We start from the raw sequence: 57671 nt of genomic DNA, 5'->3' as shown, positions 1-57671 counted from the left end.
ACGACGCATGTCGACAAACACTTGGTCTGATGCAGTTGTTATCGTGATATCGTTGTAGTTATCGTTGGCTTTTTGCTCTGTCATAAATAGGTCTATCAAAGTACTAAATTAAGATTGTCGACAATTTGTGAGTTCACTATGCGCCCTATCATTGCATGTGTCAACCTTGAGATCGGAAAAACAGACTAAAAAACCAGTAAAATGTCGACATAAAATGATATTTATCAAAAATAATGGCTATAAAGAACATTTATATTGGTAATATGTCGACACTTCAATCTCGCTCTTAAAAAGCTAAAAATATCCCCCGATAGCGCTATAAATGGTATGATCCAGCTATTATTACGTGATGTGAGAGCCATTTAGTGGACGCTAATACATATATTCCTGACTCATTTATTGATGATGTAAAAAGCTACCTTCCTGAACATTTATCATTAGACGACTTTATTGCAGCCTGTCGTCGCCCACTGAGACGATCTGTTCGCGTAAATACTTTAAAAATGTCAGTCGCTGAATTTGAGCGTCAATGCACCAAAAAAGGATGGGAATTAACAGCAATTCCATGGTGTGAAGAAGGATTCTGGCTAACACGTCCTAGCGACGAAGAAGCGGCCCTTGCCATCGGAAATACAGATTTACACTTAAGTGGTGCTATGTATGTACAAGAAGCCAGCTCAATGTTACCGCCGGTAGCACTGAGAGCCGAAGTTCAGCAAAGCGATGCGGTACTTGATATGGCATCGGCACCGGGTTCAAAAACATCACAAATCGCTGCCATGATGGATAATAGTGGCGTGTTAGTGGCCAATGAGTTGTCATCGTCACGCTTAAAAGTATTAGCAGCAACCCTTAAACGTATGGGCGTAGGTAATTGTGCATTATCACATTTTGACGGTGTGATCTTTGGGGATTACATGTATGAGTGCTTCGACAGTATTTTGCTAGATGCCCCGTGTTCAGGTGAAGGCACGGTTCGTAAAGATGCAGACGCCTTAAAAAATTGGTCAATTGAATCTAATATTGATATTGCTGCTGTGCAAAAAGCCCTTATAAAAAGTGCCTTTTATGCCCTAAAGCCTGGCGGCACATTAGTTTATTCGACCTGTACTTTAACACCGCTTGAGAACCAACAAGTGTGTGAGTATCTATTAGCAGAGTTTCCTGATTGCATCGAGGTACAATCGCTCGACAGCCTGTTTGATGGCGCAGACAAAGCGACAACCAGCGAAGGTTATTTGCATGTTTGGCCGCAAACTTACGACAGTGAAGGTTTCTTCATTGCTAAATTTAAAAAAATAGCGTCAAGCGATAACCCTAATCAAAAAGTTAAAAAAGGCGCATTTCCGTTTGCTGAGTTTGATAAAAAGCAAAGCCAAGCGTTTATGCAAACAATTAAAAAACAGTTCGGTCTAAAATCACTCAAAGGCACCTTAATGCAGCGTGATAAAGAGCTTTGGTTGTTTCCAGATGGCTTTGATGAACTGCAAGATAAAATTAAATACTCACGTTTAGGTATTCAACTTGGTGTGATCCACAAAGGTGGTGTTCGCTTAACTCACGAGTTTGCCACTGTCTTTGGCCAAGATTGCGATAAAAATACCTTTGAGATGTCTGCTTGCCAAGCAAACGATTACTTTAACGGTAAAGATATTAGGCTCGAAAAACCAACGCAAGATAATGGTGAAGTAGTGTTAATGTTATGTGGTTGTCCGGTAGGCCTAGGTAAGTGGCAAAAGAATAAAATTAAGAACTCATTACCGCGTGATTTGGTCCAAAATGCCCAGTTGATAACTTGGGTATAAGTTGCGCATAAAGACTGTATAAATAAGGCGCTAATTTAGGTAAAAAGCTGTAACAGACTGATTTTAAACTAGTATAAAATTTGTACATTTACCGTGCAATTTCCTGCTGATTAACTACACTTAAAAGTACTTTCTACTTCTCCCTACTGAATTTAGAAGGTGTTTTTTTATAGTTAGCGCAGGCTCACACGAGCCACCCCCTAAGCCCAGAACAATGCGGATTCGTTCTGGGCGTTTTTTATTCAAAAGTCGCATAGCAAAGCATCAGCCTTTTTGATTTCATTGTAAAAACAATGATAAAGGATTGATTATGCTTAAACCCATGTGCGTCGTACTACCACTTTTACTTAGTAGCCAAACTCTGGCAAAAAGCAGTGATTACCTAGGTTTTGACTACCCTAATAAGGCTAAAAATGCCGTAAGCATCAGCTTTGATGATGCAAGACATAGCCAAGTTGATACCGGTTTAGCGCTTTTAAACAAGTACCAAGTAAAAGCGACATTTTATGTATCCCCTTTTAATGTAAAAGAACGTGTTGAAAAGTGGCAAATGGCAGTAAAAACAGGTCACGAAATTGCTAATCATACAGCAAGCCATTTATGTACAGGCAACTTTGAATGGCTACGTGAACTTGGGGTTTCGCTTGAACAATTTACTCTAAAAGAAATGGAGCAAGATATCCTAAAGGGGCAAGACTATATAAAAGCCACACTCAATGTGACACCAACCGCTTTTGCCTACCCTTGCGGTAACACCTTTGTTGGACGTGGTGCTAATACAAAAAGTTATGTGCCGTTAATAGCTAAACACTTTAAAACCGGTCGAACTTGGCTAGACGAAACGGCGAATAATCCTAATTTTACAGATTTTTCGCAGTTAACCAGTTTACCTATTGATGGGCTGACTTTCGAAGAGATTAAAAAAACCATAGAGCAACACCGAACCAACAATAGTTGGATCATTCTAGCTGGCCACGATATTGGTAAGCGAGATCAGTACACCACCGGCAGCGATGTACTCGAACAGCTCGTTGTTTATCTACAAGATCCTAAAAATGGCTTTTGGTTAGATACGGTAAGTAATGTTGCTGACTACGTTGAGGCGAATCGTAAAGCATTCGATTAATTATCGTTTAAATCGAATTCAGTTATTTGGTTATCAGCGTGAATAAGTTCATATTTAGCGAGTAAACCGTCATTGAGCTCAATTAAGCTGATAGCCGCATTACTGACTAAATACTTTTGTCCTTCGCCTATGGTTTGGTGTTTATCAACTTCCATTTGCCAACGCTTAGTGAAAAAGTTAAGTGGGCTTTTCGGGGCATATAAAATTGAGTCGAGCTTATCGAGTACATTAATAAGTTTGCGTGGGAACTCATTTTTAATACCACTGGCAGTCAACTGCCAAATTCGGTTTTTATGCTTACCAAAGCGCTTTTGCACTGAAAAACAAAATGAATAATGAACATCACCAGAGAGGATCAAGGTTTCTTTTGGCGTATCTTCACGGCGAAAAGTATCTAGCAGTTTTTTAGCAGAACCTTCATGAGCCATCCAGTTTTCAACATCAACCAACAAGGGTTGCCCGCAAAAATTAAAAATTGCTTGGATAGCTTCAATCGATTTAACACCAAACACCGGTGCTGGAGATACGATAATCACTTTATCGTGAGACAATAAGCTTTCTTCTAATTCGGTGAGCCTTTCCCAATCAAGTAAGCCAGATGGTTCATTGAAGTTTTGCTCATTCCGCCAGCGATGGGTTCGGGTATCGAGCACCACAACTTTGGGGATGGTATTAAGCTCGTAATGCCAATGGTTAAAATTGAGTATTAGCTTATCAAAGTCTTTAAAATGCCAGTTCTGTTGTTGCAGGCTTTGTTTAAAACTGGCTAATAAAGACAGGGAATTATCACCTGCATCATTACCAATTCCTTGCATTAACCAATAACTAATCAGGCCATTATTTACAATACGACGGCTAGCTGGGTGCTGATAAATAGCTTGCTCCCAGCCTGCGGTTAAATTCCAATCATCGGTGACATCATGATCGTCAAACATCATTAATGTCGACACATTGGCGAATAACCTTTCAACACTGTGAAGACCCTTTGCAAAACCAAGCAGTGCATCTTTTTCAAGTTTAAATAGATTAGCGTATTTAGGGGCTAATGCTGGGCATTCAATTGATTCGAACTCAATTAGCTGCCAAGTAACCGCGCTGAAGTTTAATAAATAAAGCGCTATAAATTCTTGAAAATGGATTAAGTGGTTTTCAGCTTTTAAGCTTGAGAAGTGCGGCTCATCTTTTTTAAGCCAATAACCAACACCAAATTTGCTTCGTTTCTGCCAAGGCACTTTGGGTAAGTGTAAATGGCGCTGATAAAGTTGCTGCTCAAACTCTTCTGGTAAATCTAAATCAAGCGCTGGCTCTTGAAACACACCAAATAGACTAATCACTTTTTCAATCGCGAGCAACATAGGCCCTGCGACATCATCCGCATATATTTGATCGCCAGACAACAATAATAAGTCAGCGCCTGCATTAAGAGATTGGCGCTGATCATTTTGCCAATTGTCTGCAGCAACAAGGCTGTCTTTTGCGGGGTGATGAGGGTTACGACACGAGCCATGCAGAATTCTATCGAGTCGATTTGGGATCACAAATGCTGGAGATTCTGCACGTTCATAGCAAAAAGACGACAAATCAAGGCTTTTATCTTCATCATGTAACGAATAATAGATCAGTGAGTCAACTGCAAACTGGCCACTGACAGGCATGACATTGATGAAATTTAAGTAAAGCTGTTGCCCTAATTGGATTGACTCTAAGTTAGAGAAAGTCTCAACACCGCTAAACTCAATTCGGTAGTGGCAAGGCACAGTTGTGACAAATTGAAAGCACACTCGCCCTGCATCTGCTCGGCGTACCATTGGCCCCATTACTAACTGAGGTAAATTCGATACGCCGTGCACTATTACGCCCTTTTAGCTTGATTGAACAACGAATAAAAGTTGTTAGTTGTTGCTTCAGCTAACTCGTTAAAAGTAAGCCCTTTTAACTCAGCGATGTAGTAAGCGACATCTTCAACATAGGCTGGTTGATTTGTTTTACCACGATATGGCACAGGTGCTAAATACGGTGAATCTGTTTCGATCAATAAGCGATCTAGCGGAATTTGCTTAACAACGTCTTTTAACTCTACGGCATTTTTAAACGTAACAATGCCCGAAATCGAAATATAAAAGCCCATATCAATAGCTTTTTTGGCCATATCCCAGTTTTCTGTAAAGCAATGCAATACACCACCACAATTCTCAGCATTGTGGGCGCGCATTAAGTTGATGGTGTCTTCTCTAGCGTCTCGAGTATGAATAATTAGTGGTTTTTTAAGCTCATTTGCAACCTCGATATGACCCACGAAACTTTCTTGCTGAACAATATGGGTGTCTTTTGAGTAATAGTAATCGAGACCTGTTTCACCAATCGCAACCACTTTGTCGTGGCTTGCAAGTGAAATAAGCTTTTGCTTATCGAGTGCGTCTTTTTGATCAAGTGGGTGCACACCGCATGATGCAGAAACATCTGGATAGTGTTTAATTTTATCCAGCATAGATGGGAATTGATCTAAGGTTACACTCACACATAAAAAGTGTTCAACTTTCTTAGCGCGAGCGTTTTCAAGTACTTGGTCTAAATTAAGGTCGAGTTTATCGAAATCAAGCCTGTCTAAATGACAATGAGAATCTACAATCATGGTACTACTTTTTTACATGGTATAGGTCGGATTGCCTGAGTTTAACATAGTACCGAGTAGTTTTTCGATTTTCACATTTAAATTGGTTTTATCATCGATAAAATTAACACCCACTCCTGGTGGATTTGAGCTTTGTGCACCTTGTGGTGTGATCCAAGCAACTTTACCTGTTACTACATCATCTTCTAACGCATCGGGTAAGGTAACTTTTAGAGCCAATGAATGCCCCATCTCAAAGCGCATATTAGTGCGAACAAATAACCCACCATTTTTTAAATAAGGCATATAACAGCGATATAATTCTTCTAAGTCTTCAATATCTACTAATAATTCTTGCACGATTTATCCTAATTTTGGCTTTCACGTAAAGTAAACGCTAATTGTGAAATGGCAAGTTCCAAATTTAAACCAAGCACATGTGAACTGTTATAAAGAAACTCTGAAATTGCAGATTGTGCTTTCTGATAATTGAAAAAGTCCATTCCTAAAACCAATTGCGCCTTAAGATGCTCCGTTAAAAACAAAGCAAATACATTAACCAAGCTGTGATCTTTATTTAGTATGTCGACTAACGCACTGAAATTATGGCTGTCTTTTATCTCAGTTGCAAATTTATAAAGGGAATCGACAGCTTCAAGTTGATTGTCATTTTGCCACTGCTCAACTAGCAGTGGCTGTCTAGCAAATAAATCCAACCATGAATAGTTAGCAATGTTTAATGATGCTAACCATTGTGTTGTATATTCTGGGTTAACTTTTATTTCGTGTACGGCGCAGCGACTTAATATTGTTGCTGGTAATAGTGCGGTTTGCTCACACGTTAACAATAGATAACGGCGTAAACTTGGTTCTTCGAGTGTTTTTAATAATGCATTTGCTGCCGCAGTGGTCATTTTATGACACTGTTCAAGTACCACCACTTTGTTACCGTTTTGCGCCGCTGAATGATTGATAAAATCACTGATCTCACGAATTTCATCCACGCCTATTGTTTGGCCTTCTACCTTTACAACGCGTTTATCTGGGTGAGTACCCGCTTGATTTAGTTGGCAGCTTTTACAATTGCCACAGGCTTTTAAGTTTACAGGTGACGCACAAAGTAGCCCATCAGCGAGCGAATCGACTAAACGTTGCTTGCCAACACCTTTATCACCATTAAATAGCTGTGCATGATGAAAGCGTTGCTGTGCAAAACTTTGCGCAAGTTGCTGATAAAGCCCTTCAAGCCATGGCAAAGGCATATTAATTTAAACCTGCAAAAAAGTTATCAAGCACAGTTGTTATTGCCGCATGTACTTCAGGCATAGTTTGGTTTGCATCCACTGTTTTGATACTGCTATCAGTTTTAGCTATCTCGAGGTAACGTGCGCGAGTGCGCTCAAAAAAGCCTAATGCTTCTTGTTCGATACGATCAAGTTCACCACGTCCTTTTGCACGGGCAAGGCCCACAGCTGGGTCAATGTCTAAATAAATGGTTAAATCAGGTTTTAAACCATTTAGCACCATATCAGCTAAAAAAGAGAGTTTAGTCTGTTCAATACCACGACCACCACCTTGATATGCTTGAGATGAAAGATCATGACGATCACCTAAAACCCAGGTACCCTTTTCAAGTGCGGGATTAATAACATTAGCAACCAATTGTGAGCGTGCTGCATACATAATTAATAGCTCAGTTTCACCCGTCACTGTTTCTTGGTGAGCCTGTTTAACGATATTACGCAGCTCTTCAGCCATGGCTGTGCCACCTGGCTCACGTACATTAATAAAATCGACTTGTTTATTTTCTAAATAAGCTTGGCATACGGCAATGGCCGTTGATTTTCCGGCCCCTTCTAGGCCTTCAATCACTATAAATTTCGCTGTCATATGACTCAATTCTGGTTGTTAGTTTAATTGGTACTGCTTTACCGCACGATTATGTTCTTGTAATGTTTTCGAAAATTGATGGCTGCCATCCCCTTTCGCAACAAAATACACATACTCAGATTCAGGTGGATTAACCGCGGCCAAAATCGCTGCTTTAGAAGGCATGGCAATGGGTGTTGGCGGCAAGCCTTTTATCTTATACGTGTTATACGGTGTATAGGTTGTTAAATCTTTTCGTTTTATATCACCATCAAAATCAGCACCAATGCCATAAATAACCGTTGGATCGGTTTGTAATCGCATATTGGTTTTTAAACGATTGGTAAATACTGCAGAAATTAATGGTCGCTCAGAAGCAAGGCCCGTTTCTTTTTCAATAATTGATGCCAATATTAACGCTTCATACGGTGAACTTAATACTAAATCGGGTGCTCTAGTTTGCCATGCAGCGTCTAATTCCTGCTGCATTTTGTTGTATGCGCGTTTTAATACGCCGCTGGCTGTATCTTCACTATGGTAGTGATAGGTGTCAGGGAACAACCAGCCTTCTAAATTTTCTTGTGTGCTACTTATCTGCGTCGCTAAATTCTCTGTCTGTAAGTCTTGTGTTAAATGTGCTTGTTTTTGGATATTAGCAACAACGTCACGAAGTGGCTGACCTTCAATAATTGTAAAGCTAAAGCTTACTTGTGCACCTTGATTGATACGGCGAATATTATCAATCACAGCGCTCGTATCAAGTTCATAAAGACCCGCTTTTAAATCGGTAAGCGTAGGGTCTAATTTAGCGAGTATCTGAAATTTAAAGCAGCTATCGAGCCACTGCTTTGCTTGCCATGCTTGACAAAGCTGATTAAAGCCAGTGCCACGTTCTACTTTGAATAAAGTACTGTTTTCAACTTTTAATGGCATTTTTAATGCCGATTGAAGTTGTTGATAGCCAATTCCACAACATAGCAATGCTAATAACAGCACGCTAACAATGACTTTTATCACACACTCTCCTTGGCAAACTGCGCCGCTAATAGCGCTTTACTGCGTTCAATATCAAACTGCGTATTAGCAATCCGTGCAACGGGCACTACGCCCATTAAACTATTACACATAAATACGGCATCCATAGCTAAAAGCTCATCTAGTTGGATTGCTTTAAACTCAATGGCTAACTTATCACATAAAGCGCTGAGATAAACCCCAGTGATACCACAGCGGTCTAACTTGGGAGAAACAATATTACCGTTTTGAATGGCAAATAAATTTGCAGCAGAGCACTCGATCACATTGTTATCATAATCAAGTACAACAACGTCATCACATTCAAGGCTATTCATTTGCTTTTTAATAAGTACTTGCTCTAACCGGTTCAAAGTTTTTAAGCCAGCGAGTAAAGGTTGATGTGCAAGTTTCACATCGCTGATTACAAGGTTTACACCCTGCTGCTGCCAACTTTTATAGTGTGAAACTGCAGGCATTACACTGATCAGCACTTGGATACTTGGTGTATCTGGTAAGCCATAACCACGCCCACCTACACCACGGGTGATAAGTATTTTTAAAATACCGGTTTGTGTATCACTGATTGCGTGGTTAACTTCACGCTCAATTGCGGTTAAATCTAATTTAGGGAAATAGAGTCTTTGCGCGCATTCTTCTAAACGCGCTTTGTGTAAATCCCAGTGCTCAACGACAGAATTCACCACAGAGGCAGTAGTAAAAAAGCCGTCACCATAATTTAAGCCACGATCTTGCGTGCTTATTGTGGTGTCTGGTGTGGTTATTGTTATTGTTTGTTTTAATTTACTCATACAAAAAAGCCCAGTTAAACAACTGGGCTCTTCTTTTTAGTCCGTTGTTAAAAAGAATTATACCTTTTTAAATAGCAACGAGCCATTAGTACCACCAAAACCAAATGAATTACATAGTGCGTAATCCAGTTTAGCGTCACGTGCAGTGTGCGGTACATAGTCTAAATCACAGCCTTCATCTGGGTTATCAAGGTTGATTGTAGGGCTTACTTTCTGGTCAACAAGTGACAAGATAGTAATAATCGACTCTACCGAGCCTGCTGCACCTAACAAGTGACCCATCATTGATTTAGATGAACTTACCATCACATCTTTCGCTGCATCACCAAAAATAGTTTTAACAGCGGATGTTTCGGCTTTATCGCCTGCATTCGTCGATGTACCGTGAGCATTAATGTAGCCAACTTGGTCTGCATTAACTTGTGCATCGTTTAAGGCATTTTCCATCGCCAGTGCTGCGCCAGCACCGTCTTCAGGTGGAGACGTCATGTGATATGCATCACCACTCATACCAAAACCAACAAGTTCAGCGTAGATTTTCGCACCACGTGCTTTAGCATGCTCATACTCTTCAAGTACGATAACACCTGCACCATCAGCAAGAACAAAACCGTCACGGTCTTTATCCCAAGGACGAGATGCTGCTTGTGGATCGTCGTTACGAGTTGATAATGCACGTGCTGCATTAAAACCACCCATACCAATTGGTGTCGATGCTTTTTCAGCACCACCGGCTACCATTGCATCTGCATCGCCGTATGCAATCATACGCGCAGCATGACCAATATTATGTAGACCTGTAGTACAGGCTGTAACGATTGAAATATTTGGACCACGTAAACCGTGCATAATCGATAAATGACCAGATATCATATTGATAATGGTCGAAGGCACGTAGAACGGAGAAAGCTTACGCGGGCCGCTGTTTAATAGTTTGATGTGGTTTTCTTCAATTAAAGTTAAACCACCGATGCCAGAACCCACTGCTACACCAACACGAGTGGCGTTTTCTTCAGTGATCTCTAGACCAGAATCTTGTAGTGCTTGTACACCCGCTGCAATGCCATATTGGATAAACAAATCCATTTTCTTTGCATCTTTCGGTGACATGTAAGCTGATGCATCAAAGTCATTCAGCAAACCTGCGAATTTGGTGCCGAAACTTGAGGTATCGAAATGCGTGATAGTTTGAATACCACTTTTACCGTTTAACAAACCTTGCCAAGTAGATTCAACATCATTACCTAGCGGTGTCAACATTCCTAAGCCAGTTACGACGACTCGACGTTTAGCCACGGGTTGCCTCCAATAAGGAAATTATTTTAGGTGGGGTGTATACCAAATTTATTAGTATCATTCTTCAGATAGACTAAGGGCAGCTTAATGCTGCCCTTAAAATCAAAATGCGTAAAATTACTCAGCGTGAGCTGTAACGTAATCGATTGCAGCTTGAACTGTAGTGATCTTTTCAGCTTCTTCGTCTGGGATCTCAGTGTCGAACTCTTCTTCAAGAGCCATTACTAGTTCTACAGTGTCAAGTGAATCAGCACCTAAGTCGTCAACGAAAGAAGCTTCATGTTTTACTTCTTCTTCTTTAACACCTAGTTGCTCAATGATAATTTTCTTTACGCGTTCTTGGATGTCGCTCATTCTTCTTTCCTTTATTAAAAACGCCAATGCGTTATTTTCAGATTGCGGCGTAGTTTACGCCGCATAATTCTGTGATTCAAGGATTTGCTGATAATTACTTATCTGGTCAAACCTCTCGAATAGTATTTGTTCATTTATCGCTTATTTTCATAGCGAATTCAAGTATGTTTAAAGCAAGATCACAAAAATTTCAACAATTTTCGATAATCTTTCGTTAGCAAATTTTTGCCAACTTTCATTAAACCATGTACATCGCGCCATTTACGTGCAATGTTTCGCCTGATACATACGCAGCAGCGTCAGATGCTAAATAACATACTGCAGCAGCGATTTCTTCAGGTTGACCTAAACGTCCTGCTGGTACATTTGCAAGCGTAGCCGCTTTTTGCTCATCAGTCAGCTCATCGGTCATATCGGTTTGAATAAAACCCGGTGCAACAACGTTCACTGTGATGCCACGTGAAGCAACTTCGCGAGCTAATGACTTAGTAAAACCAATTACACCCGCTTTCGCAGCAGCATAGTTAGCTTGACCCGCATTACCCATAGTGCCCACTACAGAACCAATATTAATGATACGGCCATTTTTCTTTTTCATCATAGGTCGTAATACAGCCTTAGATAAACGGAAAATTGAACTTAAGTTAGTGTCGATGATGTCATCCCACTCACCGTCTTTCATACGCATTAATAGGTTATCGCGAGTGATACCCGCATTGTTAACTAATACGTCGATATCGCCTAAATCAGCCTTGATCGCAGCAAGTGTCGCCTCAATCGACTCAGGATCGGTTACGTTAAGAGCATAACCTTTACCGTTATCACCTAAGTATTCACTGATTTTAGCAGCACCAGATTCACTTGTTGCAGTACCCGCTACTTTTGCACCTTGTGCAACTAGCGTGTTTGCAATCGCTTTACCAATACCACGGCTTGCACCAGTGATTAGGACAACCTTGCCCTCAAGAGAAAATAAATTTGTCATTCTATTCCTACTTATTTCGCTTCATCAATCGTAGCTTGCGTACTAACCGCAGCGCATACCATTGCTTTATCAATTCGTTTAGCAAGACCCGTTAAAACTTTACCTGGGCCAAACTCGTAGCTTTGTGTAATACCTTGTGCAACCAATGCTTGTACTGTTTCAGTCCAGCGTACTGGGCTGTAAAGTTGGCGTACTAATGCATCTTTAATTGCTTCGCTTGATTGCTCAGCTTTTACATCAACGTTGTTGATTACATCACACTTAGGTGTATTAAATGTTAAAGTTGCTAAATCAGCAGCTAATTTTTCAGCAGCTGGTTTCATTAGTTCACAGTGAGAAGGAACGCTAACCGCAAGTGGTAATGCACGTTTAGCACCAGCTTCTTTACATGCTTCTGATGCACGCTCAACTGCCGCTTTGTGGCCAGCAATAACAACTTGGCCTGGTGAGTTGTAGTTTACTGGTGAAACAACTTCACCATTTGCTGATGCGTCACAGGCTGCTTTAATTTCGTCGTCACCTAAGCCGATGATTGCAGCCATAGAACCAACACCCGCAGGTACTGCTTCTTGCATATATAAACCACGATTTTCAACAAGTTTAACTGCTTCGCTTAAGCTTACAACGCCAGCACAAACTAATGCTGAATACTCGCCTAAACTGTGACCAGCCATAACAACATCGGCATCAGGGTTTGCGTCTAACCATTGACGGTAAATAGCAACACTAGCAGTAAGAAGTGCTGGTTGTGTACGATGGGTTTGATTTAATTCTTCTTCTGGACCATTTAGTACAAGCGCAGCGAGATCATAGCCAAGAGCTTCAGATGCTTCAGCGAATGTTGCTTTAGCAATCTGTGAATCAGCTAATAGTTCAGATAACATGCCCACAGCTTGTGAGCCTTGACCTGGAAATACGAGTGCAATTTTATGTGCCATACTTTGCTCTTATAATTAAACAAAAAAATTTTCTGTAGCAGGCAGCATAACAAGTTTTAGATATGCTGCACTACTTTGTTGTTGGATGTGTTTGCTCAAAAATCGCAGCGATTTTTTCAGGGAGTTGGCGTTCGACTTCCCGCGCGGCTTCATCAATAGCAGCATGAAACGCCTTCGCAGAGGCATTACCATGGCTTTTAACAACAATACCGCGCAATCCTACCAGACTTGCGCCGTTATACTGGTCGGGGTTCACCCGCTTGTAGAGTTTTTTTATCACTGGGCGTAATAAAAACGCTAAACTTTTGTATAAGAAATGTTTGTGTAAGGCTTTGGTGAGTTTATGCATGATGAGTTTGGCAATACCTTCACAGGTTTTCAATGCCACATTACCTACAAATCCTTCGCACACTATAACATCGGCTTTACCACTGAAAATATCACTACCTTCACTATAACCTGTGTAGTTGAGATATTTACACTGCTGCATTAACTGTGCAGCTTGTTTGATTCCTTCATGCCCTTTGATGTCTTCAGAGCCAATATTTAATAAACTTACTTTTGGATTATCGCACCCAAGTGCCTGCCCTGCTACCACAGACCCCATAATGCCAAATTGATAAAGAGTTTGTGCATCACAGTGCACATTGGCGCCTAAATCTAATAAATAGACAGGGTTTTTACGTTCGGTTGGAACAGCAGAAATAAGTGCAGGACGTTTTACGCCTGGAAGCATCTTTAATACATAATGCGCCATAAAAAATAACGCGCCGGTATTACCTGAGCTTACACACGCTTGCGCTTCACCCGATTTAACTAAATCGAGGGCAACTCGCATTGATGAATCTTTTTTAGAACGAACAGCAGAAGCAGGCTCACACGCATTAGTGACAACTTCGCTACAATGGCGAATTATTAAACGAGGATGAGAAACAGAATCGAGTGCTTCGAGTTCTTTCAGGATAACTTGCTGATTACCACATAAGATGAGTCTTAAGTTGGTATTAGCATTGACCGCTTTCACGGCAGCGGGGATAGATGAACGGGGGCCGTAATCGCCCCCCATCATATCTAACGCTATGGTTAGATTGGTCAGCATATAGCAATCTCTTAGTTAGAAATTACTTTAACGCCTTTGTAGTAACCGTCAGCAGTTACGTGGTGACGACGGTGAGTCTCACCAGAAACTTGATCTACAGTTAAAGTTGGACCACTGATCGCATCGTGTGAACGGCGCATGCCGCGTCTTGCACGAGACTTTTTGCTTTTTTGTACAGCCATTAGTCTTCTCCTAAGAATCTTTCTTAAGTTGTTTCAAAATATCAAATGGATTTGGTTTGTCATCTTTTGCTGCTAATTTACCAAAGCTGCTAGGCTCTGATGAATAACTGCACGAGGCTTCGTTGTGTGTAGGCACTATTGGAATAGCTAAAATCAATTCGTCTTCGATTAACTCAAATACGTTGATTTCACCGTTTTCGTCCAGTTCTACTTCATCGTAACCTGCAGGAAGATGATCTGACTCTGCATCCAAACCGACTGGCGAATACACAAAGTCTTGATCCAAATCCAACCCTAAATCACCATTACAGCGTTGACAAGTAACAGTTACATGTGTTGATAAGTTACCACTTATCACTACCAAACCTTGCTCATCAATTTTGCAATGAATCTTTACCGCTATTTCACCTACTTCCTCCTGCACAACTTGCTCTAAACGAGAAAGTTTTTCAAGCGGAACAATACCGTCATAAGATAAACGATGTTGTGCTGCTTTGCTGGGATGAAGAGTGATGGGAATTTTCACCTTTTGCATAGGGGCTGCATCATATAGATAGTTAGTAAGTTAGTCAAAGTAAAAAACCATTTTTAGTAGGTTTTTAACGATCTTCTGCTTTGTTTTCGGATTCATTGTGGCTTATCCTTGGCAAAATACAATTTTCATCCAGAATTTTTTATGAAACCAACACTTATATTAGCGTCAAGCTCGCCATTTAGACAGCAATTATTAACTAAGTTCAACCTACCGTTTCAAAGTTTCTCTCCAGATATTGATGAATCTCCCCTTGTTGATGAAACACCTGAGCAATTAGTAACGCGATTAAGCGAACAAAAAGCGCGTGTAGCTACTAAGCACTTTCATGAAGGTTTAGTAATAGGTTCAGATCAGGTTGCGGTTTTCAACAACACAATATTAGGAAAACCACACACTAAAGAGAACGCCGTGGCTCAGTTATCTTCGTTTAGTGGCCACACGGTCACCTTTTTAACGGGTTTAAGCGTCTTTGATATTCAAAGCGATAAAGCGATTACCACCTTGGTGCCATTTGATGTGACATTTAAAACACTTACCCTTGAGCAGATCAATGCTTATTGCGATGCTGAGCAGCCCTACAATTGTGCAGGCAGCTTTAAAAGTGAAGGACTCGGGATATGTTTATTCGAAAAGCTCAGTGGCGATGACCCAAATACATTGATTGGCCTGCCACTGATCACATTAACTAAAGTACTGGCTGAGTTTGGTGTTGATGTGTTGACGCAGCAAGGGGCGTAGTTAAAACTTGTAATAGATGTTGGTACGAATCAACAACACATAACGGCGTATGCTGTTGCAGCTGCGCCGTACTATGGGCTCCAAAACTCACACCAATACAGGCAATTCCTGCAGCATTAGCCATAGCCATATCGAGTTGGCTGTCACCAATCATCACAGCATCGCATTGAGCGATGCCCTGCTCACGTAAAATTTGCTCGAGCATATCTGGAGATGGCTTCGACTCAGCATCATCTGAACATTTTACATTCAAAAAGTACTTCCCAAGGCCTGACTCATTAAGAAGTCTATCGATACCTTCACGCCCTTTACCGGTAGCCACTGCCAATTGCATGCCTGCATCACTTAACTTCTTTAAAACGGATTCTACATCTTTAAATAAAGGTGTAGGTGTAACATCTAACTCACGGTACTGTGCTTTGTAACCTGCAACGAGTTCATCATTTAAATGTAAATGCGCCGGAAAAAGTACTTCAGTCGCTTTTGCTAACGACAAACCTATCACATCTTTCGCTTGTTGCTCTGTTGGAACAGGAATACCTAAGTCTCGCGCAGTATTTCGCAAGCAGGTAACAATTTTTGGCACAGAGTCCATCACTGTGCCATCCCAATCAAAAATAACTAGCTTAAACTTGTTCATTATCAGCACGTAGCTTTTTGATACAGTTTTGAAGTGCATTATCTAATGGCGCTTCAACATGCATAGTCGTTTCGTTTTTAGGGTGCATAAAACGTAGATCGTGAGCATGTAAAAACAAACGATTTAAACCTGTCAGCTTGTTTACGTATTGATCAAACTCCGCAACACCGTATTTATCATCACACGCAATTGGATGGCCTTTACATTGTGTATGTACGCGAATTTGGTGTGTACGCCCTGTTACCGGAGATGCTTGCACTAATGAACATTCTGCATATCGCTCAAGCACCCGAAAACGTGTGTGCGAAGGTTTACCTTCGGTGTTATCAACCCTCACAACACGCTCACCTGATTTTAAGGTGTTTTTACGAAGTCCTTCGGTGACATTTTTCGTTTTAGCATCCCATTGGCCATCGACTAATGCCCAATAGTTTTTCTCCATGGTTTTTTCACGTAACTGCTTATGTAAATCAGTCAGCACTGAACGACGTTTAGAAATGAGCAGACAACCCGATGTATCGCGGTCTAAACGGTGCACAAGCTCTAAGCTACGCTCTTCAGGACGAAGAACGCGAAGCGCCTCAATTAAGCCATAACTTAAACCACTGCCACCATGAACAGCCATACCTGAGGGCTTATTTATCACCATCAAATACTTATCTTCGAATAAAATGGCCTCTTCAAGTTGTTTCACTTTATCTAATTGCTTAGGAACAAACTCTTCTTTTTCTGCCACTTTAATTGGTGGAATACGAATCACATCATTTAGTTGTAGTTTGTATACAGGTTTTATGCGTTTTTTATTTACTCGCACTTCGCCTTTACGAAGGATTTTATAAACTGCACTTTTAGGCACACCTTTTAGGTGAGTAATAAGAAAGTTATCAATACGTTGACCTAGATGGTCTTCACCAATGGTAACAAATGAAACTTGTAAGCCGGTTTTTTCTGACATTGCCTAATCACTGATTTAAGTAAATAATTTAGTTGCTAACGCGGTTGTAATAGTGGGATAATCACCATCGCGAACATAAAGTTTGCAAGTAACAACGGTGCTTTTATCACATTAATACATTCGTGAAGCATATTCTGGGTTGCCGATCATACAGATCCGCGCTAAGTTTTCCAAAGCTTTTATAACTACCCAGCCAACACGAGCGTTCAATTATCGGCGATGCGCGTAATATATTGCCTGAATAATTTGAGCACGAATGTTGATTAATGAACATAAAAAGCAATTGAACAAGATAAATTGACTGATAGTGACGACGTAGCAACGTCATTCAGAAGCAGCTGTTGTAGCAAGACATTGAATAAAAATTTGAACATGGTCGACTTCGGGACAGAACTCGTAAATTAAAACCGCAGACATCGCGGCAGTTTTGACACCAAATGAATTTAATAACGTGACAACATGTTATTGTCAGCCACACTTAGTGATGCTCAATGTAAGAAACAACTTCAGGTTTTGACTTTAACCAGTCGTGAGACTGCACAAAAATAACCGTCAGAAACCACTGAACAGACGAGTTTATATCGTCATGTCAGCGACAGAATTAGTAGAGTAACAATATGAAACGTATGCTAATCAATGCGACGCAGCAAGAAGAAATGCGCGTTGCACTGGTTGATGGCCAGCGCCTGTATGATTTAGACATAGAGAGCCCAGGTCACGAACAAAAAAAAGCAAATATTTACAAGGGTAAAATTACCCGTATCGAACCGTCATTAGAAGCAGCCTTTGTTGATTACGGCGCTGAAAGACACGGTTTCCTTCCTCTTAAAGAAATAGCTCGCACCTACTTCCCACAAGGCTATACATTCCAAGGTCGTCCAAATATTCGTGACGTGATCAAAGAAGGCCAAGAAGTCATCGTGCAAGTTGATAAAGAAGAGCGTGGCCAAAAAGGCGCTGCGTTAACGACTTTTATCAGCGTTGCAGGTAGCTATTTAGTACTTATGCCTAACAATCCTCGTGCCGGTGGTATTTCTCGCCGTATCGAAGGTGATGAGCGTACTGAACTTAAAGAAGCACTAAGCCGTTTAGAACTACCTAAAGGCATGGGCTTAATTGTTCGTACAGCGGGTGTTGGTAAATCATTTGAAGAGCTAGAGTACGACTTAAAAGCACTATTAGTGCATTGGCAAGCTATTCAGCAAGCAGCTGACAGCGGCCCTGCTCCGTTCTTAATTCACCAAGAAAGTAACGTTATTTTCCGTGCTATTCGTGACTATTTACGTCGCGATATTGGTGAAATTTTAATTGATAAAGCACGTGTATTTGAAGAAGCGAAAGCGCACATTGAGCGTTTCCGTCCAGACTTCATGAACCGCGTTAAGCTGTATCAGGGCGATGTACCACTATTCACCCACTACCAAATTGAAAGCCAAATTGAGTCTGCTTTCCAACGTGAAGTTCGCTTGCCATCGGGTGGTTCAATTGTTATTGACCCAACTGAAGCGTTAACGTCTATCGATATCAACTCATCTAAAGCCACTAAAGGCGGTGATATCGAAGAAACAGCACTTAATACGAACTTAGAAGCAGCAGACGAAATTGCCCGTCAATTACGTTTACGTGACTTAGGTGGTCTTATTGTTATCGATTTCATCGATATGACACCACCACGTCATCAACGTGAAGTTGAGAACCGTTTAAAAGACGCTGCGCGCCCAGACCGTGCACGTGTTCAAATCGGTAAGATTTCGCGCTTTGGTCTACTTGAGATGTCACGCCAACGCTTACGCCCATCATTAGGTGAAGCAAGCCAAGGCCCATGTCCTCGTTGTAATGGTCAAGGTACAATTCGTTCTAACGAATCAATTGCACTGTCTATCCTGCGTTTAATCGAAGAAGAAGCAATTAAAGACAATACGTCACAAGTTAATGCACAAGTACCTGTTGCTGTTGCAGCTTACCTATTAAACGAAAAGCGTCGTAGCGTTCAACGTATCGAAAAACGCCATAATGTTGATGTAGTAATCATTCCTAATCAGCATATGGAAACTCCGCATTACGAAGTTCTGCGCTTACGTAAAGACGAAACAATCGAAACAGTCAGCTACGAGCAAGTTATTGCGCCTGAGCCAGAAGCATTTGAAATGGCTAAAGCACCTTCTGCACCAGTTCGCGAAGAACCAGTTCTTAAGGGTGTCGTAATGCCGACCACACCTGCCCCTCAAGCTGCACCAAAAGCTGAGCAAGCGGCTCCTGCTGCTAAGAAATCAGAAGGTGGTTTATTCGCTGCAATTGGTAAGTTCTTTAAATCGTTATTCGGCGCTGCTGAAGACGAGTCAGAGAAAGAACAAGAAGAGAAAAAAGCAGCGCAAAAACGTAGCAATAACCGTCGCAACAATGACAACCGTCGTCGTAGCAACAACCAGCGCCGTCGTAATTCTCGTAACAAACGTCCTGAAGATACACAGGCTAAAGAAGAAAACACTAACACTTCTGCACCTGAGCAAAAAGACACAAACGAGAACCGTAACAAGCGTCGTCGTAATTCTAACAACAGAAAGCGTAATGAAAAGCGCACTGATGATGTAGAACAAACGACAAAAGAAACTGTTCAAGAAACTCAATCAGAGCAACCGAAGGAAACTAAACCTAAGGTTCGTCGTCAACGTCGTAACTTACGCAAGAAAGTACGTGTACAAGACGAAAATGCTGATGAAACAAATGCAGTACAAACAGCAGAAACAGCTGAGCAAGCGCCTAAAGCTGAAAAACCAGCAAAGCCTGCAAAAGAAACTGTAGAACTTGAGACTGAACAAACTGAGCAAGCAGCGGCTGAAGTACAAGTAAAAGCTGAACCTGTAAACGTGCATGCTGATGCCGAAGTTATTGAGCAAGCTGAATCTGTAGAAGTGTCTGCTGATGAAGAACAAGCACAGCCTCGCACTCGCTCTCGTCGTTCACCTCGTCATTTACGTGCTGCTGGTCAACGCCGTCGTCGTCCAGAGCAAGATGAAAAATCGAGTGATGCCAAGTCTGATACACCAGCATTCATCCCAGTTGCTGATCAAGCAGCTGCTGAATATGAAGCTGAGTTAAAGGCAAAACAAGCTCAAGCAGAAGTATCTGTACAAGCTGAAGAGCCAGTACAAGCTGAAGAGCCAGTACAAGCTGAAGAGCCAGTACAAGCTGAAGAGCCAGTACAAGCTGAAGAGCCAGTGCAAGCTGAAGAGCCAGTACAAGCTGAAGAGCCAGTGCAAGCTGAAGAGCCAGTACAAGCTGAAGAGCCAGTACAAGCTGAAGAGCCTGTACAAGCTGAAGAGCCAGTACAAGCTGAAGAGCCTGTAAAAGCTGAAGAGCCAGTACAAGCTGAAGAGCCAGTGCAAGCTGAAGAGCCAGTGCAAGCTGAAGAGCCAGTGCAAGCTGAAGAGCCAGTACAAGCTAAAGAGCCAGTACAAGCTGAAGAACCTGTTCAAGCTGAAGAGCCTGTTCAAGCTGAAGAGCCAGTGCAAGCTGAAGAGCCAGTGCAAGCTGAAGAGCCAGTGCAAGCTGAAAAGCCTGTTGCCGCTGTAGAACCTGCTAAAAATGAAAAAACAGTTTTAGTAAAAGGTTCAGCAAGCGCTGCGATGGCAAAACCAGCACCGGTTGCAGACAGTGAGCCAGAGCCAACACCAGCGGCTATGGCGCATGACAAGCGTACAGCTATTCCAGATAGCGGCCTTCGTGCAGGTTCAATTAAACCTGCTGGCAGAGCCCGTGCTGATATGGCAAAAACCTTAGCGGCTGATTAATTTAGTCGCTTAATAAAAAAGCCGCGTTTATAACGCGGCTTTTTTGTGTGTAATGCTTTTAAATAACAACCTGTTGAGTACCTAGGTGATTGGCATAGCCGCCCACAAGAACCTTATAAACACCCTGCTCATCCGAATAAACACTGGCAGAAATATGTGAACTGCATCCCATTGCTCGGCCTTGTTCAAACTTGAAATGTTTTTCTTGCTGTACAAATACGTGTTTTGATAAATAGCATGCAAGCGCACCACTGGCACTACCGGTTGCTGATTCTTCAGGTATTCCAACCAAAGGCGCAAAGTTACGACAACTCGCAGTAAGCTCACTTTGCTCTTCACATAATTCGAAGGCATGCACACCTATCACGTTATGCTGTAGGCAGAACTCGCTAAGCGCCACTTCATCGATAGTGATTTTATCTAAGTAGCCATTCGGCACAGCAACAATAATATCCGGCAATCCTGTAGTTATTACATCGATTGGCAAGCCTGTTTTTGCCAGTGTTGTTTCATCAAGCCCTAGTAAGCCTGCAAGGTCGTCATAAGCAAAGTTGCCAAGGTACTTTGGCAAGGCTTGCTCCATGGTAACTTGCCCATCTGCGGCAATTGTTACGCCTAACAAGCCCGCTTTTGTTCGCTGTGTGTAATAACCTGGTTTTAATAACCCCTGTTCAAAGAGCGTAGCAAACACCGCTAGGGTTGCGTGGCCACAAAAATCAACTTCTTCAGTTGTCGTAAAAAATGACACAGCAAAATCAACTTCATGATCTTGCGCAACAAATGCGGTTTCTGAAAAGCCAATTTCTTTTGCAATCGTCAGTTTTTCTGCGTTTGTGAGTTTATCTGCATTCAACACAACACCTGCTGGGTTGCCCCCTGTATTATTTGCACTAAACGAGTTAACTAAAAATGCGGTTATTGTCATTATTGTATGCCTTGGTTTAAGTTAAATTCATAAAACAACATGCCATTTTCCTTAGATGCTTGCTTTTCAAAAGCCAACTTTTTTAAAAGTTTAATTGATGGTGTATTTGATTCATCAACACCAGCAATGAGCTTATGCCATTGTGACTGAGTACCAGCGAGGTTTATAAATCCCTGCAATAACTCAAATGCAAGACCCTGCCCCCAATATTGCTCAGCTAACAAATAACCAATAAGAGCATCATGGTTTTCAGTATAGATAAATAAAAGCCCAACAACTTCTTGATGTTGAGATTGCAGCATTAATAAGCGGCACTCGTTAAGCATGTTAGCCAGCCACTTTTCAGCAGCAGCAATAGAATCTATCCCCTGAAAATAACCAGGTAAGTTTGCAACTACAGCAGGGGTTAATATCGTTGGCAAGGCAATCGTTAATTGATGATGCTCAACCATTGACGAGCTTGCGTCTATTTCAATCACATTTAATCTTTTCGTAGTGAAAGATAAATTCATTTTTCATCACCCAGAAAAGCATTAGTTAAGCCATTTATTTGAAACAATTAAGATTGCAACACTAACGCTTATTACAGCAAATAAAAGACCGATAATCAGTTGCTGATATGCAATGAAAATCGAAAATCCAATAGCAGCACCGATACAAAAAATTAGCCCAGTATTAGCTTTGTTACGTTTTATCATGGTCGTGTCCCTTATTTAGCTGTTGCTTTATTCCTAGTACTCATTTTTTACATTACTTCTGCCCTGAATATCCATGTTGCTGCAAGGCAAAATTATTAAATGAAGTTACTTTTCTATGACCTCTAGTTCATCGTATTCATATTTAGAAATCTTTATTGCATAGGCTTTACTGCGCCACTTACTTCTCGACTCAGCGGATACATTTGCATGATCTAGCGTTGTTTTAATCATAAGTAAGAATGAATCATCATGTTCTACAAAACTAACGTATTGCCAGCCTTTGGATTTTGGTAATTCAAATAAGGCTGGAACTTCGTAAAGATCGCCTGTATTTACTGATATGAATAACCTAGCATTTGGGCAAGTTTGATATTCACCATCACATTCAGTCTGCGACTCCCAGCTTTGAATGACCCTAATTTGCGGGAAAGATTTATTCTTATAAAGCACTTCCATAGAAGAAAATATAAAGCTAAGTTCAGTATTAGACAGCTTCTGAACCGATTTAGCCTGACAGCCTGACGCAAGCATTAACAACACTAGAATCTTGTACTTCATATAATCAACCTTGTTATTCGGTATTCATTACTGTTTCGGTAAGTCAGGGTCGAGCTTCCCGCCTTCGTTGATATATGTGCTGTCCTTTATCAATTCCGACAAGTACTCAGCATAACCTTTTAACTCAGGATCAGTCACCGATTTCAATGCTGTTTCCAAATCGTCCCAGTAACTTACAGTTTTATTTTGCTCTGCAAACTGCTTTGAGTAGTTCGTCGCCAAATAAAGGTATTCAAGTCGTTTATATCCATCTAAATCTCCATTTAGGGCATGTTGAATCTCTTGAAATGCTCTAGCTCGATAGCTATTTGCCTTATTAAGGTTACCTAAAGACTGCTGCCAACGAGCAAGGATTCTTAGCAACTTATTTTTAAAAAATTCATCTTTTTCGCGAAGTGCGTATGTTTGCTCGAGCAAAGCTAACTTTTGCTCGAGAGTTGGCTTCGAAATGTGTTGAGACGCAAGAAATTCCGTTATTCTCTCAATTTCTGCGGGTTTAAGTTCGTCAAAATCACCAATTAAAGCTATAAAACCCGATGTCTCGCAAAACCAAATGCCATTTCTATCCGTATGCGGCCAAAACACCTGATCGTATTTTGATGGCCAGCTGTAAATATAACCACCATAGCTTGCAGGCTCAGCAACCGCACATTTTGCACCCTTAACGATTGGGTCATCTACTTCTACCTCTCCCCACGTTGTTGAGTTAGCAAAAGATGATAAAACCAATAAAGCCACTGATAACTTTTTTTTCATAAAAACTCTCTTATAAACATCTTTAAAAATTAGATATGTTGTTACATCTTCACGATATTCACTAGAACGTTTCAAAATCAGTTAAGGGGTTATAATTGTCATTTTAATTTTCTGCTGGTTGGTTTTATGGATGAATTACCACTTGCCTACGGCCTCCCGAGGACATGCATTTTTTATCTCTGTGACAAGTTTTCTTTGCTGAGCCGTCGGTTCACCTTCAACATTCGCTACCTCATCGACGAGATAACAAATTGAAGCTGCTTGCTCTTTTGTTACTTTATCTAAGCATCGCTCAATTACTTTGTGAGGTTTATCGTAAACGTCGCTAGTATGCCCTAATAAATGCGCACTTGAGCGTAATAAATCAGTTGCTTCTTTCATAGTTAAATGAAATTCGCTGTTAAAAAGCGATAAGATTTTTTCTTTTTGTTCTTTACTCATTTCACCGTCTACTTTGGCTACTGCGACCATATATAACGCAGCTACATCCATGGGTGAATCTAACTTAAATGCAGGATTTAAATCATGGTGTTTCCTGAATTTACGACGTCGGTACCAGCTAAAAGGATTCAACCAACCAATATCTATTCCCCCTTCTTGAAGTCGATTCAGTAACACCAAAATGGTCACTACAATACCTAAAACACCTAATACAACATGCATAATTTTTCCTTATTTTTATTGCAGTCTATTGTTATTTATATTTTTTAAATTCTTCAACCGTAAAATTACTTTTAAATGTAAAAGCATAGGGTGTGTCGCCGTTATCTCGCAGATATTGCAACCTTTCTAATGCCTCTTGAGGTGTTGGAATATGCTTATCTTCAACCCACCATAAAACATAGCTATCTTCTGATAAGCGCTGAAACCATTCACCTTTTCTGCGCATGAAATCTCTATGATGTGTGCGAAACATAAAATTTTTAAGATCTTCAACGCTTTCCCACACCGACATATTGATTATCATATTCGGATCATCAAACAATTTAATATTGGTGGCATCGCCTGATTCGTCTTTTAATCGCCATACAAAACCTACACTGTTTTCAGCAATACCATTTATTAAATCAAGATTATCAACAAAATCTTTTATTTCTGGGGCATCCAATGGATATTTAGCAAGAGCAATATTTAGTTGGGCAAGTTTCATTTATGACTCTCCTTAGCCATCGGGGGAATTTGTACCTTTAATGTTTTAAAACTAAGCGATACTGAAGGAAAAGAAAAGCATTTTTACGCCTTCCACTATTCGAATTTTTATATTAACCATGCTTAAAACCATCAGTAGATGTTTTACTAAATCAATGATGGCAACTGGAACTACTTTATCTAATCTCCGCCACCGCAATCACCGCCGCCGTCAGAACATGAACTGTCTGATAAACTGAAGCTACTCCCTGTGGAGGAGCTTCCACTTGATGGCGATTTTCTAGAAATGCCTATCCCTAATAACAAAATACCCACGACCAGGGCTGGCCATGCAAAAGCTAAATGATGATCATTAAAAATATTAACAATACCAATCACAATTAAAAATATGGCTAAAACAATCATACTGAATATCCTTTTTCTATTTTGAAGCTGAGAAAATATCGTTGCTAATTTCTCTATAAAAGCAAAGAAAATATTAGAAGTAAATTTTTACTTTAGCTTAGGTAAATCGAGTTGAAATTCTAAAGCTGTAAATTCACCTCTAGTGTAAGGCCCTAAACCGAAATGTATTTATCGTTTGACGCAATGTTTCTTCCTTGTAGTAGTAATAATGTTTTAAAGTACCTAAAACTAAAAAGCCCAGCAACTGCTGGGCTATAAAAAGAGTATTTATCAGCTTATCGCTTAAAACTTAGAGCTTTAAGCTTAAGCAAGATTAACTTTCTTCTTGCTCCATAAAGCGCTGTAGCTGATCTTTAAGATTAGGTGGAATACCTTTGATCACAAGGGTATCGGTTGCTTCGTTATACATTACGCGCTCACCTAAGTGTTTACGTTCAAAGCTCACGCTAACACCGCCGCCCATACCTGAGAACTTCACCATGCTGGTAACTGTTTTCTTATCAACCGGGAACGACTCTTCTAAATCGTAGTTTTGTTCTTGGCAAAAACTTTCAAATGGGCTGTCGTCATTTTTCGATAAGGTTGCAGAAAGTTCTTTCACGTTGGCATCTTCGCCTGTAGTTACGCAATCATTACAATAATCAAATACTTGCTTACGTAGCTCGTCTTTCTCTGACTTGTCGTATTGTTGCTCAGATAAGTAGTCTTCTACGGCATTCAGCATAACTTGGCTTTGCTGTTTAGGGTCAATACCCTCTTCGCAGCCTAAAAAGTCTAAAAAGAAGTCTGCTACTTTACGACCCGCACGGCCTTTTATAAACGACACATAGCGATTATCTTCTGGTTGTGCATCCCACGCTGTTAAATCAACTCGTGCTGCTAATTGCATACGCGAAATATCTAAGTGACGTGATGACGCTAAATCAAGCTCAGAAGTAATAGAGTAATGCTCTTTAATATTGATCATTGCGATTAATAAATAGTCGCTGGCAACATATTGATAATGGCAAAAAACTAAATAACCCGTTTCGTTAAAGGCATACTTATTTAACTCTTCTTTTAATACATTCGTTGCTTGCTCTGTCATGTGCCAAAAGCCAAGTTCGTCGTTACGGTAGCTTTGCATAGCCGAAGCAACGATGCTGTTTTTCTCGCCGTTGAAAGCACAGTAACCTTTACCCGGTTTACCATTATAAGCATGGTGTAACTGCTCGATAAAAACGGCTACTTTATCATTAACAACCATCTCATCATTGCGTAAATGAATTTCTGTATCGTCATCTTTTTTGTCTACATAATGAACGACTAATTTTTTAACATCTATTGTCATCTTTGTTTTTCACGCCTCTGGTGTTAAAATACGGGAATATAACTCTTTTTATTGAACCAACTGATGCCTATCATATCAAAATATTCTAATGAGCAAGTAGAACAAATCGTTGATCAGCTGATTGATGTACTAACAGAGCACAAAGCGCCTGTTGATTTAAGCCTTATGTGTTTAGGAAATTCTATCACGCATATTTTAAAAGAGCATGTACCATCAGAGAAAAGACAAGCTGTTGCCGACAACTTTGCAAAAGCATTAGCACAGTCGGTTAAATAAGATTTATGAATTTATCGCAACAAAGTCAGTTTTCTTCAAAAGTAAGTCAGCTTTTAAGTTGGGGCCATTGGTTCACCTTTGCAAACATAGGTTTAGTGCTATTTATTAGCTTAAGCTACTTGGTTGCAGACAGTGCACCGACTACCTTCATGGGCTATGTATACATGCTCGTGACCTGGTTAAGTCACACCAGCTTTATTACTTTTATTGCCTTTGTTTTAACGATATTTCCATTAAGCTTAGTGTTTCCATACCCTCGGCATATCCGAGGGATGGCCGCTATTATTGCCACCCTTGGGGCATCATTGTTAACGCTTGATGCCTATGTGTATTTCAACTTGGGTTATCACTTAAATACATCTGCCCTGCCCGAAATTGTTTCTTTATTGTGGCACCGCTTAACTAGCTCACCTGCATTAACAACGATTCTCGCTGGCGGCATTGTGCTGCTAATTTTAGCGTTCCAATTATTAGTCAGTAATTACACGTGGCACCACTTAGCGCGCTTAAAGCAATATAAGTTCCCGCGTTATGCAACTAGCACTATTTTATTGTGCTTTGCACTTAGCCACAGTATTCATATTTGGGCTGATGCTAATTTAAAATTTGATATCACAAAACAAGATAACGTATTGCCTTTGTCATACCCTACAACGGCAAAAAGCTTATTAGCTAAAAACGATTTGCTTGATATCGAAAGTTATAAAGAAGCACACGATGTCAGACTAGACCCACATAATATTGATTACTTAGCACCCACTCCACTTGCTGAATGTAAAGCTGAGTCAAGTGCCACGATTGATATTTTAGTGTTTGAAAACAATGCAGCTCTTGAGCAATTTGTTGCTACTGAACCTGCGCTACGTAAAACTGATTTGTTCTTACAACCAGTTGAAGCCGAAGACACCTTATTTAGCATAGTGTATGGCCTACCAGCATTTTACAAAGCACCTATTTTAGATAAGCAGCAACTGCCTGTTTGGCTTGCAGATAATCGTTCAATTCAAATTAATGGCTTTGAACAATTTGAATTTATAAATAACGACGACGCAAATCCTGCTGTACGTCTTGTACGTGCAGACGCAACAACAAAAGCGCGCGGATCTGCCAATGCCGTGTTTGCCTTTAGCCTTGCTAAACAAAGCAACGGTATTGTTACAGCCTCACGTTTATACAGCTCAGATAAAAAAGTTGTGCAAACCGAAGGCCTTATTCAGCCAAGCGATATTATCGCCACCAGCGTTGGCCATTATTTAGGCTGCAAAACCCTTGCTAAACAAAGCATGTTAGGCAGTAACTTATACAAGCGCCACGACGACACAGGTGTTAATTACTCGCAAAATGTGTTCATCGCATTTAAAAAAGACAGAATTACCCTGATTGATTCAGATGGTAACTTTAAAAACATTTCAGCAGCACAAGGCTTTGCCATTGAACAAGGGCTCGATATTCCGTTCTTAGTGCAAAGCATTAAAAAGCTGAAGCGATATACGCCCTAGCTCTTATTGATAAATCATTATTTCGAGCTAGCTTTAGATATTAGACACCTTATTTGATTAGGAGACACGGACGTCATGAAAGCCATAATCATTTATCTAATATCAATAGTTCTACTTTGTTTTACTAACACCTCAAACGCTGCCAGCACAGAATACTATAAATGTGTCACAGACAGAGGCACGGTATTTAGTGAGTTCCCCTGTGGTAGCCGTGCTACCAAACATAAAATTCAAGTAACCGACCCAGACTTACAAGCACCGCAAAACTTTGTTAAAGAGCTCAACGAGCTTGAGCGCCAGCAAATTATCAGAAACCTCGAAGCTGAAATACGTAGCTATAAGTATCGTTTAGATATTTTAAGCCGCGAACGCGATAGAGCCCAATATCAACAAGAACAGCGCTTAAATCGAATTTTATCTGACAAAGAAGCTAAGCAAATTAGTAAAGACATCAACAAGCAACTTAAAGCGATTAATAAGCAATACGGGCGCGACGTGAAAAGCGTTAATAAAAAACTCGCAAATCTTGAGAAAAAACTCGCTCGCTATAATTAAATGCACTTTACTATTGGGTTTGAAGAATAAATAACATATTCTTAACACCAATAGAGTTATTGCTCTATATCGTTATGATTGGCAGAAGGAGTTTATATGCAGCCACAACACATTGCAGAATTAATTTTATCTGGGTTTCGCAATCACTATAAACTCTTTCAAGCGATTACCGCCAAAGCTCCCTCAGCGTTTGCACAGCGTGATTGGCAAAAGATTAATGAGATAAGTAAGCTAAGAATTAGCCATTACGATGATCGGGTTAACGAAACCATTGCTAAGCTCAAATCGCTTAATGAACAGCAAATTATTACCTTAGACCAAACCTGCTGGCTCGAAACCAAACAGCTCTATCAGCAATTTTTGCGTTTTCACCCTCAAGCAGAACTTGCCGAAACCTTTTACAACTCTGTTTTTTGTCGTTTATTCCACCGTCGCTATTTTCACAATGACTTTATCTTTGTCAAAGCAACACTTGCAGATGCGCCTGCACTGCCTATGGAGGCAGAGTACCGCAGTTATCACCCCGTTGTTGATGGTTTAAGACCGACCATACGCAAAATTATAAATCAGTTTGATTTTAAAGCGCCCTTTGTTGATTTAGAACGCGATATTCGTTTACTCGTTAAGGCGTTTTATAAACAAGCCCCCGATACACATCATCAAGCATGGCAAATGCGCTTTGATATACTGCAAGCGCCGTTTTATCGTAACAAAGCCGCTTATATTGTTGGTCGCGTGGTGTCAGAAAGTGGTATACAGCCATTTATTATTGCGGTGTTGCATCATGAAGACAAAGGGCTATACCTTGATGCCCTACTTACCAAATCATCGCAAATGCGGGTTATCTTTGGTTTTGCGCGTGCTTACTTTATGGTTGAAACCCATGCGCCATCTGCGTTAGTGCGCTTTTTAAATCAACTTATGCCAAATAAAACACTGGCTGAGCTTTACAACGCAATAGGCTTTCATAAACAAGGTAAGACCGAGTTTTACCGAGAGTTTTTAAGTCATTTAGATCATTCAAATGATCAGCTCGTTATTGCCCCTGGTACACCGGGGATGGTGATGATGGTATTTACCCTGCCTTCGTTTGGCTATGTATTTAAAGTGATTAAAGACACCTTTGGTGAAAGCAAACCTTTTGGCCGTGATACCGTATTAAAACGCTACCAATTAGTAAAAAGCCATGACCGTGTTGGCCGCATGGCCGACACCATAGAGTATTCGAACGTCGTATTTCCACTGGCTCGATTTGATAGTAAATTGCTTGCAGAGTTACATAAAACGATTGGCTCTTCGATGATTATTGAAGGCGAATGGCTAATCATCAAGCATTTGTATATTGAAAGACGCATGACACCGTTAAATCTGTATCTTGAAAATGCCAGTGAGCAACAAGCGTTTGAGGCGATAGAAGAATACGGCCAAGCATTAAAAGAAATGATCGCCGTTAATATTTTCCCAGGCGACATGCTGTTAAAAAACTTTGGGGTAAGTAAACATAATCGCGTTATCTTTTATGACTATGATGAGGTTCAATACCTAACTGACATGAACTTTAGGGCCTTACCAAAAGCCAAGTCGTACGATGATTACTTAACCAATGAGCAAAGCTACTCTGTGGCACCACAAGATGTGTTTCCAGAGCAATTATGTACCTTTGTGACGGCAAACCCGGTGTATAAGCAATACTTATTGAGTACACACCCAGAGCTTGAAGATCCAGCTTATTGGCGACAAGCACAATACAATTATAAGCAAGGTGTAGTTAGCCACATTTATCCATACCCTGCTGCACAACGATTTATCCATTATTGGTAAACACCAAGGACACACAATGAATATAAGTAAAATAGATTTAAACTTACTTGTTTACCTAGATACTTTACTAAGGGAATGTAATGTCACTAAAGCTGCTAACCAGCTAAGCATTACCCAACCTGCCATGAGTAATGGCCTAAAAAGACTCCGTAATTTATTTAACGACCCTATTTTAGTGCGTACCAGTGAAGGTATGGTACCAACGGAGCGTGCAAAAGAGCTTCAGCCGGTGATCCGTGGCATTTTAATGACCCTTGAAGAAACACTTGCCCCAAATCGCGAGTTTGAAGCATCACAAAGTAAACGTGTTTTTCGTATCATGGCCAGTGACTATGCAGCAAGTACCCTTGCCCCACGCTTGTTAAGTAAATTACACGAAGAAGCCCCCGATACCACACTCGATATTTTGACCCCCAGTGATGTCACCTTCCACGACGTAGAAAACGGTAAAGTGGATATGGCTATCAACCGCTTCGAAAACTTACCGCAATCGTTTCACTACAAACAGATTTGGAAAGACAGCTTTTGTTGCCTAGTAAAAGCAGATAACCCAATCATCAAAGAATTTAGCCTAGATAGCTATTTAAAAGCGCGCCATATTTGGGTAAGTAAAACCGGGTTTGGTGTAGGTGTGGGCATGGACCCTAAAGATGTGCAAAAACTAGGTTGGGTCGATGAGGCGCTCGCTCACTTTGGCAAACACCGTAATATTGCCACGTTTACTCGTAATTACCACGTAGCCATTCACTTAGCGAAAGAGCAAAACTTGGTTGCAACGCTGCCTTCAAAAGCGGCGAATATTTATTTAGACGATCCAGGCCTTAAAATTCTTGAGCCGCCATTCCCTATTCCGCCATTTGAGCTAGATATGATTTGGAGCCCGCTATTACATCGTGATGCAAGCCATATTTGGTTACGCCAAAAGGTTGCTGAAGTAGCCGAAGAGCTTAAGTAAGATTTTACCAACCAGATTGTAATTATTGCTGATAGGCCAAGCGTTAACTTAGCTTATCAGCATCCCCCTCCGGTTAAAAATCCATAACCGCATGAAATATAATAACTTTATATTTAAGTAATGAACTGGAATATGCTTTGCAAGTAACTTATTGCATTGTTTTTAATATTCAAAAAGAGGTCATTATGAATACTCATCAAGGACACGACGTTCATCATATTGCAGATATCATTCAAGTTATGAATAGCGGTATCGATTTTTATGAAAAAGCTCAGGAAAAAGTAACCGACCCAAGCATTATTGCCTTATTTCAACGCATGATAGATGCCCGCAAAGTCAGTATCGAGCGCTTACAGCCCTATGCTATTAATGAAACAGGCCACAGAGAAAATGGCTCTGATTTTGCTGTAGAAGCGCGTAAAGCCTATACATCGCTAATTACCAAACTCGGTGCCGACAAAAACGCCACCTATGTTAGCGAACTTGAAGAAGTTGAAGATAAAACACTAGCAGAAATCAAACATGCGCTAAAAAAACCACAACCCCATGATTGTGAAGCCGCGTTATCAAAAACCCTGCTGACAATTCAAAGTTGTCATGCTGAAATGAGTAAAATGAAAAAGCATTAAATTGTGAGAGTGCAAAGCCCAGTTAAGCTGGGCTTTTATCTGTTTATATGAACTGTTTATTTTTTATCTAGATTTAGCCTCTTGGTTGTAACTTCATTAGACATACAACTAGGAATTAATTTACCATTCGAAGTACGTTCTTTGCCGAAGTTCGGCTAAGTGCCAATTACTGTCCATCAAGCACAACTCGTTTTTGCCCCATTTCGTGCTGGAGAAAGTAAATGCGCCCCGTTTAACTTCAAGAGTTTTTCATAGATTTTTTAATACCAAACAACTTTTCGGATACAATCAGTTAAGAGTGCAACTCAGACTAACTTAGTGCGTTGATTTTGCCTTGTAACATTTCGATGGCAAGCTGTAAGTTTTCTTGTCTCTGGTCATCAGCAGCTAAACGCAATACAGCTTGGATGATTGGGTCAACCTGTGTTCGGCCTCCCTCTTCGTGGTAGCGTAACAACCCACACACTTCGATGGTTTTCCATCCTTTACCATGCTTGTCCCCCTTATACCTATAGGTTATTCCAGGCACCAGTGCGGTGATGTGGTCTTCGTACCTATCGTAGTGTGCATGGACGATAGTGTAATTCGATGACCGAGTGGGGAATTTGTTATAAGTAGGGGATTTGGTAATTAACGATGTACCTTTGTATCCATTACATTCTTTACAGGAGACACAGAGGTTCTCTGGGTGAAACATCCACTTATCAAAATTGTTTTTGTGCATGATATGTTCTAAATCCCAATCCCCACCATGCAAGGAAGGTTTGTGAACCTTACAATAAGCACAGCAATATTCTTGCTGTTCGATGTAATGTCGTTTCATTCTAGTTTTGAGTTCTGTCACCGCAGGATCCGCCCATTTTTCATTAGGGGATAAGTTTTTTTCCAACACGCTTGTGATGATCGCTTCGTCATCTTCGTTCAGAACAAAAGGGGTCATAGATACCCTCCTGCCAACAAAGTTGAGCGCATAATTCCCAGTAAGACTCTGACTTTATCGTGTTCTTCCAATTGAGATTCAAAGCTCAATAGCCAATTCGCAGTTATTAACGCTTCTTCGGAAGGGTTTTCTGTCTTACAGACAGAATCCAAGACCTCAATAATTTGAGTAATCAAATATTCATTGTTATTGCCTGGATTATGGAACAACGTCGCCAACTGATAATCTGCAGAGCGCTCTTTATGAGGGCGAGCATCAATTAACTTGCGATTAACCATATCGTACACGCAACTATTTGAAGCGGAGATGTCTGATACAATTAAGGGAGAGTGCGTTGCGATAAGAAAATGGCACCCTTGATAGCCTGAAAATGAGTCCCTAAGAATTTCTACAAACTTCTCTTGCCATTGCGGATGAAGGCTGATTTCAGGTTCATCGATGCAGATCAGTGCATCATCTTCTATAGAAGAAATAATACCCAAAAAGAGCAGGAACAAGCATTGCTCGCCAGAACTACGCTTAGCTAAGCCCGTCAGAGGTACATCTGATATATCAAGATCGTCTACATAATTTGAGGGACTTTTTGTGTGACGAACTGTCTCAAGATTTTCTAGCTCAATAAGTCCAGCCCTAAGCAGCGTTGAAACCACATGACGATCAATGTCAACGCCAGAAAAGATCTCTTCGTGTTTTCTTAAGTGTTTTAATGTAAAAACATTGCGATCTAAAGAAAGAAGGAATTCTGGTTCTTTGTAGATTTCTTCACAATATTGGATTAGCCCAAGGATTTCTTCTTGTTCATATTCTTCTAGGGCTTCCTTCAGTATCAGAGCTGTTTTTGGCTGTAATTGTTGGCCATTTTGCAAATTTGTAAAGTCATCGCTAGAAATAGCCACATTAAAACGCAAACGCAATAAACCACCAAAATCGAACTTATGCAGGAAATTTGTTAACGCAACAAGTTTTCTCGTTTCAAATTTTTCATTGCCCAATAATTGTTGAATTGCTTTCGACGCGATACGTGTTGAAGGTGCTTGAAATGGTGAATAAGGTTTAGAACCTACGTAGGCATAAAACCCGTTTTGTTGAATGTCCTTTTTGTTCTTCCATCTTTGTTGGAACTTTTCAAATTGACTCGTTGACGCTGCAATCAATTTTTTTGGTAAAGGAAGGCCGAACCTTTCTCCTAATAGACTCCACTGAGCAGAATATTCATTTACATCACGGACTGCTGTAGCTACGTTAGGCTTGTCGCTATTGAGCAACTGAGAGTACATTTCTTGATAATAAGCACAAGTATCAACTAATAGCTGCGTTTTTCCACACCCATTATTTCCTATTATTACAGTAAAAGCGTTCTCTTCAGTTGAGCCCAAATGCCAAAGCTCATGATTTGCGATGGTATTAACTCTGAATCCCATGTGATTATCCACACTATCCGATTGTATTAATATGGAATTTCTCACATATAAGTTAGTAAGTATAGTTGTTGAGGCATGTTGGCAGTCAATTTTACGTTAGCCATACTTCTAGTTATTCGTCATGAACTAAACTAGTAAAGTCGCTAACACGCTTTTGTCCAAAAACGAGTTTATCTTTCAGTCTGCTTCTCGCTCGTACACACCTGTCAGGTTTATTAATTCCTTTTAATCAGACCTGACAGATACTTAAGATTTATTGCCCCGTTAAACGCTTCGCAAATGAAATTGCATAGGCTGTTGAGCGTAATTTAAGTACTTTGTCATCACTTGGCATAAAGCCTTTAGACAACAGGTTTGGGTCATAATTTGTGAGGTCGCAACCTGATTCACCTGTCGATTCTATGGTGAGCTTTCCTAATTCAATTGTTTTGCGATCCGCAGGCCAGCGAACTGAAGGGTCAGTTAATGTATCACCCGGCTCAGCTAATTCAGCTTGAAAACGATAATGCACCTTCCCTTTTGCTAAATCTTCTTCAAGTCGCTTAGCCAGAAAAGATTTAGGGAAGGTTTTCATTTGCTCTTCTGTTAGCACCTGTTCTGGCTCTTCTGGCACCATGGTCCATCTAAAGGCATGTTTAGCGCCCTTTTCATCAACCATGTAAAAGGTATGCACACCAAAATAACGCGAAGACACATACGATGCTGGCGGGTTATGGCTTTGTAGCCAATTAAATTGCCCTAAGGTACTCGGGTTTTGCTCTCTGTATGCTTTTACTTTTGCAAAATCGATTTGCCCTGTTTTCTCGTCCGGTAATAAGGTACTTAGTAAACCGAAAAACGCTTCTGGGCTGTTGCCTGCAAATACTGGCGTACTTAGCCCTGCAATATTGTGTACATCACCATTTTCTAGCACAAACTGCACCCCCATTCCTCGTGGGGCACGAGATGTTTCATCAGCGTGAGGGTTACCACCGCCCATAGAAAAACGAATATTTGCTTTTGATGGCGCATTAAATAAAGGGCTAATTGAATACTGCTTTGCAGCTTGATTAGGTGTAAATGTGCCGACAGCGCACACCCCTTTGGCGTGACCTTTTCTGTAGCCTGGTTGTTTTCCTGACAGCTTTTCAAATAAATTAATAAAATCTTGCCCGTTTACTGATTGCTCAGCAAAACTTGCTGTCGGTAAAACAAGACACATTGCACAAACTAAAGACGTAACTTTTTTCATTTATCCATCCTTTAAACTTAGTTCCAACAAAAGTGACCAGATACACTTCGAAATGATTTCATCAAAGCTAATAAATATTTTTTACCAACAAAAACGCTACAAACATTTAATAAACTTAGAATATTTATTTAACTACCATTTTTTTAAAAGCTGCTAACGTTAAATTTAGGATCCGAAAAACTGCTGTGGCGCCCAGCATTTTAAAAATAATCCGTGGTATTAATCACGACTATGGCTAGTCCACTTAATCGTAAATTTTGTGGCTTGGTCAAAACAACAAGGACCTAATTATGGTGAAACAACATAAAAAAACCACTGCAAACGCTGATGTAGATATGACCCCTATGCTTGATATTGTGTTTATCTTGCTTATATTCTTTATCGTCACAACCTCGTTTGTTAAAGAGCGCGCTATTGAAGTGAATCGCCCTTTAGCAAAACCAAGCCTTGAAAACCCTAAAAAACAAGCGCAATTCACTATCACTGAAAACGACAGTATTTATTTTGCAAACCGGCTTATCACACCAGAGCAAATAATCGCTAACCTTGCGTTATTTGCTGCACAGTTTGAAATGACCAATGTGCAAGTAACCGCAAGTGAGCAAAGCAGCCACAAAACCTTAGTCACCTTGCTTGATAAAATAAAACAATATCAAGATGTGCCAATTTCTATAAGCACCTCTTTATAACTTATCTCAAAGGGTCATTTGACCCTTTTTTAATATTAAAAATAAAAAACCGTCACATATTTGTAAAAAAGCCTCTCTATGATTGTCTGCAACAAATCTGGTCTAGTCCAGATAAATTTAAAAATAAGAGGCTCAACAGATGATTAAACGACGTACACTCAGCACAGCTGTTTTTTTGTGCAGCTACCCATTTTTATCAGCGCATAGCGCTTTTGCCACTGATGCAAAAATTCAAGGCTCTATCACAGATCATAGTAATCGCTTGCCAGGTGCTTTGGTTAAAGTCGTTGGCACAAATCAATCAACAGTGACTGATTATGATGGTAAGTTTGAGCTTGCTAAATTAGATGCAGGTCGCTACCAACTTGAAGTTTCGTATATGGGTTATAGCAGCCAGATTGTTGATGTTGAGATAAGCAACAATGAGGTTAAATTACTGTCTCCTATTGTGATGGATAATTCAACTAACACCATTGAAGAAGTCGTTGCTGTTGGTCAAATTCAACGTGGTGAAATGGCTGCGGCCAATAGCCAAAAGAATGCTAAAAATATTAAAAATGTTATTTCGGCTGATGGCATTGGTAAGTTGCCAGACCGTAACGCAGCTGAAGCAGTTCAACGCATCCCTGGTGTTTCAATAGAGCGCGATCAAGGCGAAGGCCGATTTGTTGCTGTTCGCGGCTTACCTGCTCAGTGGAGCTCTGCAACTATCAATGGCAACCGATTACCAACTGCAGAAGAAGAAACCACCAGCCGCGCCACTGCGTTTGACTTTTTCCCGAGTGAGCTTATTGAATTTGTAGAGGTATCAAAAGCATTAACGCCAGAAATGGAGGGAGATGCTATTGGTGGTAACGTTAACTTTATAACCAAAAAAGCACCTGATGATTTTGTATTTAATGCCAATTTAGCACTCGGTCAAAATGAACTAGCTGATGGCAATAACTACTCTGCCAACTTACTTTATGGCGATCGCATCTTAGATGACAAATTAGGTTTTTTAATTAACGCAACAGCTTGGCAACGCGACTGGGCAACAGATAACTTTGAACCACGTCGAGGAAATGATGGTTTAGGAATTTATCGTTTAGAGCTAAGAGATTACACCGGAACTCGTGAAACTTACGGTTTAAATGGTTCTGTTGAATACCAGCTTGAACAAGGCAATATTAGTGCGAGTGCCATGTACGGCACACTAATCGACGATGAAACGCACTATAAGCATCGTATGCGTTTTGATAAAGACAGAGCAGAACTACAACATATAAGAAATGAGCTCATAACAGAAATGACTGGCTTTGAGTTTGCTGGTGAGCATTTCTTTGGTTACGACAAAACATTAAATTGGTCTTTATCTAGCTATGAAAACGAATTTAGGTATGGCAACACGCCTAACAGCGAAGATAACAGTTATTTTGTAGTTCGATTTGACCAAAAAAATGTCGGTTACGAAGGCCTTGAAGACAGAGATACAGGCAAAAACTACGCTTATAACACGATTGATGGTGGCTCAGATCCATGGGACCAAATCAGTACTCACCTACCAAGTGGCTTTTCGTTTGATCCAAGCCAAATGGGCTTATCGTGGGTCGAACTATATAAAATTAAGGTGAATGAAAAAGATAAAATTGTTGCCGCTTTAGACTTTGAGTGGCAACTCAACAGCGACCTTATTGTTAAAGTAGGTGCAAAATACCGCGATAAAGAACGCGTTGCTAGGTTCAGTGATGAATTTTATGCATGGGATACTGAAAACTATGGCGCAGCCCCTACTCTGAGTGATTTTACATTAGCGGACCAACCGGGCCGAAGTGACTATTTAAGCGAGCTTTCTTACGATTATCAAAGTCAGTTTTCGCAAGTTGCTAGTACTGATGATTTAGCAAATTTTTGGAATAAAAATAAAGACAAGTTTGTCCTTGATAAGAGTGAATCTGCTTTAATCGAAAATGGTGGAGCACTTGGCAGAAACTTTGATGTTAATGAACAACATGCATCTTTATATGGTATGGCAACATATACCATTAACGCTAATTGGGAAATGCTAACAGGTCTTCGTTTAACTCAAACAGACACCGAAGTTGACGGTTATATTTACCTTGCAGATGAAGATAAAGTCGAAAGCGTTAAAGCAAACAATGACTACTTGTCTGTGTTACCTGCATTGCATTTAACCTACCACCCTAACAGCCAAACCAATTATCGACTTGCATTAACTCGCTCTTTTGCTCGTCCTGACTTTGGCTCATTAACGCCAGGGGCGACTTACTTAGAAGCAGACAACGAATTAACTTCTGGTAACCCAAATTTAGAGCCGACTTATTCAAATAATGTCGACTTAATGGCTGAATACTTCTTTGACCGCTTAGGGTTAGTTTCTCTGGGGGTATTTTATAAAGATATTACCGATCCTATTTTTCAAAGTAGCTCTATAGGAGAGTTCGGCAATAACACTGGGGTTAATATTATTCGCCCTGAAAATGGTGATAGCGCATGGCTTGCTGGCCTAGAGGTCGCGTTCAATCGTGATTTAGGTTTTATTGCACCAGAACTTGATAACTTTGGCATCATGGCTAATGCAACCTTCATGGATTCAGAAATGACGATTCCTGATCGCGCAGACAAAGTCTCAATTCCTCGCCAAGCAGATAGTCTCTACAACTTTACGGTGTATTACGATAATACGCATTTTGCAGCTCGATTAGCCGTTAACTTCAAAGGTGAATACATTGAAGAGCATGGCAGCAGCAAACAATTTGACAGCTATTATGGCGACAATACCAGCGTTGATTTTACGACGTCATATCAGCTTAATGAAAACGCATTAGTCTACCTCGAACTGAATAACTTAACCAACGAGCCTCTTAAATACTACCTAGGCGATGAAAGCCGTCCTCTACAAGTAGAGTACTACGGTGTACGCGGCATGGTTGGCATTAATTATCAGTTCTAATCAGTCTTTGAGTTGTATGCGGGGCCATTGCCCCGCAAAGGATACCTAATGTTTTCACACCCTAATTGGCTTAAACGTGCGCAAGGAACCGGTTTTGTGTTATTTGCAGCCAGTGCTGCATTTCTCACTTACTTTTCTATGTACGCATTTCGTAAGCCATTCACTGCAAATAGTTACACTGAATTCGACGATCCGAGTTGGCAGGTAAGCTTTAAAATTGCTCTTATTTTGGCGCAAGTTTTTGGCTATTTATGCGCCAAATTTATTGGCATAAAAGTTATTTCAGAAATGCAGCATCAGCAACGAGGTTTAACAATTATTGGCCTTATTGCCGCTGCAGAAATATCGCTGGTGTTATTTGCTATCACTCCGATTGGGTTAAACGTTATTTGGCTATTTTTTAATGGCCTCTCACTAGGCATGATTTGGGGACTTGTTTTTAGTTTTCTTGAAGGAAGAAAAACCAGTGAAATTCTAGGCGCTATTTTGAGTGTTACTTTTATATTGGCGTCAGGGCTTGTTCGCAGTGTAGGTAAATGGCTTATTGATACACTAAATGTACCTGAGCTATGGATGCCTGCAGCAACAGGTGCGCTATTTTTCCCGCTACTATTGTTTAGTGTTAAATGCTTAACCCTTATTCCAGAACCAACAATAGAAGACGAACAAGCAAGACAAAAACGCTTACCTATGGATGGCAAAGCCCGTTGGCAATTTTTTAAACAATATTGGTTTGGTATTAGCTGTCTCATTCTAAGCTTTATGCTGTTTACTGGTTTTCGTGATTTCCGTGACAATTTTGCAGCTGAAATTTGGCAAGCTCTTGGCCATGGTGAAGAACCTGCCATTTTCGCCTACGCGGGGATCAGAATGTCATTTATTGTCCTTATCGCATTAGGTGCGATGGTTTTGGTAAAAAACAACAAAACCGCATTTTATGTCAATCACGGCTTTATTTTATTCGGTGCCGCTTTGTTATTGTCGAGTACCTTTGCTTTTGAAGCTAACTTGATATCCGCAAAAGCGTGGATGGTATTACTTGGTTCAGGTCTCTATATCAGTTACATCCCGTATAACTGTTTTCTATTTGACCGAATGATTTCAGCCGTTGGCTCCGTCGCTAATGCTGGTTTTTTAATTTATCTTGCTGATTCTGCAGGCTACCTTGGCTCTGTCAGTATTTTACTGTACAGAACATTTGCGATGCCTGAGCTAAGTTGGCTTAACTTCTTTATTAACGCTTGTTACTTAGTTGGCATTGTAGCCGCCGCTTTAGTTGCATGTTCACTGTGTTATTTCACAGTACGTTTGTCCCCTATTCGAACTCATCACTCAAAACAGGTTGTGACCTGTAACAATTAAAAGAGAATCTTATGAAAAACATAGAAGCTATCATTTTAGATTGGGCTGGAACTGTCGTAGATTATGGCTCAGTTGCCCCCACCACCATTTTTGTTGAAGCATTTAAACAAGCTTATGAGTTTGAGATTTCACTTGCAGAAGCGCGTATTCCAATGGGTATGGGAAAATGGGATCACATTGCCACACTTGGAAAGTTGGAGTCAGTTGCTTCACGCTGGCACTCTCAGTTTGGCCGAGCAATGTCAGAAGCAGATATTGATCACATCTATCAAACTTTTATGCCATTGCAAAAAGCAAAAGTAGCAGACAGAGCAATGCCTATTCCTGGTGCGCTTGACGTGATCAATCGCTTAAAACAGCAAGACATCAAAGTAGGCAGTTGTTCGGGATACCCTCGCCAAGTTATGGAAGTGTTAGTCAGTGCCGCTGCAGACTATGGTTATCAACCGGATCATTGGGTAGCAAGTGATGACCTTAAAGCCGGCTCTCGCCCTGGCCCTTGGATGGCTCTTGAAAATGTAAATGCTTTAGGCATTAAAAAAGTCGCTAACTGTATAAAAATTGATGACTCTGCCCCCGGCATCGAAGAAGGTTTGAATGCCGGAATGTGGACAATTGGCCTCGCATTAAGCGGTAATGCTGTCGGCTTAACAGAACAAGAGTGGCAAGCTTGTAGTGCTGAACAAAAGCAGCAACTGACACGTCAAGCTTACCAAAGCTTGTACTCTGCAGGTGCGCATTTCGTGGTTGACTCGCTGGCTGATATTGAAACTGTTTTGATGGAGATTGATGCCAAGCTAAGCCGAGGGGAGCGCCCATAATGCAGTTTCAACCTTTTTGGTTTGATAACGCAATGCAAGAGGAAGCCTATGCGCTTCCTCTTTCATTACCTACAAAGCACCATTGCGATGTATGTATCATAGGTGGTGGCTTTACTGGTCTTTGGACTGCTATCAAACTCAAGCAGCAACAAGCTAATTTAAAAGTTACCATCATTGAAAAAGGCTTTTGCGGGCAAGGCGCATCAGGGAGAAATGGCGGTGCAATGTTAACTTGGTCAACTAAGCTGCCCAGTTTAAGTAAGTTAGTTGGTCTCGAAAAGGCACTGTTTTTAGTCAAAGAGTCTGAGTCAGCGGTTCATCAAATTGCAGAGTTTGTTCGTCAGCACGGTATCGACTGCGATTGTCGAATTGATGGCTGTTATTACACCGCCTCAAATGAAGCACAAAAGCACTTGTTAACCCCCGCAATAAAAATGCTTGAGGATAATAATCTTAATGCGTGGCAACACTGTGATACTCAAACACTCATCAATACAGGGTCAGCCGCCAATATTAGCGGTCATTATTCACCTCATGGTGGTAGTATTCAGCCGGCAAAATTAGTTCGTGGTTTAAAACAGGTCGCTGAAAGTTTAGGCGTTAAAATTATTGAACAGTGCCAGTACAAAGCACATAGCGGACAGTCCCCTCTAAATGTTGAAACAAACCAAGGTAATATTTGTGCTAATCATCTTGTATTTGCCGTTAATGCGTGGCTCCCTACCCTAAAACCGCAGTTTCAACGCAATATCGTGCTGGTTTCAAGCGATATGGCAATTACTAAACCGATGCCTGAAACCCTTGCGCATTTAAGTCTCAATCATGGCGCTGCAATAATAGACTCCCGTATTTTTGTAAACTATTACCGCACCACTACTGATGGTCGATTAATGCTAGGCAAAGGCGGAAATTATTTTAGCTTCGCAAACAGAATGAGTGATAAATTTGAGCAGCCGAGTCGCTATCAAACGCTATTAAATAACTCTTTATCACACTTTTTCCCTAACCATAATTTTGAAATTGATCGAACTTGGACAGGCCCTTCTGACCGAAGTGTCACTGGCTTCCCGTTTTTTGGACATTTGAATAATCAAGCAAACGTTATCTACGCCGGGGGTTATTCTGGTAATGGCGTCGTACAGTCTTTTTTAGGGGCTAATATTCTGTGTGCTTTAATCTTAAAAAATGCACCTGTTTGGCAACACTGTGGCCTTGTAAATCAAGCATTAGACAACTTTGTAGTTGAGCCCTTTCGAACTGTCGGCGCTTACCTAATTCGTAATGCAATTCGTCGTAAAGAACGAGCAGAAGACAACAACACCCATGTAAATCAAATAGATACGTATCTTGCCAGCTTCATAGGCAGCGCAGGAAAAGTTGATATGAAATCGTAGAGCTTTTTTAAGATGACCATTACACACCAACCAACAATTACACAGATCCGTTATTTATTTGAGCAGTTTGGTTACCAACACTATGACGAAATTTGTACTCAGTATTCTCATGCAGCCCAGTGCGCTGGGCTTGCATTGCAGCAAAAATTAAGCGCTGATACTGTCGTTGCTGCATTTTTACATGATATTGGGCATTTAATCGCACAGCAGCAAAATCTCACGATGACCAAGCAAGGATATGTGAATCACTGCGAGCTTGGCGCAATTTTTTTAAAAGAAAATAACTTTAATGCTGCTGTCGTTGCCATGGTTTCTCAACATGTTCAAGCTAAACGCTTTTTAGTCGCAAAGAATGCTGGTTATGAGCAAACACTTTCGCCTGCCAGTACACTCACCTTGCAACAACAAGGTGGCCCTTTGTCGTTACAACAAGCTAATCAATTTGCAGCCCAGCCATATTTTGAAGAAATTTTACAATTAAGAGAACTTGACGACTGTGCAAAAGATCCAAATATGCATATTGAACCACTTTCTTTTTGGCTAGATTACTTAGATAACTATTTAATTTCATAATCAAACGTTATAAATCCTTTTATTATCAGTTAAGCTAAAGCTGTATTTAGCAAAAAGGCACGGTATGCTTTTATATCAACAAATCAGAAATTACATACATCAATTACTAAGCGAAGGGACTCTGAACACGGGTGACAAGCTCCCTTCTGAGCGTTTGTTACAAGAACAATTTAACTCGACCCGTATTACAGTCCGTGAGGCACTACTTCGTTTAGAAGCTGAAGGATTGATCTATAGCCAAACGCGCCGTGGTTGGTTTGTAACGCCAACAAAACTTAAGTGGAACCCTGCCACTAAAGTAAACTTTTATGAACTGGCAAAACAACAAGGCTTTGTTGCTGATACCCAAGTGATTAGCCATCAAGAAATTAGCAATCATGATTTAAAAGCAGAATTTTCTGCATCAACTTTACACCATTTGCAACGTGCCCGCAGCCTTGATGAGCGCTTAGTGATGTTTGAAGATATTTTTTGTGATGCTGCGCGTTTTGATAGCCTTGCTGAGCACAACCTAAATGGCTCGATAACACAAATAATGGCAAATCAATACGCAACAAATGTAGTCAATGAGCAGTGCGCAATTAGTGTGACTGTCCTTCCTGACGATGTAGCACAGGTATTGCAAAAAAATAGTGGTACTCCCTGTTTAAAAGTTATTCGTAAACGCTTTGATGAACTAGGAAGTTTAGTGGATTACAATATTGAGTATTGGTTGCATAATGCCATTGAAATGACTGTCGAAGGTCACTAAGGCAATAAATGAAAAAAGGCTTTGTTAAACAAAGCCTTTACACGGGTGAACATTCTTTATAACCAATATCTGCTGTTTGATATTGCTTTAATTAAACGTGTAATATCGTTTTCGAACACATGACCAATATTGCCAATTCTAAAGCAATCAGCATCTGACACCTTACCTGGGTAAATCACAAACCCTTGGTTTTTAAGCAACAAATAAAACTCTTTAAAGTCATACCCATTTGCTGTTGGAGAATAAAATGAGGTGATAATCGGTGAATGTAAGCTATCATCTAAGAGTGTTTCAAAACCTAAATCTCTCATCGCAGTCACTAAGAGTTGCTGATTGTTTTTATAACGCTTATGACGTGCTGCAATACCACCCTCTTGTTCTAATTCAATAAGAGCTTGATGAAATGCGCGTACAACATGTGTAGGAGATGTGAAACGCCATTTACCTTGGTTGTTCTCCATACACTGCCACTGTGCATGTAAATCAAGTGACAACGAACGTGCAACACCCTGAGAGTCTTCAATTAAGTCACGTTTGCAAATAACAAAACCAAAACCTGGAACACCTTGAATACACTTATTAGATGAGCTTATCATTACATCAATGTGCCAATCTGCTAAGTCAAACGGTACGCCACCAAAGCTGCTCATAGCGTCTAAAATATACACTTTGTTATGGCGTGATAATAGTTCGCCAACTTGCTTTGCTGGGTTTAGCATGCCAGTCGTTGTTTCGCAGTGCACCATTGCAACATGACTAATTTTTTCATCGCTCAAGAGTGTTTTTTCAATGTCGTCACAGCTTGGTAGCTGAGTTTCAGTGTAATTTAAAACACAATGGTCAATGCCTAAATACTGGGCAATTTCTGCCATCCGTTTACCATACGCGCCATTGTTTATTATCAATAACTTATGCTCATTTGCGACTAAACTACCTAAAGCACTTTCTACACTCGCAGTGCCACTGCCCTGCATTAATGTGCACGTATAGTCAGAACTTTTAGTGGCCAAAGTTACAAGTTTGCTGCGAATAGCCTGTACAACACCTAAGTTATAATCGTCATCCCATGTACACCAATCCTTTAACATCGCTTGTTTTACAGTATCCGATGTTGTTAATGGTCCAGGAGTTAACAGTAAGTATTCATTCATTTTTAATATCGCCTAAATCTGGTCTAGTCCAGATATTATTAGGGATTTATGTTGATAAAAAAAGTGAAGTTTTTATGACTGCATTAAAAAAGGGCCTAACGGCCCTTTGCAAGTTAAATAATAAAGGAATCTAAAGGGAGTTTAGAACTTGTACTCTGCACCTACGTAATAGTACGCACCGTTAAAACCAAATGGTGCTGAACGACGTGAGTAAGTGAATACACCTGGGCTTGAAACAATTGTGTTGCCGCTTGCATCAACAATCGTACCCGAGCGTGAATTACCAATGGTGTTCTTATCTGGGTAAACATCAAATAAGTTATTTGCACCAATGTTAAATGACAGATTTTCGTTAAAGAAGTAGTTAACTTTTACATCAGTTAATATTTCAGCACCGTATGTTTGACGGCCACCATCTTCAACTGTGTATTCGCCGTAACGGTTTAGAGAAAGGTTTACTGTCCAATCTTCTAAACGGTAAAGCGCACTTAAGTTAATGCGATCTTCAGGTTGCCATTCTTCAATAATTGATGTTTCTTGAGCAGAAAACACATCTTCTACCGGAATAGTCTCAAGGCCACTGCCTGATGGCGTAAATAAATCAACTACATCAGTTTTAGTGAAGTTAGCAGCAAAGGTGAAATCAAGCGTGCCGCCAAGGCCTTCTGTGTTCCATGTTGCAACTAAATCAACACCTTCGGTTTCGGTGTCTGCACCATTTAAGAAGAACTGACCCGCACCTGCGCCTGAACTTTCAAGTGCAGCATCGAGCGTATCTGATAAACCTTTACCTAAACGGTTAGAAATAACGATACGGTCGTCGATATCAATCGAGTAGTAATCAATGGTTAAATTGATATTGTCGGTCACGTTATACACGATACCTAGACTGCGGTTTTGTGACTTCTCTTCTTTTAGCTTAGGAATACCAATTGATTGCGCTAAGGTACTGTCGTTTCTGAATGTACCTACTTGCTCAGCGACTAAGCTGCCATCATCACCTACAACGAACTGTGTACTTACGTTATTAAAGTAAAGTTGTTGCATCGAAGGCGCTCTAAAGCCTGTGCTTAGTGCACCACGTAAAGACACATCTTCAGTAATTGACCAATTACCCGCTAACTTAAAGTTAACTGTATCGCCAAAACCTTTGTAGTTATCGTAACGTACCGCACCTGAGATAATTACATCATCAATAACATAGGTTTCTGCATCCATGTAGAATGAGATCACATCGCGCGACTCATCAACTGATGATGCCGGATCTGAACCACCAAAACCTTGCGTACCGCTTGCAGCATCAACACTGCCTACCCCGCCATTTAAACCAGAATAGATGCTCACACCATCAACGGTGTCGTAATCACGATAAGCATATTCGCTACCCTCAAGAATACGGAACTCATCAGTACGAAGCTCAGCACCTAGTGCTAATGAGAAGTTATCGTAATCTTTGGTGTAATCAAGGTTGATTGTTTGAAGTGATAATTCAAGGCCGTATGCATACGCTGAACGCGGAATCGTGGCACGAATTTCATCAGCCGTTAAACCTTGGTCATAACGAAGATAGTTAGCGTATGAGCCATTGATAGTGTCACTCGTTGTGTAATCAATGCTGTTTTCACCGTAGGTGTACGATAAATCAATGCTTGAATCATTGTCGAACGACTTTTTAAAGCCCACGTTGTAAGACACGTCATCAATAATAGTATTAATTTTCGGTAAGAAACCCATTGGAATGGTCGCATCACCATCTTGCAATACAGGGTTACCTGTAGCATTTGCGTTATGACGGAAAAACGCTGCAGATTCATTTTCACGATTCGAATAAGTGATAAAGCCATATAGCTCACCACCAGCAAGCTCATAGCCAGTGTTAATAGTTAAAGCAAATTGCTGTGAATCTGCATCACCAATTCTAAACGTATCACGAGGTGCCGTTAACTCACGCGGATCACCTGCTAATAGCGTACCGTCATCAAGTTCAGTACAGCCGTAAAATTGACATGAACCATGCAGGCCTGCACGGTTAGTCGGTGCACGGTCACGGTAGTTGATTGTAGTATTTAAATAACCATCATCACCAAGGGCAAAACCTGTGTTGAAATCAACATTGACTGTTTCACCATCACCTTCTGAATATTCACCGTAGTTAATCGCCGCTTTACCACCTTCTTCAGCGTCTTTTAATACGATATTAATAACACCCGCAATCGCATCTGAACCATATTGCGCAGCAGCACCATCACGTAATACTTCAATACGTTTGATTGCAGCAGCAGGAATGGCGTTCATGTCGGTACCTGCCGTACCACGACCTACTGACGTATTAATATGGATAAGGCTCGCTTGGTGACGACGCTTACCATTGATAAGAACTAAGGTTTGATCTGGCCCTAAACCACGTAATGTTGCAGGGCGAAGCGCGTCAGTACCATCACTGATAGACGAGCTTGAAAAGTTAAAAGACGGTGCGATAGCCTGAAGCATACGGCCTACTTCTGTTTGGCCTGTATTCTCAAGTGCTTCGGCACTTAAAATATCAACCGGAACCGGTAAATCTTCAACCGAGCGACCTGCCACACGGCTACCGACAACGGCAATTTTTTCGATGTTTTTTTCTGCTGATTGATCTTCTGCGAACGCTTGCGTATTGGCGGCAAGCAGTAATGGCACGACTGCAGCGCTGACCCCTGATACTTTGATCATGTTATTATCTATCCTATCTACTTGTTTGAGTTTTATACTCAGCAAGCCTTGTTGATCAACAACCGCATCGAGCTCAGTGCCTTCTAACATCGCATTCAGTGCATCCAATTTAGTATAAAAACCAAATACAGATTGCGCTTGATATTGCTTTGCTAATTCGAAAGAAAAAATGACGGTTTGATCTGTTTGCTTTGCAAATTCGATTAACGCCAAATCAGCTCGTTGCGCTTTGATATCAAATTGCAGCATTTGTTTTTCAGCTGCTATTGCTATTTGGCCTGCTGTGAGGCCATAAATGACAATAGACGCTGGTAACAAAGGCAATTGCTTACTGCGCAATTTATACAAACAAGTGAGGAAGAAAAATCCGCTATGTAAATTTAACTTTTTTTTAATTAATTTTTTGTGACGAGAAGGTGGCGCACAATTAACATCATTACATTGGCGTATTCTCATAGGCAAAACTAACCTTTTGCAGCGATAGTTAAGCTAACACGATGTTCACCTAAACGTTGATGTTCTACACCTAAGTTGGCCTGTAAAGAATCAAGTAACTCTTTTATGTCGCCTGTTTTAAATACACCAGCCACTTTCAATGAAGCAAGTTTTGGGTCATTCAATTCAAAACGTGTGGCGGTATAACGACTCACTTCTTGCAAAGCTTCACCAAGCGGTTCGCCGTTAAAGATTAACATTTCTTGTTGCCAAGCTAAGTCACGCTGTACGTCATCAACAGATAACTGTTTAATCGGCTCAGTTTTACTTTGTTTTATCAGTGCTTTCTCACCAGATACAACAACATTCGCGCGAAGTGCTTTAATATCAGCACTGTTATCCGAGGCATCTTTTAAACGATTAAAATCACTGGCATCAACCTGCGTACTCGGATCAGCAATCATTACCTTGCCCTCGGTCACCACTAACTCTAAGTCTGAGGCAGTATTTCGCTGCACATTAAACACGGTACCAAGAGCAGTAAATGATTTATCACCGGCAATAACAGTGAATGGACGACTTGCATCTTTAGCAACATTGAAGCGGCCTTCACCACGGCTCAAGATCAACTGACGGCGATCGCCGGTATAAGCAACTTCAAGTTTAGTATTGGTATTAAGCTGCACAATCGTGCTGTCGGGCAATACAAACGTGGCTTGCTCGCCCACTTTAGTGCGGTAAATTTTAGTAAACTTTGCGTAGTCGTTTTCTTCGTTCTGCCAATAGCTTGAATAAATGAGCATGATACAACCAAGCAGCATCGCCACTAAAAAGCTAGCCGCCGTTGCCATACCAAATACAGCGGGTTGTTTTTGCGGGGCTTTATAAGGAAATAAGCTACTTAACTCGTTAAGCACACTCATTTCATCCCATAATGTCGCAAGTTCAAATAAGGCCTCTTGATGAGCCGCACTTTGATGAGCCCATAAATGTAATTGGCTCACTTCATCTTTAGATAAACCACGATCAATTGCACTGATCCATTGGCTCGCTTGCTCTTGAATCATTTCTTTTGATGAAAATGGGTGAACATTACTCATTTGTTCACCTCTTTTGCAGTGAACTCTGTGGTAGGGCTATATGCCTGAGGTTGTACATCGTGTGATTTCATTGCTCGGTGAACATGTAATAAGCCTTTGGCTATGTGTTTTTCAACAGTACTTTCGCTGAGTTCCATTTTAGCAGCAATTTCCTTTTGGCTTAAGCCATAGACTTTTTTTAATATAAAACATTTTTTTACTTGCGGGCTTAATTCGTTAGTTACTCGGCAAAAAAACAAAAAGCGCTCTTTAGAGGTTACTTCATCTTCAAGTGCCATAGAACGCATGTGATGTTCAACTTGTTGTTGTTCATCTAACGATTCTTTGTATTTATTGTCCCATTTAGCAATGTGATTGAGTGCTAAATGTTTAGCCGTTTTCAGCATATAACTGTGAGTGTATTCGATATTTTGTTTAAGATCTGCTTCATAACTTTTTATAAACGTCTCTTGCACAATATCTTCTACATCATCAGGGCTGACGATACGTGATACAAAGCGCCTAAGTTTGCTCGATATCTCGGTAAAAGCGGTGATAACCCCAGTTTGATCTGTCATCCTTAACTCACCTTTATTATATTTTTATTGCTTTAGGGTACGAGATTTCAGTTTAATTACAAGCCATTTGTTAAGTTTTTGTACCTTCGGTAAACAAAGATTTCATAAACTCATAAAAAACCTCTGTTTTGCGCGTCACTAGGCTGTTTTGTGGTTTTAAAAACCATACAGGCGCGTCAGCATCAACAAGGCTATTAGGGAGTATTTCGATTAACCGCCCTTCTGCTAAATCATCTTTAATTGCAATATATGATTTAATGGCTATGCCATGACCTGCAATCGCAGCCTGCGTCATGTTATCTGAGTTAGATACGGTAAAACGCGTTCTCGCATTATAATTAACTATTTGGCCACCCTCGTTAAGTTTAAGCTGTCGCTGCCATGGCAAGCATACCCAGTAATGCGCTTTAAGATCTGAGACCGTTCTTGGTAGCCCATATTTTTCAATATAGCTTGGGGCTGCACACAAAATACGAGAGTTACTAACAAGCTTACGTGAAAGCAAGTTTGAATCTGCCAACTGACCTACTCTAATAGCTACATCTTGGGCATCATCCACAATATTTACAAATTGGTCTGTGATCATAAAATCGAGTTTCAAGTCGGGATATTGCTGTTCAAAATGACCAAGCTCTGGCATCACAAATTTTGAGAAGACCCAAGGCGGCATAGTGACTCGTAAAAGCCCTGTCACCGCCGAACCTCGTGCGCCAATTTGATGCTCAGCATCATACAGCGCCTCTAAAATGGCCCCAGCACGTTGATAAAACAGCTCTCCTGCTGGTGATAAGCGTATTCGCCTACTATCACGAAACAGCAACACCGTACTTAATGCTTTTTCTAATTTACTTAAGCGATGACTAACCGTAGCGGGTGAAAGGCCCTGAGCTTTAGCGGCGGCAACCACCCCTTGGTTTTCAACTATGGCAATAAAGGTTTCTAAATCACATAAACTGTACATGGCTTGATTCAATATTTTCGAATTTAGGTTTCAGTTTTGTATTGTATATATAAAAATTTAAAACTCTATACTTACTACAAATAGTCAAAATGATTGGAGTATGTATGTCTTTAAAAACCCAAATCGATGCATTTGAAGTGCAAAAGAAAGCCAATGTCCCTGCTGATATCCTAAATTTGATGGATGTCACAACTGAAAAGCTGATTGCTGAACAATTAAGTCATCACGCTTTAATAGTGGGTGATAAGTTTCCAGCATTTGAATTACCCGACAGCAAGGGTAAACAAATTAGCTCAACAGAATTGTTATCGAAAGGCTCGCTGGTGCTGAGCTTTTACCGTGGTGGTTGGTGCCCGTATTGTAATTTAGAGCTTCGCGCACTTAATAACATGCAACAAGCATTTGCAGATCAACATGCCCAATTAGTTGCTGTTTCTCCTCAGCTACCCGATGAATCACTGTCGACTCAACAGCAAAACGAGCTGGCTTATACGGTGCTTTCTGATGTGGCTAACTCATTGGCTAAAAAGTGTGGTTTGGTTTTCACGTTAGATGAGCGCTTGATCCCTATTTATGATCAGCTAGGCTTAGATATTCCTAAAGCCAATGGTGACGATAGCTACGAATTACCATTACCGGCAACTTACGTAATTGATAGCCAAGGGGTGATTCAATTTGCATTTGCTCATGAAGATTACACACTAAGAGCGGAGCCTTTAGATGTTCTTAACGCAGTTAAAGCAATTAACCGTGTTTAGTAAAGCCCTTTTTAGTCTCGTTTTATTGCTAACCTTAACTTTCTCGGGAGGCACAATGGCAGCGTCGCAAATCCAAGCAAAACCAAAGGTAATTGTGTTTGATGTCAATGAGACCTTGCTTGATCTTGAACAAATGCAAAGTTCAGTCTCTAAAGCACTCGATGGTAATACCCAGTTATTGCCGCTTTGGTTTTCGACCATGCTGCATCACTCATTAGTGAGTACGGTATCGAATGATTATCATGACTTTGCTGATATAGGCGTTGCCGCGCTGATGATGGTCGCAAGTAATAATCAAATTTCGTTAACCAAAGAGCAAGCTAAGCAAGCGATTGTGCCGCCGCTTTTATCTTTACCTGCCCATAGCGATGTTAAACCCGCATTGGCGCAATTAAAGCAAGATTATAAACTAGTCAGCTTTACCAATTCGTCAAATAATGGTGTCAAAGCGCAGTTTCAACATGCAGGCTTAACAGATTACTTTACTCACCGTTATAGTGTTGAAGATATTAAAGTGTATAAACCCGATCTGCGCGCTTACAAGTGGTTGCTTGAACAATTAAATGTAGCGCCTCACGAAGCTTTAATGGTTGCAGCACATGGCTGGGATGTGGCAGGCGCTAAAGAAGCAGGAATGCAAACAGCGTTTATCGCAAGACCCGGAAAAGCCCTTTACCCATTGGCTAAGCAACCAGACTACATCGTTAAAAATCTTGAAGAGTTAGCCCTATTGCTTAGTCAAAAGTAAGAAGCGATTTAATCTGTCTATCAACGCAAAGCGAAAATGCTTTGCGTTTTTTTGTGTCCAATAAAAAAGTAAACTACAGGGTGTACCTTTCTCTTTTTTGGGTATAAACTAGACGACAAATGAATATACATAGTTACGTCTGTCATGTTGATAGACTACTTTTTATGTATACCTACTTAACAATTGGACTGTGGAGTAAACATGCGTCTGCCTTTCGCACCTGCCAAATTATCATTATCTGCGTTGTTATTAGTTTCTGCTCCTTTGCTATTGCAAGGTTGTTCTGAAGCGCCACAGCAACAACAGGGTCAAATGCACCCCGCTGCTGTCGCGACTATGACAATGGAAACACACGATGCACCTTTTACTATTGAGCTGCCAGCGACGCTGTCTGGTTCAAAAGAAGTTGAAGTTCGTGCCCGTGTCACCGGTATTCTTGAATCACGCAACTTTGAAGAAGGTCAGCGTGTAGAGCAAGGCCAATCATTATTTACAATTGACCTAGAACCTTATCAACTTGCAGTTGATCGTGCGCAAGCTGCACTTGATGGTGCAAAAGCAGCGCTTGTTCAAGCTGATCGTGACGTTAAACGATTAGCTAAACTACGTGCCGAAAAGTCCGTTTCACAACGTGACTACGATAACGCAAGCTCAGCCAATGATATTGCAAAAACTGATTTAGCCGCAGCAAAAGTTGCCTTAAAAGAAGCGCAACTAAACCTTGAATATGCGCAAGTAAAAGCCCCTGTCGCAGGAGTAATGGGACGTGAGTTTGTCTCTGAAGGAACGTATGTTTCTGGTCCAGATTTATTACTGACTCAAATGACTCAGTTTGATCCTATTCGTATTCGTTTTGGCTTATCAGAGCGTGAACAACTGCAAATGCGTCAAGATGTTAAAAATGGCTCACTGACGTTACCAGAGCAAGGCCACTGGCAAACACAAATTAAACTTCAAGACGGTTCTTTATATGGACAAACCGGTGAAGTTAACTTCTCTGATGTGCGTATTAATCCAAACACAGGTACCAGTGAGTTTCAGGCAATTATTCCTAACCCTGATTTTCAGCTTCGCCCAGGCCAATTCGTTCGCGTTGAGTTAAGTGGTGCAGTACGTAAAAACGCTTTCATCGTGCCGCAACGTGCAGTTCTTGATAACGGCACTGGTAAGTTTGTTTATGTTGTAAGTAAAAACGAGCAAGGTATGGATGTCGCTTTACCTGCCCCTGTTACTGTAGGTGAGTGGATCAAAAAACCAGAAAATGAGCAATACCAAAACTTTTGGTTAATTCGCAGTGGTTTAAAAGAAGGCGACCAAGTTATTGTTGATGGCATGGCACGTATTTTCTTCCCAGGTATGCCAGTTAATGTTGGCAAACCTGCCGCTAACCCAAGCCACGCAGAATAAGCACAGGGAGTCTTATGTTTTCTCGTTACTTTATAGACAGACCCATTTTTGCGTTTGTTATATCTATTGTTATTGTACTTGCGGGCCTTGCTGCGATGCGCAGCTTACCTGTGGCGCAATATCCTGAAATAGCACCTCCGGTTGTACAGGTAACCGCAGCCTACCCAGGTGCATCAGCTGATGTACTTGAGCAGACGGTTGCCACACCAATAGAAAATGCTATTACCGGTGTTGAAGGCATGATGTATATGTCATCAACGTCAACCAGTGCAGGTTCAACGACCATCGAAGTTACTTTTGAAATTGGTACTGATGTTGACCAAGCAGCCGTTAACGTAAACAACCGTGTTAAGCAGGTTGAAGCGCGTTTACCTGAAGAAACACGCCGCCAAGGTGTGGTTGTTCAAAAAGGTTCTTCTAGCTTTTTACAAGTTCATGCCTTTTACTCACCAGATGGAACACGTTCGAGTTTATGGACATCAAACTATGTCACTATGAACGTCCTTGACCGTGTTAAGCGTATACCTGGCACCACCAGTGTACAAATTTTTGGTGCCAAAGATTACGCAATGCGCATTTGGCTGCGCCCTGATGTAATGAGCCAGTTAGGCGTCACTGTTGAAGAAATTGCAGGGGCAATTCGTGTACAAAACTCGCAATACGCGGCAGGTAAAATTGGTGCCACACCTACTACGCAATCGCCACAAGAGCTTGTTTATAGTGTGACTGCACAAGGGCGTTTGTCTGAGCCTGAGCAGTTTGAAAATATCATTATTCGTTCAAACACAGACGGCAGTAGCTTACGCTTAAAAGACGTTGCCCGCGTTGAACTTGGCTCAAAAGATTATAACTTCAAAGGGACGATTAACGGTAAAGAAGCGGTACTGTTAGGTATCTTCTTGCAACCTGGTGCTAACGCCCTTGATGTAGCCGAAGAAGTAAACAGTGTTATTGAAGAAATGAAAAGCCAGTTCCCTACCGGTCTTGCTCATTTAACGTCATACGACACAACCCGCTTTGTTGAAGTATCAATTCGTGAAGTTGTAAAAACACTGCTTGAAGCCATGGTATTGGTATTCTTAGTGGTGTATTTATTCTTACAAAACTGGCGCGCGACCCTAATACCGACCCTTGCTGTACCAGTATCACTACTAGGCACATTTGCCGGCATGTATATGCTGGGATATTCAATTAACTCACTCACCTTATTCGGCATGGTGTTGTCGATTGGTATTGTTGTTGATGATGCCATCGTGGTACTCGAAAACGTTGAGCGTATCATGCACGAAGAAGGCCTAGGTGCCAGAGACGCCGCCGTTAAAGCGATGGGCGAAGTAAGCGGCCCTGTAGTGGCCATTGTTTTAGTACTTTGTTCAGTGTTTGTGCCAATTGCGTTTTTAGGCGGCTTAACCGGTGAGTTATTCCGTCAGTTCGCTATTACTATTTCGATTGCTGTGAGTTTATCGGGTATCGTTGCGTTAACGATGACGCCAGCGCTTTGTGTGCTTATTTTAAAGCAAGAACACAAGCAAACTGCCCGCTTCTTCCTATGGTTCAACAACATGTTTACCAAGATCACAGGCCGTTATGTTGGTGCTGTTGGCTTTATGGTGCGCCGTGGCCTGTTAGGACTGATCTTAATGACGGGTATGATTGCCGCTACAATTGGCCTTTGGCAAAACACCCCAGGTTCGCTTGTGCCAGATGAAGACCAAGGTTATTACATCTCTGCAATTTTCTTACCTGACGGTTCATCACTTGAGCGCACAGAGCAAGTCACACAGCAAGTTGTTGAGGCCGTGCAATCAAACCCAGCGAACGAAAACGTGGTGGCGTTTACCGGTTTTGACTTTATTGGTGGTGGTTACAAAAACAGTGCTGCAACCTTATTCGTAACTCAAAAGCACTGGGATGAACGTGAAGTTGATACCAAGGCGCTGGTGCAAGAGCTATTCATGAAAACAGCGGGTATTAAAGAGGCACTCGTGCTTGCCTTTAATCCGCCTGCAATTTTTGGTTTAGGTAACACCGGTGGTTTTGAGTTCTACATTCAAAACAAAGGTGATAGCGACCCAGACAAACTTCAACATGCAATGCAATTGATGACAGCTGAAGCACAAAAGAGCCCTATCATCAGTGGTCTGCAAACACTTTGGCGCCCTGATGCACCACAGCTACGTGTTGATGTTGACCGTGAACAAGCACGTGCCATGGGTGTCGAAATTGATGATGCGTTCACTGCCCTTGCGGGTAACTTAGGGACTTATTACGTTAACGACTTCAATAAATTTGGTCGCGCATGGCAAGTACTGATGTCTGCAGATGCTGAATTTAGAATGAAACCTGACGACATTGGTCGTATCTATGTTAAAAACAATCAAGGTACTATGGTGCCGCTTTCAGCCTTTACCACTATCGAGTATAGCCGTGGGCCTGAAAACCTAAATCGTTATAACAACTTACCTGCGGTTAAACTGATGGGTAATGCAGCTCCGGGTTACAGTTCGGGTCAAGCTATTGCTGAGGTTGAGCGTATTGCGCAAGCCGTTTTACCACCTAATATGACCTACGAATGGACAGGTTCTGCATTCCAAGAAAAACGCAGTTCGGGCACCACGGGGATTGCCTTAGGCCTTGCTGTGATCATGGTATTTTTGATTCTAGCAGCGCTATATGAGCGTTGGTCACTGCCGCTTTCAGTCATGCTTGCCCTGCCATTTGGTACCTTTGGTGCGCTTATAGCGGTTTGGGTCGTTGGAATGACAAACGATGTGTATTTCCAAATTGGTCTGGTAACACTTCTTGGTCTTGCTAGTAAAAACGCGATTCTTATCGTTGAATACGCCTTGATGAAACATCAACAAGGCTGGAGCGCAAGTACTGCTGCACTAGAGGCTGCACGGTTACGTTTTAGACCTATCATTATGACTTCGCTTGCATTCATTTTAGGCGTAGTACCTCTAGTATTGAGTTCTGGCGCAGGTGCAGGTGCACGTCATAGTGTTGGTACCGGTGTAATGGGCGGTATGATGGCCGCAACATTCCTGGCCGTATTCTTTGTGCCACTGTTCTTTTATTGGTTAACGGCGCGTAAGTTAACTGAAAAACGTTCAAGACAAGAGCTTGCTGATGAGATAGCGAAACATCATCAACAAGAACATGTCAAAACCCAAGAGGGTAACCTGTAAAAAATGAAGGGCAAACAATGAGTTTGCCCTTTTTTTTGATTATTTGATTACTAGCAATTTACTGCTTCGAACGCTAGTATTAAGGAAAGATGTGTGGAGTGCAGCATGAATAATCAAAAATTAGCCGAATTTGAACAGTTTTTTCAAATCAATGAGAGCAATCGCGTCAACTTATACGCCGTTGAACCTGAAGCTGTGCCAAAAACCAATGCTGAA

Annotated in this window: 56 protein-coding genes (2 of these 56 running past the window's edge); 22 read left to right on the top strand and 34 right to left on the bottom strand. The window is 40.9% G+C overall.

Going from position 1 to position 57671, the window contains the following annotated elements:
* On the bottom strand, positions 1 to 84 hold the beginning of the coding sequence (locus tag NH153_RS14150; RefSeq protein ID WP_054554723.1) for a GntR family transcriptional regulator. It extends 621 nt beyond the left edge of the window; 84 of the gene's 705 nt are visible here — the first part of the coding sequence; its start codon is at positions 82 to 84; its stop codon lies beyond the left edge, outside the window.
* A 281-nt stretch (positions 85 to 365) separates the two neighbouring features.
* Between NH153_RS14150 and rsmF the strand changes: the two genes are divergently transcribed.
* Together rsmF and NH153_RS14140 are read left to right on the top strand one after the other, a co-directional pair.
* Positions 366 to 1805 (top strand): 16S rRNA (cytosine(1407)-C(5))-methyltransferase RsmF, encoded by a 1440-nt coding sequence (gene rsmF, locus NH153_RS14145; protein WP_063704934.1) that lies wholly within the window; start codon positions 366 to 368, stop codon positions 1803 to 1805.
* A 310-nt stretch (positions 1806 to 2115) separates the two neighbouring features.
* Positions 2116 to 2931, top strand: coding sequence for a polysaccharide deacetylase family protein (locus NH153_RS14140; RefSeq protein ID WP_063704932.1), 816 nt, complete (start codon positions 2116 to 2118; stop codon positions 2929 to 2931).
* Here the strand turns inward: NH153_RS14140 and NH153_RS14135 are convergent.
* The 14 genes from NH153_RS14135 to yceD form a co-directional block, all read right to left on the bottom strand.
* The gene (locus NH153_RS14135; protein WP_063706147.1) at positions 2928 to 4748 is read right to left on the bottom strand and encodes an alkaline phosphatase D family protein; all 1821 of its coding nucleotides are present in this window, start codon (positions 4746 to 4748) and stop codon (positions 2928 to 2930) included. The two genes, NH153_RS14140 and NH153_RS14135, sit on opposite strands and share 4 nt — an antisense overlap.
* Before the next feature lie 35 nt (positions 4749 to 4783).
* Positions 4784 to 5563: a TatD family hydrolase gene (locus NH153_RS14130; RefSeq protein WP_063704930.1), complete on the bottom strand. Its 780-nt coding sequence runs from the start codon at positions 5561 to 5563 to the stop codon at positions 4784 to 4786.
* A gap of 12 nt (positions 5564 to 5575) precedes the next feature.
* Entirely contained in the window at positions 5576 to 5902 is a 327-nt protein-coding gene (locus NH153_RS14125; protein ID WP_063704928.1) for a PilZ domain-containing protein, read from the bottom strand.
* Positions 5903 to 5910: 8 nt separating this feature from the next.
* Positions 5911 to 6804: a DNA polymerase III subunit gene (locus NH153_RS14120; protein WP_063704926.1), complete on the bottom strand. Its 894-nt coding sequence runs from the start codon at positions 6802 to 6804 to the stop codon at positions 5911 to 5913.
* Between the two features lies 1 nt (position 6805).
* Positions 6806 to 7432 (bottom strand): dTMP kinase, encoded by a 627-nt coding sequence (gene tmk / locus NH153_RS14115; RefSeq protein WP_054561369.1) that lies wholly within the window; start codon positions 7430 to 7432, stop codon positions 6806 to 6808.
* Between the two features lie 18 nt (positions 7433 to 7450).
* Positions 7451 to 8428, bottom strand: a complete 978-nt coding sequence (gene mltG / locus NH153_RS14110; RefSeq protein ID WP_063704924.1) for an endolytic transglycosylase MltG — start codon at positions 8426 to 8428, stop codon at positions 7451 to 7453.
* Entirely contained in the window at positions 8425 to 9237 is an 813-nt protein-coding gene (gene pabC / locus NH153_RS14105) for an aminodeoxychorismate lyase (RefSeq protein WP_063704922.1), read from the bottom strand. Before pabC ends, mltG begins: the two co-directional genes overlap by 4 nt.
* 57 nt (positions 9238 to 9294) lie before the next feature.
* On the bottom strand, positions 9295 to 10533 hold the full coding sequence (gene fabF / locus NH153_RS14100; protein ID WP_054554715.1) for a beta-ketoacyl-ACP synthase II: 1239 nt from the start codon (positions 10531 to 10533) through the stop codon (positions 9295 to 9297).
* A gap of 117 nt (positions 10534 to 10650) precedes the next feature.
* Entirely contained in the window at positions 10651 to 10887 is a 237-nt protein-coding gene (gene acpP / locus NH153_RS14095; RefSeq protein ID WP_016707440.1) for an acyl carrier protein, read from the bottom strand.
* Between the two features lie 238 nt (positions 10888 to 11125).
* Positions 11126 to 11872, bottom strand: a complete 747-nt coding sequence (fabG, locus tag NH153_RS14090) for a 3-oxoacyl-ACP reductase FabG (RefSeq protein WP_063704919.1) — start codon at positions 11870 to 11872, stop codon at positions 11126 to 11128.
* Positions 11873 to 11883: 11 nt separating this feature from the next.
* Positions 11884 to 12810, bottom strand: coding sequence for an ACP S-malonyltransferase (gene fabD / locus NH153_RS14085; protein WP_063704917.1), 927 nt, complete (start codon positions 12808 to 12810; stop codon positions 11884 to 11886).
* Positions 12811 to 12880: 70 nt separating this feature from the next.
* Entirely contained in the window at positions 12881 to 13909 is a 1029-nt protein-coding gene (gene plsX, locus NH153_RS14080; RefSeq protein WP_063704915.1) for a phosphate acyltransferase PlsX, read from the bottom strand.
* Between the two features lie 11 nt (positions 13910 to 13920).
* The gene (gene rpmF, locus NH153_RS14075) at positions 13921 to 14091 is read right to left on the bottom strand and encodes a 50S ribosomal protein L32 (RefSeq protein WP_036967969.1); all 171 of its coding nucleotides are present in this window, start codon (positions 14089 to 14091) and stop codon (positions 13921 to 13923) included.
* 10 nt (positions 14092 to 14101) lie between these two features.
* Complete coding sequence (gene yceD / locus NH153_RS14070) at positions 14102 to 14626, bottom strand: 23S rRNA accumulation protein YceD (RefSeq protein WP_063704913.1); 525 nt, start codon at positions 14624 to 14626, stop codon at positions 14102 to 14104.
* Positions 14627 to 14767: 141 nt separating this feature from the next.
* On the opposite strand from yceD, the gene NH153_RS14065 reads away from it, so the two are divergent.
* The gene (locus tag NH153_RS14065) at positions 14768 to 15364 is read left to right on the top strand and encodes a Maf family protein (RefSeq protein ID WP_063704910.1); all 597 of its coding nucleotides are present in this window, start codon (positions 14768 to 14770) and stop codon (positions 15362 to 15364) included.
* Here the strand turns inward: NH153_RS14065 and NH153_RS14060 are convergent.
* Together NH153_RS14060 and rluC are read right to left on the bottom strand one after the other, a co-directional pair.
* Positions 15312 to 16004, bottom strand: a complete 693-nt coding sequence (locus NH153_RS14060) for an HAD family hydrolase (protein ID WP_063704907.1) — start codon at positions 16002 to 16004, stop codon at positions 15312 to 15314. The two genes, NH153_RS14065 and NH153_RS14060, sit on opposite strands and share 53 nt — an antisense overlap.
* Positions 15991 to 16959, bottom strand: a complete 969-nt coding sequence (gene rluC / locus NH153_RS14055) for a 23S rRNA pseudouridine(955/2504/2580) synthase RluC (RefSeq protein ID WP_063704905.1) — start codon at positions 16957 to 16959, stop codon at positions 15991 to 15993. The genes NH153_RS14060 and rluC overlap by 14 nt, the downstream gene beginning before the upstream one ends.
* Positions 16960 to 17576: 617 nt before the next feature.
* On the opposite strand from rluC, the gene rne reads away from it, so the two are divergent.
* On the top strand, positions 17577 to 20750 hold the full coding sequence (rne, locus tag NH153_RS14050) for a ribonuclease E (protein ID WP_063704903.1): 3174 nt from the start codon (positions 17577 to 17579) through the stop codon (positions 20748 to 20750).
* A gap of 58 nt (positions 20751 to 20808) precedes the next feature.
* Here the strand turns inward: rne and NH153_RS14045 are convergent, their stop codons facing one another.
* From NH153_RS14045 to yejK, 9 genes are all read right to left on the bottom strand, one after another.
* A complete protein-coding gene (locus NH153_RS14045) occupies positions 20809 to 21675 on the bottom strand; it encodes a PhzF family protein (protein ID WP_063704900.1) in 867 nt (288 codons plus the stop codon).
* A complete protein-coding gene (locus NH153_RS14040) occupies positions 21675 to 22187 on the bottom strand; it encodes a GNAT family N-acetyltransferase (RefSeq protein ID WP_063704898.1) in 513 nt (170 codons plus the stop codon). Before NH153_RS14040 ends, NH153_RS14045 begins: the two co-directional genes overlap by 1 nt.
* A gap of 21 nt (positions 22188 to 22208) precedes the next feature.
* Positions 22209 to 22373, bottom strand: a complete 165-nt coding sequence (locus NH153_RS21770; protein ID WP_156503645.1) for a hypothetical protein — start codon at positions 22371 to 22373, stop codon at positions 22209 to 22211.
* Between the two features lie 105 nt (positions 22374 to 22478).
* Complete coding sequence (locus tag NH153_RS14035; protein ID WP_063704896.1) at positions 22479 to 22931, bottom strand: hypothetical protein; 453 nt, start codon at positions 22929 to 22931, stop codon at positions 22479 to 22481.
* A gap of 27 nt (positions 22932 to 22958) precedes the next feature.
* Positions 22959 to 23687, bottom strand: a complete 729-nt coding sequence (locus tag NH153_RS14030; RefSeq protein WP_063704893.1) for a hypothetical protein — start codon at positions 23685 to 23687, stop codon at positions 22959 to 22961.
* 135 nt (positions 23688 to 23822) lie between these two features.
* Positions 23823 to 24350, bottom strand: a complete 528-nt coding sequence (locus tag NH153_RS14025; RefSeq protein WP_063704891.1) for a tellurite resistance TerB family protein — start codon at positions 24348 to 24350, stop codon at positions 23823 to 23825.
* 31 nt (positions 24351 to 24381) lie between these two features.
* Entirely contained in the window at positions 24382 to 24837 is a 456-nt protein-coding gene (locus NH153_RS14020) for a DUF3291 domain-containing protein (protein ID WP_063704889.1), read from the bottom strand.
* 179 nt (positions 24838 to 25016) lie between these two features.
* Complete coding sequence (locus tag NH153_RS14015) at positions 25017 to 25241, bottom strand: hypothetical protein (RefSeq protein WP_062565251.1); 225 nt, start codon at positions 25239 to 25241, stop codon at positions 25017 to 25019.
* Positions 25242 to 25554: 313 nt separating this feature from the next.
* Positions 25555 to 26571: a nucleoid-associated protein YejK gene (gene yejK / locus NH153_RS14010; protein WP_063704888.1), complete on the bottom strand. Its 1017-nt coding sequence runs from the start codon at positions 26569 to 26571 to the stop codon at positions 25555 to 25557.
* A 63-nt stretch (positions 26572 to 26634) separates the two neighbouring features.
* On the opposite strand from yejK, the gene NH153_RS14005 reads away from it, so the two are divergent.
* The 6 genes from NH153_RS14005 to NH153_RS13980 all read left to right on the top strand — a co-directional run bounded on the left by NH153_RS14005 (position 26635) and on the right by NH153_RS13980 (position 32306).
* Complete coding sequence (locus NH153_RS14005) at positions 26635 to 26847, top strand: YejL family protein (RefSeq protein WP_036967930.1); 213 nt, start codon at positions 26635 to 26637, stop codon at positions 26845 to 26847.
* Between the two features lie 5 nt (positions 26848 to 26852).
* The gene (locus NH153_RS14000; RefSeq protein WP_063704886.1) at positions 26853 to 28346 is read left to right on the top strand and encodes a DUF3413 domain-containing protein; all 1494 of its coding nucleotides are present in this window, start codon (positions 26853 to 26855) and stop codon (positions 28344 to 28346) included.
* Positions 28347 to 28421: 75 nt separating this feature from the next.
* Positions 28422 to 28901: a DUF4124 domain-containing protein gene (locus tag NH153_RS13995; protein WP_063704884.1), complete on the top strand. Its 480-nt coding sequence runs from the start codon at positions 28422 to 28424 to the stop codon at positions 28899 to 28901.
* 96 nt (positions 28902 to 28997) lie between these two features.
* Positions 28998 to 30722 carry a bifunctional isocitrate dehydrogenase kinase/phosphatase gene (gene aceK / locus NH153_RS13990; RefSeq protein ID WP_063704882.1) on the top strand — a complete coding sequence of 575 codons (1725 nt, stop codon included), beginning with the start codon at positions 28998 to 29000 and terminating at the stop codon, positions 30720 to 30722.
* A gap of 16 nt (positions 30723 to 30738) precedes the next feature.
* A complete protein-coding gene (locus NH153_RS13985) occupies positions 30739 to 31677 on the top strand; it encodes a LysR family transcriptional regulator (protein WP_063704880.1) in 939 nt (312 codons plus the stop codon).
* 185 nt (positions 31678 to 31862) lie between these two features.
* A complete protein-coding gene (locus tag NH153_RS13980; RefSeq protein ID WP_063704876.1) occupies positions 31863 to 32306 on the top strand; it encodes a ferritin-like domain-containing protein in 444 nt (147 codons plus the stop codon).
* Between the two features lie 310 nt (positions 32307 to 32616).
* Here NH153_RS13980 and NH153_RS13975 read toward each other — a convergent pair whose 3' ends face one another.
* From NH153_RS13975 to NH153_RS13965, 3 genes are all read right to left on the bottom strand, one after another.
* Positions 32617 to 33246, bottom strand: a complete 630-nt coding sequence (locus NH153_RS13975; protein WP_063704874.1) for an HNH endonuclease — start codon at positions 33244 to 33246, stop codon at positions 32617 to 32619.
* Positions 33243 to 34667, bottom strand: a complete 1425-nt coding sequence (locus NH153_RS13970) for an AAA family ATPase (protein ID WP_063704871.1) — start codon at positions 34665 to 34667, stop codon at positions 33243 to 33245. The genes NH153_RS13975 and NH153_RS13970 overlap by 4 nt, the downstream gene beginning before the upstream one ends.
* 253 nt (positions 34668 to 34920) lie before the next feature.
* Positions 34921 to 35898 (bottom strand): catalase family peroxidase, encoded by a 978-nt coding sequence (locus NH153_RS13965; protein WP_063704869.1) that lies wholly within the window; start codon positions 35896 to 35898, stop codon positions 34921 to 34923.
* A 290-nt stretch (positions 35899 to 36188) separates the two neighbouring features.
* Here NH153_RS13965 and NH153_RS13960 point away from each other — a divergent pair, with 290 nt between their 5' ends.
* The 7 genes from NH153_RS13960 (at position 36189) to NH153_RS13930 (ending at position 44441) form a co-directional block, all read left to right on the top strand.
* Entirely contained in the window at positions 36189 to 36587 is a 399-nt protein-coding gene (locus NH153_RS13960) for an ExbD/TolR family protein (protein ID WP_055021032.1), read from the top strand.
* A 139-nt stretch (positions 36588 to 36726) separates the two neighbouring features.
* Positions 36727 to 39540 (top strand): TonB-dependent receptor, encoded by a 2814-nt coding sequence (locus NH153_RS13955; protein WP_063704867.1) that lies wholly within the window; start codon positions 36727 to 36729, stop codon positions 39538 to 39540.
* A gap of 48 nt (positions 39541 to 39588) precedes the next feature.
* Entirely contained in the window at positions 39589 to 40902 is a 1314-nt protein-coding gene (locus tag NH153_RS13950) for a DUF5690 family protein (protein WP_063704865.1), read from the top strand.
* An 11-nt stretch (positions 40903 to 40913) separates the two neighbouring features.
* Positions 40914 to 41723 (top strand): phosphonoacetaldehyde hydrolase, encoded by an 810-nt coding sequence (phnX, locus tag NH153_RS13945; protein ID WP_063704862.1) that lies wholly within the window; start codon positions 40914 to 40916, stop codon positions 41721 to 41723.
* On the top strand, positions 41723 to 43117 hold the full coding sequence (locus tag NH153_RS13940) for an FAD-dependent oxidoreductase (protein WP_063704860.1): 1395 nt from the start codon (positions 41723 to 41725) through the stop codon (positions 43115 to 43117). Before phnX ends, NH153_RS13940 begins: the two co-directional genes overlap by 1 nt.
* 12 nt (positions 43118 to 43129) lie before the next feature.
* Positions 43130 to 43690, top strand: a complete 561-nt coding sequence (locus NH153_RS13935; protein WP_063704857.1) for an HD domain-containing protein — start codon at positions 43130 to 43132, stop codon at positions 43688 to 43690.
* A gap of 64 nt (positions 43691 to 43754) precedes the next feature.
* A complete protein-coding gene (locus tag NH153_RS13930; protein ID WP_054553070.1) occupies positions 43755 to 44441 on the top strand; it encodes a UTRA domain-containing protein in 687 nt (228 codons plus the stop codon).
* Between the two features lie 56 nt (positions 44442 to 44497).
* On the opposite strand, the gene phnW is transcribed toward NH153_RS13930, so the two are convergent.
* The 5 genes from phnW to NH153_RS13905 all read right to left on the bottom strand — a co-directional run bounded on the left by phnW (position 44498) and on the right by NH153_RS13905 (position 51354).
* Positions 44498 to 45592, bottom strand: coding sequence for a 2-aminoethylphosphonate--pyruvate transaminase (gene phnW / locus NH153_RS13925; RefSeq protein WP_063704855.1), 1095 nt, complete (start codon positions 45590 to 45592; stop codon positions 44498 to 44500).
* Positions 45593 to 45733: 141 nt separating this feature from the next.
* Positions 45734 to 48757 carry a TonB-dependent receptor plug domain-containing protein gene (locus NH153_RS13920; protein ID WP_063704853.1) on the bottom strand — a complete coding sequence of 1008 codons (3024 nt, stop codon included), beginning with the start codon at positions 48755 to 48757 and terminating at the stop codon, positions 45734 to 45736.
* An 8-nt stretch (positions 48758 to 48765) separates the two neighbouring features.
* On the bottom strand, positions 48766 to 49836 hold the full coding sequence (locus tag NH153_RS13915) for a FecR family protein (protein ID WP_063704851.1): 1071 nt from the start codon (positions 49834 to 49836) through the stop codon (positions 48766 to 48768).
* Complete coding sequence (locus NH153_RS13910) at positions 49833 to 50393, bottom strand: RNA polymerase sigma factor (RefSeq protein WP_063704849.1); 561 nt, start codon at positions 50391 to 50393, stop codon at positions 49833 to 49835. Before NH153_RS13910 ends, NH153_RS13915 begins: the two co-directional genes overlap by 4 nt.
* A 70-nt stretch (positions 50394 to 50463) precedes the next feature.
* Entirely contained in the window at positions 50464 to 51354 is an 891-nt protein-coding gene (locus NH153_RS13905) for a LysR family transcriptional regulator (RefSeq protein ID WP_063704847.1), read from the bottom strand.
* Positions 51355 to 51458: 104 nt separating this feature from the next.
* On the opposite strand from NH153_RS13905, the gene NH153_RS13900 reads away from it, so the two are divergent.
* The 5 genes from NH153_RS13900 to NH153_RS13880 all read left to right on the top strand — a co-directional run.
* Positions 51459 to 52112: a peroxiredoxin-like family protein gene (locus NH153_RS13900; RefSeq protein ID WP_063704845.1), complete on the top strand. Its 654-nt coding sequence runs from the start codon at positions 51459 to 51461 to the stop codon at positions 52110 to 52112.
* A gap of 55 nt (positions 52113 to 52167) precedes the next feature.
* Positions 52168 to 52860, top strand: coding sequence for a haloacid dehalogenase type II (locus NH153_RS13895; RefSeq protein ID WP_063706145.1), 693 nt, complete (start codon positions 52168 to 52170; stop codon positions 52858 to 52860).
* A 201-nt stretch (positions 52861 to 53061) separates the two neighbouring features.
* The gene (locus NH153_RS13890; RefSeq protein WP_063704843.1) at positions 53062 to 54267 is read left to right on the top strand and encodes an efflux RND transporter periplasmic adaptor subunit; all 1206 of its coding nucleotides are present in this window, start codon (positions 53062 to 53064) and stop codon (positions 54265 to 54267) included.
* A gap of 14 nt (positions 54268 to 54281) precedes the next feature.
* Complete coding sequence (locus tag NH153_RS13885; RefSeq protein WP_063704841.1) at positions 54282 to 57455, top strand: efflux RND transporter permease subunit; 3174 nt, start codon at positions 54282 to 54284, stop codon at positions 57453 to 57455.
* A 105-nt stretch (positions 57456 to 57560) separates the two neighbouring features.
* A protein-coding gene (locus NH153_RS13880) for a hypothetical protein (protein WP_063704838.1) crosses the window boundary here: on the top strand, positions 57561 to 57671 show its 5' end (the start). The gene runs 483 nt beyond the window's last position; only the first 111 of its 594 coding nucleotides appear in the window; the start codon lies at positions 57561 to 57563; the stop codon falls past the right edge of the window.

Source organism: Pseudoalteromonas gelatinilytica (assembly GCF_001641615.1).
GTDB lineage: Bacteria > Pseudomonadota > Gammaproteobacteria > Enterobacterales > Alteromonadaceae > Pseudoalteromonas > Pseudoalteromonas gelatinilytica.
Note: the sequence above shows the minus strand (reverse complement) of the source record. Positions and strands in the feature narration are given on the sequence as shown.

Coding starts and splice junctions, on each gene's coding strand:
- yejK (WP_063704888.1), bottom strand. CDS start 26,571: ATGACAATAGATGTTAAAAAATTAGTCGTTCATTATGTAGACAAAAAA.
- NH153_RS13955 (WP_063704867.1), top strand. CDS start 36,727: ATGATTAAACGACGTACACTCAGCACAGCTGTTTTTTTGTGCAGCTAC.
- tmk (WP_054561369.1), bottom strand. CDS start 7,432: ATGACAGCGAAATTTATAGTGATTGAAGGCCTAGAAGGGGCCGGAAAA.
- pabC (WP_063704922.1), bottom strand. CDS start 9,237: ATGAGTAAATTAAAACAAACAATAACAATAACCACACCAGACACCACA.
- NH153_RS14005 (WP_036967930.1), top strand. CDS start 26,635: ATGCCTATCATATCAAAATATTCTAATGAGCAAGTAGAACAAATCGTT.
- NH153_RS13965 (WP_063704869.1), bottom strand. CDS start 35,898: ATGAAAAAAGTTACGTCTTTAGTTTGTGCAATGTGTCTTGTTTTACCG.
- NH153_RS13910 (WP_063704849.1), bottom strand. CDS start 50,393: ATGACAGATCAAACTGGGGTTATCACCGCTTTTACCGAGATATCGAGC.
- NH153_RS13960 (WP_055021032.1), top strand. CDS start 36,189: ATGGTGAAACAACATAAAAAAACCACTGCAAACGCTGATGTAGATATG.
- yceD (WP_063704913.1), bottom strand. CDS start 14,626: ATGCAAAAGGTGAAAATTCCCATCACTCTTCATCCCAGCAAAGCAGCA.
- NH153_RS13885 (WP_063704841.1), top strand. CDS start 54,282: ATGTTTTCTCGTTACTTTATAGACAGACCCATTTTTGCGTTTGTTATA.
- NH153_RS13940 (WP_063704860.1), top strand. CDS start 41,723: ATGCAGTTTCAACCTTTTTGGTTTGATAACGCAATGCAAGAGGAAGCC.
- phnX (WP_063704862.1), top strand. CDS start 40,914: ATGAAAAACATAGAAGCTATCATTTTAGATTGGGCTGGAACTGTCGTA.
- fabG (WP_063704919.1), bottom strand. CDS start 11,872: ATGACAAATTTATTTTCTCTTGAGGGCAAGGTTGTCCTAATCACTGGT.
- phnW (WP_063704855.1), bottom strand. CDS start 45,592: ATGAATGAATACTTACTGTTAACTCCTGGACCATTAACAACATCGGAT.
- rluC (WP_063704905.1), bottom strand. CDS start 16,959: ATGTCAGAAAAAACCGGCTTACAAGTTTCATTTGTTACCATTGGTGAA.
- NH153_RS13985 (WP_063704880.1), top strand. CDS start 30,739: ATGAATATAAGTAAAATAGATTTAAACTTACTTGTTTACCTAGATACT.
- NH153_RS13950 (WP_063704865.1), top strand. CDS start 39,589: ATGTTTTCACACCCTAATTGGCTTAAACGTGCGCAAGGAACCGGTTTT.
- NH153_RS13970 (WP_063704871.1), bottom strand. CDS start 34,667: ATGGGATTCAGAGTTAATACCATCGCAAATCATGAGCTTTGGCATTTG.
- NH153_RS13975 (WP_063704874.1), bottom strand. CDS start 33,246: ATGACCCCTTTTGTTCTGAACGAAGATGACGAAGCGATCATCACAAGC.
- NH153_RS14000 (WP_063704886.1), top strand. CDS start 26,853: ATGAATTTATCGCAACAAAGTCAGTTTTCTTCAAAAGTAAGTCAGCTT.
- NH153_RS14065 (WP_063704910.1), top strand. CDS start 14,768: ATGAAACCAACACTTATATTAGCGTCAAGCTCGCCATTTAGACAGCAA.
- NH153_RS14140 (WP_063704932.1), top strand. CDS start 2,116: ATGCTTAAACCCATGTGCGTCGTACTACCACTTTTACTTAGTAGCCAA.
- NH153_RS13920 (WP_063704853.1), bottom strand. CDS start 48,757: ATGAGAATACGCCAATGTAATGATGTTAATTGTGCGCCACCTTCTCGT.
- rpmF (WP_036967969.1), bottom strand. CDS start 14,091: ATGGCTGTACAAAAAAGCAAAAAGTCTCGTGCAAGACGCGGCATGCGC.
- NH153_RS13980 (WP_063704876.1), top strand. CDS start 31,863: ATGAATACTCATCAAGGACACGACGTTCATCATATTGCAGATATCATT.
- NH153_RS13935 (WP_063704857.1), top strand. CDS start 43,130: ATGACCATTACACACCAACCAACAATTACACAGATCCGTTATTTATTT.
- NH153_RS13930 (WP_054553070.1), top strand. CDS start 43,755: ATGCTTTTATATCAACAAATCAGAAATTACATACATCAATTACTAAGC.
- acpP (WP_016707440.1), bottom strand. CDS start 10,887: ATGAGCGACATCCAAGAACGCGTAAAGAAAATTATCATTGAGCAACTA.
- NH153_RS14060 (WP_063704907.1), bottom strand. CDS start 16,004: ATGAACAAGTTTAAGCTAGTTATTTTTGATTGGGATGGCACAGTGATG.
- NH153_RS14135 (WP_063706147.1), bottom strand. CDS start 4,748: ATGGGGCCAATGGTACGCCGAGCAGATGCAGGGCGAGTGTGCTTTCAA.
- NH153_RS14035 (WP_063704896.1), bottom strand. CDS start 22,931: ATGAAGTACAAGATTCTAGTGTTGTTAATGCTTGCGTCAGGCTGTCAG.
- NH153_RS14040 (WP_063704898.1), bottom strand. CDS start 22,187: ATGAATTTATCTTTCACTACGAAAAGATTAAATGTGATTGAAATAGAC.
- aceK (WP_063704882.1), top strand. CDS start 28,998: ATGCAGCCACAACACATTGCAGAATTAATTTTATCTGGGTTTCGCAAT.
- NH153_RS13915 (WP_063704851.1), bottom strand. CDS start 49,836: ATGAGTAATGTTCACCCATTTTCATCAAAAGAAATGATTCAAGAGCAA.
- NH153_RS14020 (WP_063704889.1), bottom strand. CDS start 24,837: ATGAAACTTGCCCAACTAAATATTGCTCTTGCTAAATATCCATTGGAT.
- NH153_RS13905 (WP_063704847.1), bottom strand. CDS start 51,354: ATGTACAGTTTATGTGATTTAGAAACCTTTATTGCCATAGTTGAAAAC.
- plsX (WP_063704915.1), bottom strand. CDS start 13,909: ATGCTGACCAATCTAACCATAGCGTTAGATATGATGGGGGGCGATTAC.
- NH153_RS21770 (WP_156503645.1), bottom strand. CDS start 22,373: ATGATAAAACGTAACAAAGCTAATACTGGGCTAATTTTTTGTATCGGT.
- NH153_RS14045 (WP_063704900.1), bottom strand. CDS start 21,675: ATGACAATAACCGCATTTTTAGTTAACTCGTTTAGTGCAAATAATACA.
- NH153_RS13995 (WP_063704884.1), top strand. CDS start 28,422: ATGAAAGCCATAATCATTTATCTAATATCAATAGTTCTACTTTGTTTT.
- NH153_RS14130 (WP_063704930.1), bottom strand. CDS start 5,563: ATGATTGTAGATTCTCATTGTCATTTAGACAGGCTTGATTTCGATAAA.
- NH153_RS14025 (WP_063704891.1), bottom strand. CDS start 24,350: ATGCATGTTGTATTAGGTGTTTTAGGTATTGTAGTGACCATTTTGGTG.
- fabD (WP_063704917.1), bottom strand. CDS start 12,810: ATGGCACATAAAATTGCACTCGTATTTCCAGGTCAAGGCTCACAAGCT.
- NH153_RS14030 (WP_063704893.1), bottom strand. CDS start 23,687: ATGAAAAAAAAGTTATCAGTGGCTTTATTGGTTTTATCATCTTTTGCT.
- NH153_RS14015 (WP_062565251.1), bottom strand. CDS start 25,241: ATGATTGTTTTAGCCATATTTTTAATTGTGATTGGTATTGTTAATATT.
- NH153_RS13900 (WP_063704845.1), top strand. CDS start 51,459: ATGTCTTTAAAAACCCAAATCGATGCATTTGAAGTGCAAAAGAAAGCC.
- rne (WP_063704903.1), top strand. CDS start 17,577: ATGAAACGTATGCTAATCAATGCGACGCAGCAAGAAGAAATGCGCGTT.
- NH153_RS13895 (WP_063706145.1), top strand. CDS start 52,168: ATGGCAGCGTCGCAAATCCAAGCAAAACCAAAGGTAATTGTGTTTGAT.
- NH153_RS13890 (WP_063704843.1), top strand. CDS start 53,062: ATGCGTCTGCCTTTCGCACCTGCCAAATTATCATTATCTGCGTTGTTA.
- NH153_RS14120 (WP_063704926.1), bottom strand. CDS start 6,804: ATGCCTTTGCCATGGCTTGAAGGGCTTTATCAGCAACTTGCGCAAAGT.